Annotated in this window: 35 protein-coding genes (2 of these 35 cut by a window edge); 15 read left to right on the top strand and 20 right to left on the bottom strand. The window is 56.1% G+C overall.

Annotated elements, in window-relative coordinates:
- The 9 genes from VFX97_00760 to VFX97_00720 all read right to left on the bottom strand — a co-directional run.
- Positions 1-587, bottom strand: partial view of a hypothetical protein gene (locus VFX97_00760; GenBank protein HEX5701729.1) — the start only. Its footprint begins 604 nt before the window's first position; 587 of the gene's 1,191 nt are visible here — the first part of the coding sequence; it begins with the start codon at positions 585-587; the stop codon falls past the left edge of the window.
- 160 nt (positions 588-747) lie between these two features.
- Positions 748-1,755, bottom strand: a complete 1,008-nt coding sequence (locus tag VFX97_00755; GenBank protein ID HEX5701728.1) for a hypothetical protein — start codon at positions 1,753-1,755, stop codon at positions 748-750.
- A 23-nt stretch (positions 1,756-1,778) separates the two neighbouring features.
- The gene (locus VFX97_00750; GenBank protein ID HEX5701727.1) at positions 1,779-2,192 is read right to left on the bottom strand and encodes a hypothetical protein; all 414 of its coding nucleotides are present in this window, start codon (positions 2,190-2,192) and stop codon (positions 1,779-1,781) included.
- Positions 2,193-2,415: 223 nt separating this feature from the next.
- The gene (locus VFX97_00745; GenBank protein HEX5701726.1) at positions 2,416-6,393 is read right to left on the bottom strand and encodes a hypothetical protein; all 3,978 of its coding nucleotides are present in this window, start codon (positions 6,391-6,393) and stop codon (positions 2,416-2,418) included.
- A gap of 19 nt (positions 6,394-6,412) precedes the next feature.
- Positions 6,413-11,956 carry a hypothetical protein gene (locus VFX97_00740; protein HEX5701725.1) on the bottom strand — a complete coding sequence of 1,848 codons (5,544 nt, stop codon included), beginning with the start codon at positions 11,954-11,956 and terminating at the stop codon, positions 6,413-6,415.
- Positions 11,957-12,055: 99 nt separating this feature from the next.
- A complete protein-coding gene (locus tag VFX97_00735; protein HEX5701724.1) occupies positions 12,056-14,092 on the bottom strand; it encodes a hypothetical protein in 2,037 nt (678 codons plus the stop codon).
- Positions 14,093-14,140: 48 nt separating this feature from the next.
- Positions 14,141-14,659: a hypothetical protein gene (locus VFX97_00730; GenBank protein HEX5701723.1), complete on the bottom strand. Its 519-nt coding sequence runs from the start codon at positions 14,657-14,659 to the stop codon at positions 14,141-14,143.
- A gap of 359 nt (positions 14,660-15,018) precedes the next feature.
- On the bottom strand, positions 15,019-16,404 hold the full coding sequence (locus VFX97_00725; protein HEX5701722.1) for a sigma-54 dependent transcriptional regulator: 1,386 nt from the start codon (positions 16,402-16,404) through the stop codon (positions 15,019-15,021).
- 65 nt (positions 16,405-16,469) lie between these two features.
- Positions 16,470-18,053: an ATP-binding protein gene (locus VFX97_00720; protein HEX5701721.1), complete on the bottom strand. Its 1,584-nt coding sequence runs from the start codon at positions 18,051-18,053 to the stop codon at positions 16,470-16,472.
- Between the two features lie 1,674 nt (positions 18,054-19,727).
- Between VFX97_00720 and VFX97_00715 the strand changes: the two genes are divergently transcribed.
- Both VFX97_00715 and VFX97_00710 read left to right on the top strand, forming a co-directional pair.
- Positions 19,728-21,068 (top strand): response regulator, encoded by a 1,341-nt coding sequence (locus VFX97_00715; protein HEX5701720.1) that lies wholly within the window; start codon positions 19,728-19,730, stop codon positions 21,066-21,068.
- Between the two features lie 103 nt (positions 21,069-21,171).
- Entirely contained in the window at positions 21,172-22,344 is a 1,173-nt protein-coding gene (locus VFX97_00710; protein ID HEX5701719.1) for a class I SAM-dependent rRNA methyltransferase, read from the top strand.
- Here VFX97_00710 and VFX97_00705 read toward each other — a convergent pair whose 3' ends face one another.
- A complete protein-coding gene (locus tag VFX97_00705) occupies positions 22,345-25,422 on the bottom strand; it encodes a hypothetical protein (GenBank protein ID HEX5701718.1) in 3,078 nt (1,025 codons plus the stop codon). It abuts the gene before it with no gap.
- A 319-nt stretch (positions 25,423-25,741) separates the two neighbouring features.
- On the opposite strand from VFX97_00705, the gene lexA reads away from it, so the two are divergent.
- Positions 25,742-26,365, top strand: coding sequence for a transcriptional repressor LexA (lexA, locus tag VFX97_00700; protein ID HEX5701717.1), 624 nt, complete (start codon positions 25,742-25,744; stop codon positions 26,363-26,365).
- Between the two features lie 253 nt (positions 26,366-26,618).
- On the opposite strand, the gene ligD is transcribed toward lexA, so the two are convergent.
- Positions 26,619-27,674, bottom strand: a complete 1,056-nt coding sequence (gene ligD / locus VFX97_00695; GenBank protein ID HEX5701716.1) for a non-homologous end-joining DNA ligase — start codon at positions 27,672-27,674, stop codon at positions 26,619-26,621.
- Positions 27,675-27,819: 145 nt separating this feature from the next.
- Here ligD and mug point away from each other — a divergent pair, with 145 nt between their 5' ends.
- The gene (gene mug, locus VFX97_00690; protein ID HEX5701715.1) at positions 27,820-28,389 is read left to right on the top strand and encodes a G/U mismatch-specific DNA glycosylase; all 570 of its coding nucleotides are present in this window, start codon (positions 27,820-27,822) and stop codon (positions 28,387-28,389) included.
- Between the two features lie 159 nt (positions 28,390-28,548).
- On the opposite strand, the gene VFX97_00685 is transcribed toward mug, so the two are convergent.
- Together VFX97_00685 and VFX97_00680 are read right to left on the bottom strand one after the other, a co-directional pair.
- Positions 28,549-29,832 (bottom strand): hypothetical protein, encoded by a 1,284-nt coding sequence (locus VFX97_00685; protein ID HEX5701714.1) that lies wholly within the window; start codon positions 29,830-29,832, stop codon positions 28,549-28,551.
- 38 nt (positions 29,833-29,870) lie between these two features.
- Positions 29,871-30,314, bottom strand: coding sequence for a hypothetical protein (locus VFX97_00680; protein HEX5701713.1), 444 nt, complete (start codon positions 30,312-30,314; stop codon positions 29,871-29,873).
- Positions 30,315-30,575: 261 nt separating this feature from the next.
- On the opposite strand from VFX97_00680, the gene VFX97_00675 reads away from it, so the two are divergent.
- Positions 30,576-30,791 carry a hypothetical protein gene (locus VFX97_00675; protein HEX5701712.1) on the top strand — a complete coding sequence of 72 codons (216 nt, stop codon included), beginning with the start codon at positions 30,576-30,578 and terminating at the stop codon, positions 30,789-30,791.
- 45 nt (positions 30,792-30,836) lie between these two features.
- Here VFX97_00675 and VFX97_00670 read toward each other — a convergent pair whose 3' ends face one another.
- The 4 genes from VFX97_00670 to VFX97_00655 form a co-directional block, all read right to left on the bottom strand.
- Positions 30,837-32,348 carry a S8 family serine peptidase gene (locus VFX97_00670; GenBank protein HEX5701711.1) on the bottom strand — a complete coding sequence of 504 codons (1,512 nt, stop codon included), beginning with the start codon at positions 32,346-32,348 and terminating at the stop codon, positions 30,837-30,839.
- A gap of 15 nt (positions 32,349-32,363) precedes the next feature.
- Positions 32,364-33,221, bottom strand: a complete 858-nt coding sequence (locus tag VFX97_00665; protein ID HEX5701710.1) for a hypothetical protein — start codon at positions 33,219-33,221, stop codon at positions 32,364-32,366.
- A gap of 100 nt (positions 33,222-33,321) precedes the next feature.
- On the bottom strand, positions 33,322-36,873 hold the full coding sequence (locus VFX97_00660; GenBank protein HEX5701709.1) for a CHAT domain-containing protein: 3,552 nt from the start codon (positions 36,871-36,873) through the stop codon (positions 33,322-33,324).
- Positions 36,857-37,480, bottom strand: a complete 624-nt coding sequence (locus VFX97_00655) for a hypothetical protein (GenBank protein HEX5701708.1) — start codon at positions 37,478-37,480, stop codon at positions 36,857-36,859. Before VFX97_00655 ends, VFX97_00660 begins: the two co-directional genes overlap by 17 nt.
- A gap of 322 nt (positions 37,481-37,802) precedes the next feature.
- Between VFX97_00655 and VFX97_00650 the strand changes: the two genes are divergently transcribed.
- The 6 genes from VFX97_00650 to VFX97_00625 all read left to right on the top strand — a co-directional run bounded on the left by VFX97_00650 (position 37,803) and on the right by VFX97_00625 (position 45,152).
- Complete coding sequence (locus VFX97_00650; protein ID HEX5701707.1) at positions 37,803-40,166, top strand: UvrD-helicase domain-containing protein; 2,364 nt, start codon at positions 37,803-37,805, stop codon at positions 40,164-40,166.
- 388 nt (positions 40,167-40,554) lie between these two features.
- The gene (locus VFX97_00645) at positions 40,555-41,127 is read left to right on the top strand and encodes a 3D domain-containing protein (protein ID HEX5701706.1); all 573 of its coding nucleotides are present in this window, start codon (positions 40,555-40,557) and stop codon (positions 41,125-41,127) included.
- A 108-nt stretch (positions 41,128-41,235) separates the two neighbouring features.
- Positions 41,236-42,291, top strand: coding sequence for an asparaginase (locus VFX97_00640; protein ID HEX5701705.1), 1,056 nt, complete (start codon positions 41,236-41,238; stop codon positions 42,289-42,291).
- Positions 42,288-42,821, top strand: a complete 534-nt coding sequence (locus VFX97_00635; protein HEX5701704.1) for a hypothetical protein — start codon at positions 42,288-42,290, stop codon at positions 42,819-42,821. The genes VFX97_00640 and VFX97_00635 overlap by 4 nt, the downstream gene beginning before the upstream one ends.
- Before the next feature lie 501 nt (positions 42,822-43,322).
- Entirely contained in the window at positions 43,323-44,717 is a 1,395-nt protein-coding gene (locus VFX97_00630; GenBank protein ID HEX5701703.1) for a glycine--tRNA ligase, read from the top strand.
- Between the two features lie 36 nt (positions 44,718-44,753).
- Entirely contained in the window at positions 44,754-45,152 is a 399-nt protein-coding gene (locus tag VFX97_00625; protein ID HEX5701702.1) for a hypothetical protein, read from the top strand.
- Between the two features lie 245 nt (positions 45,153-45,397).
- On the opposite strand, the gene tyrS is transcribed toward VFX97_00625, so the two are convergent.
- A complete protein-coding gene (tyrS, locus tag VFX97_00620; protein ID HEX5701701.1) occupies positions 45,398-46,672 on the bottom strand; it encodes a tyrosine--tRNA ligase in 1,275 nt (424 codons plus the stop codon).
- 148 nt (positions 46,673-46,820) lie between these two features.
- On the opposite strand from tyrS, the gene VFX97_00615 reads away from it, so the two are divergent.
- The 3 genes from VFX97_00615 (at position 46,821) to VFX97_00605 (ending at position 49,606) form a co-directional block, all read left to right on the top strand.
- Complete coding sequence (locus VFX97_00615; GenBank protein HEX5701700.1) at positions 46,821-48,143, top strand: M20 family metallo-hydrolase; 1,323 nt, start codon at positions 46,821-46,823, stop codon at positions 48,141-48,143.
- A gap of 93 nt (positions 48,144-48,236) precedes the next feature.
- The gene (locus VFX97_00610; GenBank protein ID HEX5701699.1) at positions 48,237-48,644 is read left to right on the top strand and encodes a hypothetical protein; all 408 of its coding nucleotides are present in this window, start codon (positions 48,237-48,239) and stop codon (positions 48,642-48,644) included.
- Positions 48,645-48,688: 44 nt separating this feature from the next.
- Positions 48,689-49,606, top strand: coding sequence for a hypothetical protein (locus VFX97_00605; protein ID HEX5701698.1), 918 nt, complete (start codon positions 48,689-48,691; stop codon positions 49,604-49,606).
- 7 nt (positions 49,607-49,613) lie between these two features.
- Here the strand turns inward: VFX97_00605 and VFX97_00600 are convergent, their stop codons facing one another.
- Both VFX97_00600 and VFX97_00595 read right to left on the bottom strand, forming a co-directional pair.
- Entirely contained in the window at positions 49,614-52,109 is a 2,496-nt protein-coding gene (locus tag VFX97_00600; GenBank protein ID HEX5701697.1) for a zinc-dependent metalloprotease, read from the bottom strand.
- A gap of 32 nt (positions 52,110-52,141) precedes the next feature.
- A complete protein-coding gene (locus tag VFX97_00595) occupies positions 52,142-55,156 on the bottom strand; it encodes a M14 family zinc carboxypeptidase (protein ID HEX5701696.1) in 3,015 nt (1,004 codons plus the stop codon).
- Positions 55,157-55,459: 303 nt separating this feature from the next.
- Between VFX97_00595 and VFX97_00590 the strand changes: the two genes are divergently transcribed.
- On the top strand, positions 55,460-57,671 hold the 5' portion of the coding sequence (locus VFX97_00590; GenBank protein HEX5701695.1) for an FdhF/YdeP family oxidoreductase. Its footprint extends 137 nt past the window's final position; 2,212 of the gene's 2,349 nt are visible here — the first part of the coding sequence; it begins with the start codon at positions 55,460-55,462; the stop codon falls past the right edge of the window.

The following is a 57,671-nucleotide window of genomic DNA, read 5'->3' as shown; positions in this document are numbered from 1 at the left end:
TATAGCGCGTTGATTTGCGGAACTAGACTGAGATCAACCGCGGTCAGTTTTCGCTGCATGAGCTTAATAAAGGTAAGCGGCGCAATGAACTTATACATATTTGAGATCGTGTAATAATGGTCCGGGACGGAAAGCCATCCTCCAGACGAAGTAAGATTTCCGTTTTTAGACTCGCCGGCGAGGCCGGATATACGGTAAAGCGTATCTTCGCCTTTTTCAGTTAACTGGAACAATAGTGGCTCAATCTCTTTGTAAAGGCGTTGGCGCGCTTCATATTCGTAGTCCCTACGCGCTCTTTTCTCAGCATTCTCATCCTCAAAGCCTGATCTAATTGCTTCAAGTTCTTTCTGAAAAGATTGCCTCTTAACCTCAATCTGTACGTCGAATTCCTGCTTCTTCTCGGCGAGCAATGCATCGACTGCCTTCATCTCGCGTTGGAGTCTTACGGACTCTTTTTGACTCCTGCGGGTGATAATGACATTTACGACGGCTCCAATTAATGAGATTAGTGCCGCGCCGATCGCGCCAATCACAGCAATCCAACCAACGGTAATCTTAGTAGCGGAGTCTTCAGCACCTTGAAACATGGCTTATGGTTCCTCTCATTCGAGCTTCCGCAATTGGCGCGTCGGCCGCACAACGTCGTTGCGGATTGCGCGGCATTAATTCGCTAATTCGCCGACTACCACACCAACGATGAAGTAGACGCAGCCTGCGACGACTATGTTTAATCCAGCGGAAGGCATGCTAGCGGGCGGGCGGTGCCGACATTATCCAAACGTCGCCTGATTCTTTCCAACTATCAGGACGGCCTGTCTTGCCTCCATAAATCCAGAGCTTACCGTTGAAGACCACGCTATGCTCGGCGCTGCGTGTCGTCCAGGGAGCGTGAGCAAAAGCCGTCTGCCATGTTTGGCCGTCGGTCGAATACCACACGTCATTGCGCTCAAGGCCGCCGAAGATCCACATCTTTCCGTCGAAAACCAAACCGCCGTTGCCCCGACGCGCTGTCCAAGCGGCGGCGGCTGTGGCCTGCGTCCATGTTTTCCCGTCCGCAGAAGACCAGACGTCACGCCGGCCTTCGCCGCCTATCACCCATATCCTGTTTCCGAAGCTAAATGCTAAGAGTCCGTCTCGCGCATCCCAAGCGGCGCGGGCCGTCACCTGCGTCCAGTTGACTCCGTCGGTCGATGACCATACGTCATTGAAAAACTGCGTCGGGGTCTGATCCAATCGACCTGAGCTCATGGCTCCGCCGATCAGCCACATCTTGTTATCAAAAACCAGAAGCTGATGATTGCGTCTCGGCGCCCACGGCGCATGCGGCATTGCCAGTTTCCAATCGCGTCCGTCGGTCGAATACCACACGTCGTTCTTGAACTTGTCCCAGGATTGCATCCCGCCCGTCATCCACATCTTGTTGTCGAAGAAGACGTGGACCATCCCATGTCGCTCGCCCCAATCAGTCTTCGGCTGGGAGGTCCAGTTGATCCCGTCCGCCGAAGACCAAACCTCTTTCCAACCGATGATGAACAGCTTGTCGAAAGCGGCGAGGGGAACAAGCGCCATGGCCCATTGGCCTGGCGCGCAACCGCTCTCCTGAAAACAACCCTTGCCCGACTCAATTACACGTCGCCATTGATAATTCTGTACTGAGGAACCGGGTTCGCCGGTTTCGCGGGTACAGGCCGACGTCGACGGAGCACTCAGCAATAAGACGCTCAGAAGGAGATGAGTTACTTTGAAGTGTTTCATGAAAAGTGTGCAGTGTGATTTGCTCACCTTACGCTGGCAAAGTATTTCACCAGGCAAGTTCCCGTGAACTCAATAATTTCCTGAAAACCCGTAGGAAACTGCGCAAGGTATTCATTCAGCCCTTCGAACGTATCCGGATGCCTGTCCATCCCGAGGACGTGCCATAAGGTGTCCCATGTCTCGTACTGCGACAAATCTGCCGATTCCGCGTCGCGAATGAAACAAGTCGACCCGTCTCGGGGAGAATACGGTATGGCGATGATCTTGTCGGACACTGAGAAGAAGCAGACCTCGGTGTCATCAAATCCGCTCCCCGCGCGCGTTTCCCTAATTCGGACCGCACCGATGTCACGCAGCTGTTTGCCGATCAGCGCCCAAACATCTTCACAAAACCCGCCCTCACCTGCTAACGACGGGTCCCAAGGTTCTCGTCCCATAAATCAAAACCGCATGACGTCAGAATCGGGCAGGCAAGTGCGATTTCAAGTTCGCAATTCCGGGGGCTGTCTAATCGACTCCAGGACTCTTCCCTGCCAAGGATGTCAATTTTTACACGACTTTTCTTGAATTGAGTATAGCGGGGATTCGCATTGCGGTCGTAACGGCCGGCAAAGTACCGGCGCGCGATTACTCCCACGAATCGGCTGCGATTTGCTAACGCTAGCGAATCCGCGCGGTGAAACCGACACTGCCGATGTTGTTGGGTGATGTCTGGCTGAGATTGCCGGCGAAGCTCCAGCGAATATTCGTAACGTTTCGATCGTAACCTGCGGGCGCGCCGCCTCCGCCACTCACCGGCGTGTAGGTCCACGTCGTGCCTCCGTCATTTGAATACGAGAAAGTGGCGACGAGGCCGCTGGTGCCGGGAGCGCTGGTCATCGAACCGACTTTGAAATCGACGTTGTTAAATACTCGCTCGAGCGGATCCACGTTCGCGGGATTCGGATCGATGATGATGAAGCTTTGCGCTGCCATTCCCCCGCTGTTTGTATAAGTAACTGTGTAAGCGAGATCCGTCCCGGGGACTTGAACGCCACTCGGACTGACACTCTTCACCAGACTGATGTTTGGCGGGCTGGCGTTGATGGTGGTCGGGTCACTGGCGCTGTTGTTCGACGCGTTGACCTCACCGCCACCGGAAACGCTCGCGGTGTTGGTAACGCTCGCGGGTGCGTTCGCGGCCACGTTTACTGTCAGAGTGATTACCGGATAACTCGATCCGGCGGCCAACGCTTCGCTGCGCGTGCATGTCAGAGTACCTAACACGCAGCTCCAGCCCGTACCCGCCATGGCGGTCGCGGTTAAGCCTGCCGGCAAAGTATCAGTAACGGTGACAACGCCGCTGGTGGCCCCGGCGCCGGAATTCGTCACGGTAATTGAGTAGGTCGCGCCCGTCTGACCCTGGCTGAAATTACCAGTGTGCGATTTGACGATCGTTAAATCCGCAACCTGATTGATGGTCGTCGGATCACTCGCCGTGTCGTTGGTCGTATTTGTTTGGCCACCACCGGACACTGAAACCGCGTTGGTTACACTTGACGGGGCGTTGAGTGCGACATTCACGGTCAGGGTAATCGCCGGATAGCTTGCGCCTGCGGCCAGTGCGTTACTGCGGGTGCAGGTGAGCGTGGCCAACACGCATGTCCAACCGGTGCCGCTGATCGCTGTTGCAGTAAGGCCAGCAGGCAAAGTGTCAGTCACGGTTACAGTTCCGCTGGTGGCCGCGAAGCCTGAGTTAGTGGCGGTAAGGGTGTAGGTCGCGCCGGTCTGGCCCTGCGTAAAGTTTCCTGTGTGCGACTTCGCAATCGTCATGTCGGGCAGCTGGTTAATTGTCGTCGGATCAGTCGCCGAGTCATTGCTGGTGTTAGTTTGCCCACCCCCGGAAACACTCACTGAGTTGGTAACACTTGCAGGAGCATTGTTGGCCACATTCACCGTTACCGTGATCACTGGATAGCTCGCACCGGCCGCAAGCACGGTATTGCGCGTACAAGTTAAGGTTCCCAGCACGCAGCTCCAGCCGGTGCCGCTGATCGCCGTCGCCGTCAATCCGGCTGGGAGCGTGTCCGTGACTGAAACTAACGCCGTAGTCGCGGCTGAACCTGAATTAGTAACGGTGAGGGAATAAGTAGCGCCGGTCTGGCCCTGAGTGAAGTTACCGGTGTGGCTCTTGGCGACGGTTAAGTCGGGAAGTTGATTGATTGTAGTGGCGTCGGTCGCAGTGTTATTTGCCGTATTACTCTCGCCGCCGCCGGACACTGAGACTGAGTTAATCACGCTCGCGGGCGCATTATTGGCCACGTTTACCGTCAACGTGATAACCGGATAGCTTGCGCCTGCAGCCAGCGCGTTACTGCGGGTGCAGGTGAGGGTGGCCAACACGCATGTCCAACCGGTGCCGCTCATCGCAGTCGCCGTCAGGCCAGTAGGCAAAGTGTCAGTCACGGTTACTGTTCCGCTGGTCGCTGCGAAACCTGAGTTAGTCGCGGTGAGGGTGTAGGTCGCGCCGGTCTGTCCCTGGGTAAAGTTGCCCGTGTGACTCTTGGCGATCGTCAGGTCAGGCAACTGGTTAATTGTCGTCGGATCAGTTGCTGAGTCATTAGTCGTATTCGTTTGTCCACCCCCGGAAACACTCACTGAGTTGGTGACGCTGGCCGCAGCATTGTTGGCCACGTTCACCGTTACCGTGATCACTGGATAGCTTGCACCGGCAGCCAGCGCGTTGGCGCGGGTACAGGTCAGCGTGGCCAGCACGCATGTCCAACCGGTCCCGCTGATCGCTGTTGCAGTAAGGCCAGCAGGCAAAGTGTCAGTCACGGTTACAGTTCCGCTGGTGGCCGCGAAGCCTGAGTTTGTGGCGGTAAGGGTGTAGGTCGCGCCGGTTTGGCCTTGGGTGAAATTGCCGCTGTGACTCTTCGCAATCGTCATGTCAGGCAACTGCGTGATCGTGGTGGCATCCGTAGCCGTATTGTTCGAGGTGTTGGTTTCTCCTCCGCCTGAAACTGCCACCGAATTGGTCACACTCGAAGCGGCATTGTTGGCCACGTTGACCGTCAGCGTGATCACCGGATAGCTGGCTCCAGCAGCAAGCGCATCACTGCGCGTGCACGTCAACGTGCCCAACACGCAAGTCCAGCCCGTGCCGCTGATCGCAGTAGCCGTCAGACCGGCCGGCAAGGTATCAGTCACTGAAACCGCCGCGCTGGTCGGCGCAGATCCGGAATTGGTCGCGGTGATCGAGTAAGTCGCCCCGGTTTGTCCCTGCGTGAAGTTGCCGATGTGGGTCTTCGCAATTGTCATGTCCGGCGGGGCAATGGTTACCGAAGCGGTCGCCGGAGCGTTGTCCGCGGTGCTTTGGGTGGTATCGATCTGAAATTCGTTTACATGAGCGATCGCTGAATTGGCGTAAGTGCCCGGCGTATTGGGCATCACCATCTGATAGGTAAGGTCCCGGGTGGTCCCCCCCGGCACTACAAAACTGCCGGTCCATGTCCGGGTTGAACCTGCCGCCACCGGATTAGAAATCGACGCGCCATTGAAAGTTGAAGAGCCCGAAACATAAGTCGGCGTCGCCGGGCTGGTGGGCGGAGTGTCAACAAAATCGGTGAGCGTGTAACTAGCCGACCCGCTATTCGTGACCCGCAGCGTGTAAGTAACTGTCGCTCCCGCGGTCGGGTTCGTTGGATTCGCAATCTTGGTCAACGTAAGCGGTGGAGGAAGCGCCGTGATGGAAATGACCGTGGTTCCGTAATCGCTGTTGTAGTGATAACTGCTGCCTGAGAAATCGACAATTGCAGTGCCCGCCGTGGTCGTGCCCGTCGACAGGACTTTGACCGTGTAAGTGGTCACTACATTGCCGCCTGCTTTTCCGCCCGGGTACTGGTCCGGGCCCACACAATCACGATAGTTGGCACTGAGGGGATTATTTTCCCAACCACAAGCATCAGCATAAAACTTGTTATTAGTACCTCCGCTCGGCGCCGTGTAGGTCGTGGCAATTGATAGGACCTGGAAGATTATATTCGGGAGCTCGAGAAAGGCCTGAAGTTGCTCGTATCCGCCGGTGGCCGTGCTGGCGTTGACTGTGTACTGGTAAGTCTGACCGACATAGACGGTGGTCGGTCCGGTGATCGAGTTCACGGAATTTCGATTCTGCGAAATGATCTTTTCCACATAGATTTCCCGGGGCGTCGGCGTGGTCACGGAAGACACTCCGTCGCCGGTAACCGTTATGTGGTACCTGCGAAAATTGTCATACGCAGCGCTGCTCCGCGTGACCGCCACCGTGAAATAGATATCGGTACACGCGCCCGCCGCCAGGGTTTGCACGTTAATGGTGCTCGGTCCGCTTAGATTGATATAGATATCGGAACTGTCCCAAACAAAGTTGCCGGTAACGTTGGTCACGGGTGCGCTCCCGGTGTTGCAAACGCGCACCCCCACGGGGTACGCGGCCGGACCGGTGCTTACGTTGTTGCTGTCCAGACCGATGACGTTCCATGTCGTTGGTTGAACGGTGATCCCCGCGTAGGCGGCGCTCACAGACCAGACTCCAAAAAACAACACCAGCAACAACGCCCGGACAGCAAGCTTACCGGGACGCTTAGCTATGAAACTGGTCGCTGGTTGTTTTCTCATTTGAGAGTAATCGTGAGGGTCACTTCTTAGGCTGAGGCTGAGGCTGAGACGAAGAGTCACTGCCCGCCAAACCCGCTTTCGACGTGCCGAATAGATCGAACAGGTTGAAGAGCTTCGTGCTGATGGTGAAGTAGAAGCCACGCCGCGTGGGAAGTACGCGCGCGCCTTCAGGTTCGCTGACGGCGGTAAAGTTATAGCCGCCGCCCAAACGCAGATCAGGCATGGCCCAGAAGCCCATTTCGGTGGCGTAGGTCGAGCGCATCGTATGAGAAGACGGTTGGAACAGCGCGCGAGTTTCAAAGGCCAGATCCATCCGTTGCGTAAGCAGATACTGCGCGCGCGCCTGCGTCAGGTACGACAGGTTCGAGACGAACGGAAGCTCGGGCTGGCCGTTGCCGGTGAAGCGTAGCGAGAACCGGCCGTAGAGTTCGAGCCGCTTAGTCAGCTGCTCGTAAGCGTCGGTCGAAAGCGAGTCGATCCGATCGCGCGTCGGCTCGCCATTATTAACCGACAACTGATTCAGCGATCGGTGTGTGTAGGTAAACAGCAATCCGCGTCGATCCGAATCGATGGGACGAAACGCCAGGGCCGCCGTCGCGTCGAAAGCCGAGTTGTCGCTCTGGCCAAACGCGCCCCGTGACCACTGAATCCGCGCGAGCGCAGTCACGCCTTCCTGCACCCGGCCGGCCGCGCCGGCGGCAAACAATTGGCCGTTGCCGTTGCGATCTCGAAATTCGTAACGCGCGTTGGCGCGGAAGTCTTCGGTCGGCTGCCAGCCAAAACCGAGGGTCGCGCTGTTGAAGCTTTCGTTCGGGCCAGTCAGATGGAAGCCGCGCTCGAAACCGAGCTCGAGCGAGAACTCTTTCGTCAGCGGTAGCCGATTTTGCAATCCAATCACCGCGAAACTGTCCGTGCCGCTGATTCCATTCTCCAGTTGATACCGGCCGACCATCGAGGTGTATTTGCCGAACCGCGTTTCGATTCCAAACGCCGTCTCGCGGCGGGCCGAGGTGAAAGCGAAACCTGTGTTCGTGTAGTCGCCAATCGGCGTGATGGTTCCCGAAGCCAGTCGCTGCGTGAAGAACAACTTGGTTAACGAGCTCATTTGATAGGTCGCGCCGAGAGTCGTCTGGTTCGGATAGCTGGGATCGGCTTCACCGAGGTTTTGTTCGCGCTTCACCGTCAACTGCAGTTTGTCAGTTACCTTCACTTCCGCGCCCGCCGTCACCAGGTTCGAGTCTACCTCGCGGTTGTTCAGATCGTCGGAAAACGAGCGATGGTCAAAGCCGAATTGCAGACGCACGCGTTCATGCAGCGTTTGCTCCCAGGCCGCAGAAAACGTCACGCGGCTGTTGTCCACGTTCTCAGTCTTGTTGTCTTCGCTGGTAAATCCAAGCTTTAAGAGCGAGTTGGCCAGCGGCTTCATTTCCAGGTTCACTTCACCGCGACGTGAGCCGGGAGTGACGGTGCCGCCGAACGGATTGAAGAATCCGGCCGACGCGCTGAGGAAGCGGCCGCGCACAACCGCGCTGGCAAACGGCAGCGGCTGCTGCAAAGCGACTTGATAAGCACTGCCGTTGTGCGTCGATTCGTCAGAATTAAAAACGTTTCCGGTGCCGACAACTTCACCGTTGCTCATCGCCCAGGCCATCTGCAATAAACCTTTGCCCGGCAGTTTCTTTTCCGCGTCAAATCCGGCGAGGAAGAAGTTTCCCTCGTTGGACTGCGTCTGCATGACTGCCGACAGACCGAGCTTCAATCCGATCGACTTGAAGTTCTTATGCGCGCGCGCAGTGTACACAGCACTGTTCATCGAGTTCGCGCGGTGCTCGTAAGTGACGACGATCTGCTTCAGGTTCAGCAGTTGATCGAACGTCGAAATGTAGCGCAGGAAGAAGATCTGACCCGTCACCGGATCGAGATTGTAATCAATTCCCCGCGTCAGCGTCTCGCGCGAGATAACGACTTCCGGATTGCGCCGATCGCGGGTTTCGAACATGACATTCTCGGAGCCCGGCAGAATCTCACTACTCGAGAGTTGCAGGATGCCGAGGCTGCCCGCCGCGAATACATCGCGCGCGAACGCGGTGTCGGGGCGCGCGCCGGTCAAAGTTATGCCGTCTCCGGCTGAGTTTTCGAGATGAAGCTTCACACCGGTCAGCTTCCGGCCGTAACCCATTAGGGGCGCGTTCATGTCGGCTTCGAAATCGCCGAACATCAGGTACGAACGCTTGCGATCGATGCGCGCGTAAAGCTTAGAATTGGTCTGCGCGGCCTCAAAGCGCGTCGATGAATCGCCGAACAGCGGATACACGCGGTCATTCGGATCGAGCTGGAACAAACGATCACGTCCGGCAGTGCGATTGATCGGACGGTGCGAATCGTACGACAGCGTCAGCATGTTGTCGCCAAAAAGTCTGCCGCTAAAGAAAAAGCTGAGACGGCTGCGGAAGTTTCCTTCTTCGCGCCGCAAGCCAACTTCCGGGATGCCTTTGCCGAAACTCATCTCGGCCATCCCAACGAGCATTCGCGGACGAACTTCTGCGGTGATGCGCACCAGGCCTTCAGCTTCCGCCAGCCCGGTGGTTGCGCGTAGCTTGGCATCACCCGGGGCGCCGGCACTGACGAGCTTAACGGTCGCAACGCCGCCCTGGAATTTCATAAGCATTGGGGCGCGAGTCTTGTTCTTATCAAGCGTCGCTGTTGCATCTTTGCCGGTTGCAGCATCGACGTTTCGCACCAGTTCGCCAAGTGAAGTCTCCACGCCGACGTCGCCATCGGAAGCGGGATTACCCCACTCATCCAGCGCGCTGATGCGCACAATTGTCGAATCTGAACCGCCGGCCTGAATCTCAGTTTTCTCAGTCGCGATCTCCAGACGACGCGCCGGGCCGCGACCCATCACCACGATTTCCTGCGGCTGTCCGGCGGAACCATCGGCCGCGATCGGAGTAACGATCAGCTTGTTCGGTCCGGGACGTACGTTGAGGCCGACAAAAGTGAAGCCTGTGATCTTGTTCTTATTATCCACGCGACGCTTGCCGATATTCTTGTCCGAAACTTCTTCGCCATTGATCTCGATCTTCACGGTCGAGTTGATTTCGACTTCGGCTTCGACTTCGAGCGCCGGCGCCATGACCACGCTGTTCGGCTTCGGCGAAACAACGCGGACCGTACCCGCCGGCACCGGCGCGAGGTCTTCGGTCGAAGCGAACTCGTAGGTGCCAGGGGTTGTTGGCGCGCCGGCATCCTTGCCGGTCCCATTTGATCCCGTCGCTACCGCTCCGGGTGCTGACGCGGGTTCTGTTGAAGCTTGAGTGCTTGACCCACCCGCTGACGCAGGCGGTTCTGACTTAAGTGGGCCAGTCTCAATCAAGGCGAAGTTCTGTCGCAGCAAACCACCGCCGCCAACCGGCGTGCGCAGCAGCCGCGTCCAGCTCTTTCCGGAATAGCGACCACCATCAGAGAGTGCGTAATGCGAAGGCAGGCTGACAGGATCGAGTGAAACGACGATCGAGCCGTCGTTCAACGCCGGGAAATTGTAGAGGCCTTCCGAGTCGGTGATTACTGATTGACCGTTATTGAGATAAAGGCGGACGCCCGGCGATGGCCGATCACCGTCATCAAACTGGCCGTTCTGGTTCGTGTCAACAAACACGCGGCCGAGCAACACCTGACGCGCGGAAAAGACACCGGCGGCCACAAAGACGGTGGCGCGAGCCTGAGAACTGGTCGTGCGTTCACCCGACGGGAACGAGCCCGAAGCTACCGCCACGTTTTCGCGATCACCTTCGCCGGCATTCGCGCCGATACGCACGCGGTACAGCAGCTTCGCCGTTGAACCTGAAGGCAAATCGCCAATCGTAAATAAAAGCGTCGAGCCATTCACCTGCGGTTCGATCGATTGCTGGGGAGACGCGCCCATCGAAAGCAGAGCCGAGCCTTCGGCGTAATGGAAAGACTCAGGCAGGCGATCTTCGACGGTAACATTGCTGAGTGTGGCTGCGGTCGGGTTATGAACTTCGACTCGATAGGTCACGATGTCGCCGATTTCCACGCGCGCGCGATCGGCTGATTTGATCACCTGCAGCCCTCTGGCTTCGAACATCGGAATGTTCATCACGAGCGCGGCAAGGTCTTCGATGGTGATGTCGTTGCGGACGAGGACAAACGCTGAGTCCGCCAATTCCTGTCCGTCAACGGCGTGCGCAGTCAGGTCGAACAAACCGTTGTGCGTCGGCCGCAACGTCAGCTTAATCATCCGCGTCAGGAATCCGGGCGCGGAGATTTTCATGAAATAGATTGTTTCGCCGGCTATCGCTTCCGATGACAACTTGAAGCTGAAGTGTCCGGCGGCGTCGGTAGCAAACGGATTGACGTTCGCACCATTTGGCACAAAGCCGCTGTTTGGCGGCAACGTCACCAGATTCAGGCCGTCTGCGTCGGCAAATAACTCGATGCGTGCTCCCGCGATCGGCGCTGAGCTGCCGCCCCGGGCCGCAAACACCAGCCCCAAAGGATCGGCTACCACCACGGCATCGGCTGTCTGCACGGGCGTTGCGTTGTCGGCAGTGAAGCTCGCGTTGTTAACCACGCCGACGCCGGCCGGGACGCCGTTGGCCAGGCGCGCATTGAAAGTTATGCGAAAAGCTTCCGCGGGATTCACTCTCGGGAGGCGTATCTGAATCGTATTATTTACGACTGATCCTTCGTCAGCGTCGATGGCGTCCGATACCAGGTTGTCGTTGAGTCTCAATGAACTCGGGACGTATTCAATTGTCGGTGGCAACTGGTCGCTCATCACCACGTTGCGCGCCGCTGTATCGCCGCTGTTGCGGAACGCGATCGTGTAAGTGAACTGAGTACCCAGGCTTACCACAGCCTGCGGACCGCCGTTCACGACTTTGCTCGGGGGCAGGCTCGCGTTGACCGGATCAGTCACCCGAGCGCCAGAACCGACCGCGTTGATGATCGTGCCTGCGTCTTCGTTGCGGCCGTTGACCGCGCCGCTGGCAGTAGACCGCGCGGTGATGGAAATCGAGAGCGTGCTCTGCGCCGCGACGTCATTCGTCTCGATGACGGCCAGCACGCTAACGCAGCCGTTGGGCGCGAGCTGTGGCGATACGGATTGGTTGAGCGTAATCAGCTCGTCTCCAGTGCTCACCGTGCCGCTGCCATCGTTGTCGAAGTACAGTGCAGTGATTACTGCCGGCGGACTGATGCTGCTCTGCGTCAGCGTGACGCGATCGGGCGTGTTGCCGGTGTTGCAGACGCGAAAAGCACGCGTGACTTGCTCGCGCGGGCCGACAGTCTCAGACGGCGTCGTCTCGTCAGGCGTGACTGTAATGCTCGCGACGGCAACGATCGTCAGCGTGACGGTCTCTGAAACGGTCTCGAATGTTTCACCCGTCTCGTCGCTGTAGGTCGCGCGCGCCTGGTTCGTGATTACCGAGCCCCCGGGAGTTGAGCCCTCGAAAACTCGCGCCCACGAACTGCTCGCAGCTCCGAACACCAGCGCAACAACCGCGGCGATCAGTTTGATTTTTGCTCGTGAGAATTTCACTTCTTTAATGTGCTTGAAGCGGCCCGCCGGTTCGCCCACCATTTCAGGCTTCGTAACCGGCGCGCCGCTTCGCAAAGGGCAAGGGGCGATTGCTCGCCGTTAATTAATAGAGCGTTGGAACGAGAAGACCGCCGACGCGCCCGGTGCGAGAGAGGCAACCGTGTCCGTGTAAGTCGTCGCATTGACGATCACGACCACGCCTGAGCCTGTATCGCTGGGTGTGCCGGTGTGAGTGGTGAACGTGCCCCAATTGTTTGGAGCCGCCAAACCGTCTTCTGTGATGACCAGGTTCTGGGCCGTCAGCTTCACGCAGCTCGCATCGCCGTTCGAGGTCGAGATGTTCTCGTAGGTGATGTTGTACGTGATGACTGCCCCTGGCACCGCATCGGTCGCGCCGCCAACGCCAGTGGAGTTGCTGACGGTGTAAGCCTTAACCAGACGAACGAAGCCGGTGTAGAGGCGGTCGATCGTGCGGTTGTTTGCGGCCGGGGTGGCCGTTGAAGTCGCGCGAATCACTGTGTCGAAGCCGGTAAGTACTGTGTTTCCGGCGGGCTCAGTGATGCGGACGTGAATGTTTGCCGAAGCGCCAAACGCAATCGCTAGCGAAACGGAACCGCCGCCCGAGACTGTCGTGTAGGGACCGCCGATGCCGGCGGTTGAAATCTCGACGGTGAAGCCGGCCGGAACTGTCGGCGCGTCAAGCGTGAACGTATCGGACGTGTTGCCCGTGTTCTGGACGGTGTTCACGTACACGAGCTGACCCAAAGCGGTCGTTACACCGCCCGGAGCCACGCCGGCGATACCGGTGTTGACGCTCCTGTTCGTGTAATCGTCGTTGTTGTCATTCGGGCCGACCGCTCCCGGAGCTCCGCTCGGTCCAATTAGAACTGAGCCGATTTGCGACAGCGTGGTCTGCTGAATGACACCGTGTCCGGCGCCGGCAACATAGCCTTCGTCGAAGTTCGCGTTGCCATCGCCGTTGTTCGGCGTCGCATCGCCCGACTGGTCGGTGATCGTCGCGTTGACAGTGTTTCTGCCAAACACGTCGCCGATTTCATCGATCGGTATTGAGGCGTCGATGCCGGTGTTAACTGTAACGATCATGTTAATGGAAGCACTGCACGCGCCACCCGAGGCCAGGGTTGCTCCCACGGGAAACGCCAGACGCGTTGTGTTCGACAACGGCACCGGCGCCGAGGAACTCCAGGTCGCCGACAGCGGAGCCGTCGAAAGCGCGCTGGTCGTGTAGAGCGTTCCGGCCGGGAAAGTCTGGCCGGACGTCAACACTGTGCGCGCCGGAACGGGGGCGATGATGTAAACCTGCGTTGAAGCATTCAACGTCACGCCCGAAGCGTCGCGTGCGCCGTTGTTGCACACTTGCCACCCGTACGTGATGTCCGATCCAAGCGCCACCGGGCCGGCGGGCGCCGTCAGCGTCAGTTGCAGCAACGCGTCGTTTGCGACGGTCACTGAGATGTCGCCGCGGGCTTCGCGCAGACCGTTCACGGAGGTGGCCGAGACGGTGCGCACTTCATTGGCCGAGGTGTTGGCGGCTTGATTGTCGAATGACGGACTGCCTGTGGCCGCGTCGCCGAGCAGCACTTGCACAGTCTGCCCCGCACTCGCGGCACCCACCGTGACTTCGACCACCACGGTAATCGAAGCGTTTTGTGCGATTGCCGCAGAGTCGGCGGTGGCGCCGGTAAGGTCCGTGTCGCCGGCGTTGAACGAACCGTCGCTGTCCGCGTCGATGAACACTTGCGTGATGCTCGCTGGCGCACTTCCGCTCAGGTGTGCGCTGCCGGGGACGAAGTGAACCTGGTCACTGAAGTTACCGGTGTTCGTAACTGTGAAACTAAACTTCACACCAGTTTGACCAGCGACCACCGTCGGGTTGCTCCCGCCGTCCGGCGTAATCGTCAGACCGGAAACGTTCGACACAGTTACCGTGACGGTGTTTGAAACCGTCGAGTAACTGTTCGTGCCGTCAGAATAGGTGGCGCTCGCTTGGTTCGAGATCGTCGTGCCGCCAGGAGTTTGCGCGGCCGCGCGACCGAAGAAAGCCAACACGATCAGCGCTGCAACCAGCAGCCGGCTCATGTTAGCGCCCGTAGAATTTGTAAGTGGGTTAGTCATGATAGTCCTCATCAGATTGGGAAAGATTGGCAGGTCGTGAGGCGCGCATTACTTAACGCGCAGTTTGTAGGAAGCAGAAAGTTTGCCGCCCTGGGCGAGCGGATCAGACCATTCGTAACGGATGTCCGTGTACATCGCTACCGGAGCAGCGACGCGCTTCACGGTTCCGTCCGTTTGCTTCTCTTCGACAGTCGGTTTGTCGGAAAACGACTTGCCGTTGTCGATGCTGTAAACGGCCTTCGCACCGTCGGCCTTCGCGCTACCCGCGATGAACTCAGTGCCACGGGGAATGCGCGCTACGGCTTTGTAGTCGTGCGCGGCCGCGTTGCCGCTGTTCTCAGACACGATGGTCCAGTCCAGAACTTCACCGGGCTTGACTGCTGAAGCTTTCTCCAAAGGGATAAGCTCTGAGTCTCGCTCAACCGCCGCTGACAACTGCACCTTGACCTCCGGGCGAGCAATGGCAGCAATCAGATGGTGTCGCTGAGCGAAACCAACCGCAGTAACCGCGAGCAGCGAAAGCGTCGCGAGCGTGAGCACGGCAATTCTCTTTTTTGAGTTGAACATGTTGTTTGTCTCCTTGAATTGTGAGGGTGGGCAAGCAGTTACTACTCTTTGAACTTCCCAAATCGCTCCCAATCGAAGTTTGTGCTTTCCTTGTGATTGAATGACTAACTGTGGAAGACAATCAGCCAGCACCGACCATTACAAGGGCCGTGCCGCGGTCTGCGAAGGCGTCGGATGCCTGGGTGCGATTGGACCAGGTTGCCGCTAATCGCCCGATTGCTTAATGTTTTCGCGGTTTTTAGGTGGGCACAAAGGCGGGTCAAAACTGCGATTTTTTGTCAGCACTGACATTCTGTCAGGCTGCTAAACGCCAAAGAATGTTATGGGAAAGAGTTTAGGAAGGGACCGATTTGTTGGACCTAATCCTGAGAATCGATGTCGCGCTCGTGCTCGTACTCCCGAAGCTTTCGGTAAAGCGTCCGCGCCGAGATGCCGAGAATCGTCGCCGCGCGCTCGCGGTTGCCTTCACTCTGTCGCAGCACATGCAGGATGTGTTCGCGCTCGAGGTCTTCAAGCCGGCGAGGAACGGGCTCGGGCGTCACGGTCTCGCCAACTTCGTTGTCTGGTGAGAGCTCCGGAATTTGGTCCGCATCGATTGTATCCGTGGGAGAGATCGCGGCCGCGCGTTCCATATAGTTTCTTAACTCGCGCACGTTTCCCGGCCAGGGGTATTCGAGCAAACGGTGGATCGCATCGTCCGTCAACTTCAGTTTCGGCCGGTTGAAGCGCTCACGATAGACGCCCAGAAAGTGTTCGATCAATTTTGCAATGTCCTCGCGGCGTTCGCGGAGCGGCGGTACGTGAAGCGCTACGACATTCAGACGATAGAAGAGGTCGGCGCGAAACTCCTTACGTTCCACCGCTACCGTCAGGTTCCGGTTCGTCGCAGCAATAACGCGCACGTCCGACGTTTGATCGCGCGTGGATCCCACGCGGCGGAACCTTCCCTGCTCAAGAAAGTGCAGAAACTTTACCTGCATCCCCAACGCCAGGTCACCGATTTCATCGAGGAACAACGTCGAACCATCCGCCGCCTCGACTAATCCTCGACGCAGCGAAGTCGCGCCGGTAAACGCTCCGCGTTCGTGGCCAAAGAACTCTGACTCGAAAAGAGTTTCCGGCAACGCGCCGCAATTGACGGTAATCATGGGCATGTTTGCGCGCATGCTTTTTGAGTGAATGAATCGCGCCAGGACGTCTTTCCCGGTTCCCGATTCGCCCGTCAAAAGCATCGTCGAATCCGTGCGCGCGGCATTCTCGGCCTGCGCCAGGACTGACGCCATCGACGCATTTTCATGGATGATTGGCACCGCATCGTCCGCGTGGGTCGCCGGCCTGACAACTGAACGAAGTGATGCGTTCTGCTTTACCAGCCGCCGCTTCTCGTCGGCCTTGCGAATGACGGCTTCCATCTCATCGAGCGTTGCCGGTTTTGTGAGGTAATCGTACGCGCCGTGACGCATCGCTTCGAGTCCCGTCTGCAAGGAAGTGTCCGCCGTCAGCATTATGACCTCAGGCGGATCGTCTAACTGGCGGATTTCTTTCAAGGCCTCGAGGCCGGAAAGATCCGGCATCATCACGTCCAGCAACACCACATCGAAATCACTGTCGCGCAATGCGGCCAGCGCTTCGGCGCCGCTGCTGGCGGGCGTCGCGCCAAAACCCGCCTGTGAAAGCTGACCCGTAACCAGCTTCCGCAGCAGATTGTCGTCGTCAACGACCAGGATGTTGATCTTGCGACTCATTTACTTAAAGAACTTCCGTTGAGACGCGGGACTTGTCCCGCGCACACCGACGGCAGTCCGCCCGGCTAGACGGATACATTCTCAACGTCCGCGGCGCGACGAGGAATCCATAGCCGGAAACGGCTTCCCTCCCCTTCCTTCGACTCCACGGTCAAAGACGCGCCGAGTGCTTCCGCCAGCGCCGCGCAAATCGCTAAGCCCAGCCCGTACCCCTTGCCCGCCCGCTTGGTGCTGACAAATGGATCAAAAATCTTGGGAAGTAGATCAGCGGGAATGCCCGGCCCGTTGTCAGCCACTTCGATCAGGGCACGGTCAGTTTCACGAGCGGTCCTCACGGTGACACGTCCGTCGTTTTCACCTACCGCGTCGGCCGCGTTGCTCAGAAGGTTATCCAGGATCTGACACACCAGGGCCGGGTCGGTCGCGATTTGGCCGATGCCTTCATCAAGTGCGACTTTGAATTCGATTCGTGCCGACTCAGGTCGGTGCACCGCGACTTTGAGGCAATCTCTGGCTACGCCGTTTAGATCGGTCATCGAGCGCTTCGCCTGACGCTGCTGCGTCAAATCCAAAAGCCCGCGCGTAATCTCTTTACACCGCTGCGACTGGCGCACAATCTCTTCAAGGTAGTAGTTCCATTGATGTTCGCTGGCGAGCTTTTGCGTGTCGTCGCTCTTGCGCACATCACGAATCACGGCTTCGGCACAGGCCGAGATCGCGGCCAGCGGGTTGTTGATTTCGTGCGCGACGCCCGCGGCTAATTGGCCAACGCTGCCCAAACGACGGGAACGCGAAAGCTGCTCCTGCACCTCGGACAGTTGAGTCACGTCTTTCCAGGTGGCGACCTTGATAGTGTTTTCTGACGGCTGACGTATCGAAGCAATCGAAGTGAGGTAGCGCCGTCCTGTTTCGGTTTGGACTTCGAATCCGGAAGACAAGTCGCGAGAATCGGCCAGGTGGTACGCGGCTGCCGGCCCGCCAAACATGCGCGCGAAAGCCTCTTCGAAAGTGAGGTCCGTTACCTCTTCGTTTTTCAGGTCGAGCATCTCAGCTGCGCGCGCATTGCAGCGCAGGATGCGCCCGTTTTCATCGTAGGCGAGGATGCCTTCGCCAATCGCTTCGAAGGTTTGCTCCCAGATTTTCTCCGCAGTCGCGAGCGTTTCTACCAGCCGCGCGTTGTCCAGCGCCAGGCCGGCCATGTCCGCCAGACCGCGTAGCGACTCCTTCTCCTCAACCGTGAACTCATGCGACAAACGATAACCGGCGATGAGGGCGCCGAGCTGCACGCCGCGCGATCTAAGCGGTATGATCGCCAAATCGCAGATGCCTTCGAGCGCGTGTATGGGAAACTCATCAGCCGGATAACCGTCGCGCCGGCCGATCCCCTGAACAATTACGACCGAGTCGGCGGCGAGGACGCGATCCGCCAGAACGTTGTTGAGTTGCTGCGTAATCGGTCGCTCAGCCGCAGGGGTGATGAAGCCGGCGGCAGCTTCCCAGGTAATCGTGTTGTCGTTTTGCGAGAAGCTTATGACGGACGTGGTGTCCGCGTGCGTGATGCGCCGAACTAAATCGACGATGGTGCCTAGCGTGGTTGCGCTTTCCGGTTGCGAGGTCTCGCGGTGAGTTACATCGATTGCTACGGCCATTAGTCGGATCAACCCGGACGCGTCGGGGTTCAAATCCGCAAATCGTCGGTTGTCAAAGCTTTGTACGCGGAATCTGAAGCCCGGTCAAGTGCTGTATTCGCAACCGTTGAGGTGTCCTATTTCTTCTTTGCGGTCCTTTGCGACTTTGCGTCTTTGCGGGAAATGGCTCTTGTGACAAATAGTCTGTTCACGCAAAGGCGCAAAGACGCAAAGGCCACGCAAAGTAGGACCCTGCGGCATCGTGGGCTGAGGCCCGCGAATGCCGCCCGTTGGGAAAAGTTCGATGCAAATGCGGAAGTAAGCATCAGCTCGCGCCTCCCTGCCGTCTCTCTTGCGATGCCGGTTGCAGCAAACGCTAATATCCTACCCATCAACTCTTTGGCGAGAAAAGTTGAAAGAACTCAGTTGCGCGAAAGTCCAAACTCGGATTATCTTGCCATCGCCCTGAAGACCGTTTTGCAATGTCCTACGCTGATCGCCAGCACTCTCGAAATCGCACGGAGTTAGACCCGACTGATCCCGTTCGGATGATTGAGTTGATCGCGTGAACTGGACACACAATAACTGTGTTGCCAGTGAGAGTATCAGTGGCAAACGAGATGGTTTGAGAATGCGAACCGTTAGCGTTGCGTCAGTTAAACGCTAACGAGGCGGACGTCGGTTAGAACAACGACAGCCCCCACATCACCGTTTCGGCGAGGTCGGTTACACTAGCCACAGGCACGACCGGTGGGGTTGATGTTTGACCGGGAACCACCGGCCCATTATTAATAGCCTGAGCGGCGCACGGCGGACCACTTGTTTCGCCAGGGACGCAAACACACTGCCCTGATGGTATTTGTCCCGGCATAGGGGGCTCACAGTCCGCGAAACCGGCAGTGGCGAGTACGCACATCAAGGTTAAAGAGACAGCTAGTCTTTTTAGTTTCGTCACGTTTTTCTCCTTGGTGATTGGGTGTTGCGAGTTTCTAGAAACCTAGAAGGAGCGTGTTTCAGCCGATTCACCGACTTTCATCCATGAAACCGTCGGACACATGCTCGCAGCGCAATGATTTTATCACTGATGTAGAAAGGCCAACCTCACATGAACTTAACGTCGCAACTAACCGAATTCCAAAACGAAAGTCGCGACCTGCCAGTTAACGAACGAGCTGAGCTTGCCTGCCAGTTGGCCAAGCACTTCGAGAAAGTGGGCGAATACGAAGCAGCGTATGAAGCCCTCCGTCTTTATTGGCCTGCGCGCGACAAAGCTCCCAAGCTCGATAATCTGGACGACTTAACAAAAGGCGACGTTCTGCTTCGGGTTGGTGCGCTAGCCGGTTGGTTTGGTGCGGCTAATCAGACTGAAGGAGCCAAGAGGTCGCAAAGAATTTCCTCACTAAAGCCATCGAGATCTTTGAAAGCCTGGGGGAGGTTCGTCGAGTGGCCGAAGGACGAGGTGATTTGTCACTTTGTTACTGGAGGGAAGGCTCATACGATGAGGCGCGCGCTCAGTTGGCAACTGCAATCGAAATTCTGCCAGTTGAAAACCCTGAGCTACAGGCAATTCTTCTCATTCGCGCTGGCATTGTGGAAGTGTGGTCATCCCGACTGCACGAAGCCTTGCGACTCTATAACACCGCAGCCCCTTTGGTGGAGCAGAGTGAAAATAACGCTCTCAAAGGCTCTTTCCACATGGAGTTCGCACTCTTATTTAGGAGACTTGCTGTAGCAGAAAGTCGAAGCGAATTTCTTGATAAGGCACTAATCGAAAACGCTGCGGCCAGTTTTTATCATGAGAAGGCCGGCAATTTTCGTTACCTCGCTCGCGTTGAAAACAACCTCGGCTTTCTTTACTTCACCATCGGGCGTTATCAGGACGCGCACTACCATTTGGATCGTGCTCGCGATCTCTTCTTACAACTGAAAGATGTTGGTACGGCGGCGCAGGTTGATGAGACGCGCGCGCGCACGCTTCTCGCCGAAGGTAACCTTAAAGCCGCCGAGCGGACGATCAAAGCCGCGGTCAGAGTTCTCGAGAAGGGCGGACAACAGGCGGTCCTCGCTGAGGCGCTTACGACCCAGGGAATTATCGCGGCCCGCACGGGCAATGAGGCGCGCGCTGCATTACTGCTACAACGAGCGATTGTTGTCGCGGAAACAGTTGGCGACCGCGAAGGTTCAGGTCGCGCGCACCTGACGATTGTCGAGGAACTCGGCAGTCAAACGGGTGTCAGGCAGCTCGTGGAGATCTACCAGTCGGCCGTAGAACTGCTCGAGCATTCTCAGGATCCGGCGACGCACAAGCGCCTGATTTCCTGCGCGCGAAAAGTGATTGCCGCATTGCTGGTGGAGAAACCCGGCGGGGGTTTTATGCCGAAGCCCGATTCTTGGGAGGGATTTTCCCTGCGCCGGGAAATCAAGAAAATCGAAAGAAACCTGATCGAACGCTCGCTTCGCGATGCGTCTGGTTCGGTGACAAAGGCTTCGCAATTGCTGGGCTTCAAGCATCACCAGAGTCTCGTGTCGCTGCTCAACAACCGGCACAAAGATCTGATCGGGCACCGTACGGCGGTGCGAAAGCGGCGACGGCATTTGTTTTCGCAGCCGAAGCAAAGCGAAAAGAAAACTCCGGCGACGCCGGTTCCAAATCAGGTTTCAATCCTTCACGTTGAGGGTCACAAGCTGATTGGGCGTCAATTTGAAGAGCTCCTGGTGAGCAGCGGGTTTGGGGTGCAATTGTGTACCGGTGGACTTAGAGCGTGGGAGATTCTCAAGACGAAGGTGCCCTATGATGTGCTGATCGTCAATCACAACTTGCCCGAAGTGAGCGGGCTTGAGCTGGTCCTGCGCGTCCGCAGCATGGTCCATCGTCGCACCCTGCCAATCATCATGCTTTCCGACGATGATGTGGAAAAGGAAGCGTGGCGCGCCGGCGTCGATGCGTTCTTGCGCACATCCGAGGCCGCCAAGAAACTGACCGCGACCCTCTTCAGAATCCTGGAAGAAAGCCGAGAAGAGTCCAAAAAGTCGTAAAACTTGGATCCGGCATTTCACCAAATCTTTTAAGTAAACAATCTGTCGGTTATCGACTCACCAAGCTCTGCAAGTAGATGGGCCTGTGATAAGTTCGAGGCCAATGGCGGAAGTAAGCATCACGTCGCGCGGAGCGAAGCGAATCCGCCACGGTCATTTGTGGGTCTATCGCAGCGACGTGGCAAACGCAGAAGGTGTCGAAGGCGGAACCATCGTGCGTGTTGTCGATCAGGCACACAACTTTGTAGGTCAGGCCTTCTACAGCGACGCATCCGAGATTTCGCTTCGGTTTTTGACAACGCAAGAAGAGACGATCGATCGCGAATGGTGGCGTTTGCGTCTGCGCGCGTGTGCAGCGCGACGTTCACGGACCGCGGCGGACACAAACGCCTACCGGCTGGTCTACTCCGAAGGCGATCTGTTGCCGTCTCTGATTATCGACAAGTACGACGACGTCTTAGTCATTCAAACTCTGTCGCAAGGCAGCGAACGGGTAAAAGCGGCGATCGCCGAACTGCTGGTCGAAGAATTCAAGCCAGCCGCGATCGTTGAGCGCAATGACGCGCGTGTGCGGCAGTTGGAAGGACTCGAATCAACGAGTGGCATTCTGCACGTGACAGAGCCCGCGGGTTCTGAGACGGTCACGATCAATCAGCACGGCCTCCGCTTTCTGGTTTCGCCGCTCGGCTCGCAAAAAACCGGAGCGTTTCTCGATCAGCGTGAGAATTATCTCGCCGCCAAACGTGTCGCCCATGGTCGCGCCCTCGACTGCTTCACATTCAACGGCGGGTTCGCGCTGCACATCGCGGGGAAATGCGACAGCGTGCTCGGCATCGACATTTCCGAAGACGCGATCGCCGGCGCGCGTCGCAATGCCGAGCTTAACGAAACTTCGAATGTTGAGTTTCGCGCGGCCAACGTTTTCGATGCGTTGCGAGAATTCGAGGCCGCGGGCGAGAAGTTTGACACGATCATCCTCGATCCGCCGGCATTTGCGAAAAATCGCGCCAGCGTTAAGTCTGCCGCGCGCGGCTACAAGGAAATCAATCTCCGCGCATTGAAACTCCTAAATCCGGGCGGCGTGCTGGTGACGTGCACGTGTTCCTATCACATGCCGGAGGAGTTGTTTCTGGAGGTGGTGGCAGCGGCGACGCTGGATGCGCGCCGCCGCTTGCAGATTGTCGAAGTGCGCGGGCAATCAAGCGATCATCCCGTGCTCATGGGCGTGCCCGAGACGCATTACCTGAAATGCGTGATCGCGCGCGTGGTCGAATAATTAATGCTGCATTCCGGGATCAGGCTCCACAACAACTCTTGTCGTGAAATCCTTTCCCCCAACCGACAGCTTCACATTGTAAGTCCCCGGTTCGAGCAACGGCCCTTGCGCGAAGAACGCGCCCAAGCCTCCGCCCCCTCCGCCTCCGCCGCCAAACTGCGGCAAATTAGCTGGACGCTGCGGCGGATTGCCCCGCATGTTCCATTGCACCCGATTGAGCCCGACTTCCTTCGTGCCAGTGATGTTCCGCACCACTCGGCCCGTGTAATCTGAGATGGTGATCGTCACATCACCGGACGGCACGGACTTCAGGTAATAGCTAATCGCGGTTCCCGGCGCTGGGTTCGCGGCGCGATACAGCTTCGACCCGCCGCTATAGCGACTCAAACGAACGTCGCTCAGCCACTGCGTCGCGGGCCGCACATCGAACAGAAATGATTCTGTGTCGAGCACTTTACTCCGCGTGAGCTGTTGCAGCGCCGTGATGTCGTCAAGAATGTAAATCCCACGGCCGTGCGTGCCGACGATCAAATCGTTGTCGCGCGGATGAATCAGCAAATCGTCAACCCGCACCGTCGGTAGACCCGACATGAATCGTCGCCATTCGCGGCCGCCATCGATCGAAACATACAGGCCGTACTCAGTTCCCACAAACAGAAGATCTTTGTTTTTGGGATCTTCGCGTACCACATTCACGTTGCCGTTCACCGGCAAATTGCTGACGATCGAACTCCATGTCTCACCGTAATCACGCGTGACATACAGGTAGGGCTTCAGGTCGTCCAGCCGGTGTCCATCAACCGCGAGGTAAGCTGTGCCTGCATCGTAACGAGAAGGCTCAATCTTGCTTATGTGATACAGCTCGCCTGACTTTTCGGCGAGCACGGGGACCTTCATTGAAAGGTTCGTCCACGTGGCGCCACTGTCGCGACTAAGTTGTACGGTGCCATCATCAGTCCCGATCCAGATGATGCCCGGCATGGCCGGCGATTCAGCAATCGACACTACAAAGCCGTAGCCATTATAGCCATCGTTCTTCGAAGCCATCGGCTCGCTGCCTTTCACACCCATGATGGAAAGGTTGTTGCGGTTAATTCGCTTCGTCAGATCGGCTGAGGCAGTCCAGGTGTCCCCGCGATCAAGCGAACGGAAGAACCGATCGCCGCCGGCGTAGATGATCCGCGGATTGTGCGGAGACAGAACCATCGGCGTGTTCCAGTAAAAGCGGAACTGCTCTCCGGGTGAAGGCGCCGGCACGACATTCGACTGCAAATTGGCGCCGCCAAAACCCTGCTGTGCTGCGAACTGAGCCAGAGCACTTTGCGGATCCTGCGGCGTGGCTTGCGGGGAAGCACCGGGTGAAGGCGATGCGGTTGGTCTTGCTCCACCGCCGCCCCGCGGACGCCCGCGAGGCCGGATACTAACGCTGCGACCGGTGCGCAGATCGATCCGGCTCATGTTTCCGTTCTGGGATTCGGCATAGACAGTGTTGTAGTCACTCGGATCGGCCATCGAGTAGAATCCGTCGCCACCAGCGACGCGATACCAATCCGCGTTCGTAATCCCTGCGGGGTTGCGCGTCTGGCTCGGCCCACCCCATGAACCGTTGTCCTGTAAACCTCCATAGACGTAATACGGTTTACGCATGTCGACGCCAATCGCATAGAACTGCGCCGCCGCGATGGTGTTGATGAAGTCCCAGTGAGTGCCCTGGTCGTAAGTGACGTTCAACCCGCCGTCGTTACCAAGAACAATGTGGTTGCCATTCTTCGGATCGATCCAGATGGCATGGTTATCTACGTGTCCGACATTGGCCTGCATCGAAACGAAGGTTTTGCCGCCATCCGTTGACTTACTAAAATTCAAACCACCAACGTAAACATTTTCCGGGTTGGAAGGATCGACGCGAATCTGGCTGTAGTACATCGGCCGGTTGTTTTCGTTGCTCACGATGCGCCAGCTTTTGCCTTTGTCGTCTGAGCGCCAGACACCAGATCGCTTTGCATTCGGAGTAGGTGAGCCAACCGGTGTCGCGCTGGGCGAGGGTGTCGGAGTTGGAGTAGCCGCTCCCGGAGTTTGTTCCTCGCCACCGGTACCCGTGGTCGCCCCAACTTCCATTTGCGCATAGAGCACGTTCGAATGTGATCTTCCCAGATCCAAACCGATGCGACCGAGTAGGCCTTCAGGCAATCCGTTGCCTTGCAGCTTCGCCCAGGTCCTTCCTGCGTCCGTGGTCTTCCAGATCCCCGAGCCGGGACCGCCGCCATTGAATCCCCATGACGTCCTTCGCCTTTGATACGACGCTGCGTACAACGTCTTCGGATCAGACATGTCCATCACGATGTCGGTAAAGCCGGTATCTTCGTCGATGAACTTTACGTTGTTCCAGGTCCGGCCGCCGTCGGTTGTCTTATAGATGCCCCGCTCTTTGTTCGGTCCGAATAAATGTCCGAGCACCGCCACATAAACTGTGTTCGCGTCCTTCGGATCGATCACGATGCGCGCGATGGTTTGCGAGTCTTCCAGACCCATCTTCGCAAACGTCTTCCCGGCATCGGTTGATTTGTAAATACCATCGCCAAAGCTCGAACTTTGACGGTTGTTGGGCTCGCCGGTGCCTACCCAAACAATGTCCGCGTTTGACGGCGCGATGGCGATATCGCCAATGGATGCCGAGGAATAAGTGTCGAAAATGGGCTGAAAAGTCGTGCCGTTGTTCGTCGTCTTCCAGACGCCGCCGGTCGCGAACCCGATGTAGCAAATGTAGGAATTCGTTTCGACGCAGGCGATGTCGTCAATGCGGCCGCCCATGCTCGCTGGTCCGATAGCGCGAAACACATATCGGCGCAGCAGCGGATCGTTCGACCAGTTGATGGGCGTCGGCGTAGGCGACGCGGCTGGCGTTGCCGTAGCCGCGCGCGTAGGCGCCGGCGTTTGGGTTGCCGGCGGCGACTGAGAGCCGGCGGGATTCTGTGCGCCTACAGCCAACGCGCCCAACGTGACTGCGGTTAACGCGAACCCAACGATGGCGAGCAGCAGACCACGGAGATCGCGAGTCGAACGACACGTGTCTTTCATAGAAATTCCTTTCCGTCAGTTGTGAAAGAAAGTGCAGCCACAAAGAACGAGCGGCCACATCGAAGAGCATGCGCTTTACCTGAGATCTGAGATCTAAGATCTCAGATCCGAAAAGTGGCGGGCCCCTCGGTTACAATTCGGCGAACAGCAAGCTTCAAGCGGCAGACATTTATCGCATCAGCGTCAGATAGTCAACGTTGATTCGCCTGGTAAGACCTCAGCGAAGCGTCTTATTCATGTTAAGCACGCCGCGCGCTGAAATGCTTGACGATTGAGACATAGCGAGACTAGAATCGGCTCGACTCACGAATTGGTTTCCATGCTACCTCGAACGCAACGTCAAAAAGAAGTTCTGGATTACATCACTCGCTTTTTGGCGAAGCATGGGCACGAACCTTCGTACGCACAAATCGCGCGCCACTTCGGTGTCAGTTCCAAAGCCACGATCGCCAAGCACATTGCCGCACTCGAAAAACGTGGACTCGTAAAACGGCAACACGAACCGGGTCACTTCACTCTCGCAGTGAGGTTTGAGGAAGCGGCGGCTGACGCAACTTGCGAGGTGCCGCTGGTCGGGCGTATCGCCGCGGGACTGCCCATCGATGCGATTCAGGATGTTGAGATGATTTGCGTTCCGCGCTTCCTGCTTGGTCGCGTGCGCCCCGAAAGAATTTACGCGCTGCGCGTCAAAGGCGATTCAATGATCGATGAGCACATCTGCGACGGCGACATCGCTTTGATCGAAAGCCGTAACGAAGCGCGCGACGGAGAGATCGTTGTGGCGCTCATCGATCAAACGCGGGCGACATTAAAGCGTTTGTTCCGTCGCGGTCAGGAAGTCGAACTTCGACCTTCAAACGCGGCCTTGGAACCGATTCGCGTGCACGCCTCGCGAGTCGAAATCCAGGGCATTTTCCGCAGCCTCCTCCGTCCCAACGCATAAGCCGAACCCCGTTTGGCGCGGGTGGGTCGGCGCACTAGTCCGACCGTGAGGAAGGGCGTTTAAAAAGCTGAAAAGCCCGAAAAACCAGCGATTTTGCATCACCCTGGCTTTCTTTAAAAATGATTCTCACGCTGCTGCATCATGAAGGACTAATACAAAGCGCTCAGATCGTCCAAGCCGTGGTTGCTCTCGGTTGGATGGCTCTCAGTTGTGGCGTGATCCGCTTGTTATGGCGAAGGAAGAAGTAGCCTGCCTACCGACGGCTTTTCCTGACCGTCTCGTCAGTGTCGCGTTCGAATTCAAACCTGCAATCCTGAGGCTTCTTGTCTTCACGTAACCCAACGAAGACCGGATGACGCATTCGCTCGTCCGCCGTCCACTCAGAAAACTTCACCTCCGCAACCAGCTTCGGCTTCACCCATTGCACAGGTTCGTTGGTCTTGGGCTTGACGGCGAACGGACACTTATCGCTTTTAAGCGGCTGAAGCAGTTTATTAATCGCGCGGAGCTTCTGTTCATTGAAGCCGCCACCGACATGAGCCACGTATTGAAGCTTGCCCTCACGATACAGCCCCATTACCAGCGAACCGAAATACGAACGCGCGCCACGCGGTTGGGTGTAACCGCCGACCACGACTTCCGATCGCTGAACTGTCTTTACTTTGAGCCAGTCTGAGGTACGCTTTTGCGCGTACTTACTCGCCGCGCGTTTTGCGATCATCCCTTCCAGACGAAACTTTGCGATCTCGCGAAAGAAGAGCTCGCCTTCACCTGCAACGTGGTCGGAATATTTTATGAAGCTCGCCGGACGCAGAATCTGCTCAAGCCTGGCTTTCCGTTCAACGACTGGGCAACCCATCAGGTCGAAGCCATCGAGATACAGCAAGTCGAACGCGAAATAGACAAGCTGCGCGGTCCGCGCTTTAGCATAACTGCCACTGCGTATGCGCAGCTTATTCTGCAGCAATTGAAACTGTGGCCGGCCGTGCTCGTCGAGCGCGACAATCTCGCCATCGAGAATCGCTTCTTTTGCGTTGATCTGCTTCGGTATGTTTGCCAGCTCGGGATACTGCGGGGTCATCTCGATCTGATTGCGCGAAACGAATCGCGCTTTTCCTTTGCTGACGAAGCAGACAGATCGAAAACCATCCCACTTCGTTTCGAATATCCAATCCTGATCAGAGAAGGGCTCATCAACCAGAGTCGCCAGCATCGGATGAATGATTTCCGGCATACGCGCCTTGCGCGCGGCCGAGCAGATAGCCGTCTTTGTCTCACGAGTCTTCGGTAAGCGCTTGTTGGTAGCCATCGTGGACCGGCGCCGTGAAGTCAGTACCATCCGCGTAAGCGGATGGAATAAGAAGGATCCCATGGTCGGCAAAACCCCTGGTTCCATTCGCTGACGCGAAGGGTACTGACCTCATCACTTCGCAGTGTTAGTCTAAGAGCCAACCATGGCGGTCACCAAACCGTTCAAGCCAACCAAGCAGCAACTCGTCGAAGCGGCCGGCCAGAAAGTGCCGGACGTGATCGCGCCGAATCTAAAAGTGCTGTTTTGCGGGATCAATCCGGGGCTTTACACAGCGGCCGTCGGTCATCACTTCGCGCGCCCCGGCAACCGGTTCTGGCCGGCGCTGTTCAAGTCCGGATTCACAGATCGTTTGGTGTCGCCGTTTGAAGAGCGCGGACTGCTCAAAAGCGGAATCGGAATTAGCAATGTCGTGCCGCATGCCACAGCTACAGCCGCAGAACTAACCACGGAAGATTTCATTGCCGGCGGACGTGCTTTGGCGGCGAAAGTAAAACGATATCGTCCTCGGATTGTGGCGATTCTCGGCGTCGGTGCATACCGCCTCGCGTTTGCTAAACCCAAAGCGCAAATCGGCGAACAGCCGGAGAGAATTCACGAGGCGCGTGTCTGGGTGCTGCCGAATCCGAGTGGCTTGAATGCGAATTATCAGTTGCCTGAACTGGTGAAGCTGTTTAGAGAATTGCGTGAAGCGGCTACAATTCAACCCGGTTAGCAATAAATTAAGTCAGGCAAATAATCGGGCGGCTTCGCCGGGCGATGCGCCGTCGGGGCGCGTGCTATGAATAGTGAGGGAACGCAAATGATCTGACGAACCGCCTGACAATCGAACTTACATCTCAATGTACAGTGGCGTGGCCAATGCTTTCACCTGCTACTTGGGCCTGAAGATCAGTTTCTTCTTGTAGACAAAACCCACACTGTACTTATTGTCCACCAGCTTGAAGTTCGGCGGCAGCGACCCATATTCGTGACCAATCGTGATAGCGAAGTACTTTGACATCTCGAACTGGATCTTGGTTTGTACGTAGTCCCGCGGATTTCTTCCAATGAAGAGTGGGATCAGGTTTTTCTTATCGTCCTCCGTAAAGCTGATCTCGCCGCGGAGCGGCCACCGCCTTACGTAGTCAGTCTGCAATGATATTGAATCAACTAGGCTGTTGCCGGTGAAGAAGTTCAGGTAGGCGCTGGCGCCGCCGACCGCCCGTGCAATATTCCGGTGCTCGGCCGACGGGACAGGGTTGCGGAAATTGCGGCCAAGTTCCAAACCAACCATGGGCTGTAGGAAGAGTTGCGCCTTCCCGCTACCAATAACCGGCGGGAGGAAGTACAAAGTGTTTCCCCAGATGCCATTCAGGTGTTTGAAGTTTTTGTTGCCTTCAAGACGCCCCTCAGTGTCCCAAACCACGAATTTGAGACTGCTCTTGTTCACGGCAAAAGGCGAACGGATGAGCGCACCTAGCTTAAGCGAGTCAGCATCGGCCTTTTTGTTGCTGCTCATCTTGAATTCAAAAAAGGGCACCAGGTCCTGTTGCTCTCTGAAGAGACTGATACCTATAGGCAGTTGAATCTTCGCGTCAACCGTTTTGACGGCAGTCTCCCCTTTTGACCCCTCGAGTTGACCGGCTATGTATATGTCTGAGTCTGCACGACCAGTAGATTTCGCTTCGGAGAATGGGGATGGCTTGTTTGGTTGCGTACCAGCTGGCACAGCCTTTGCGATGCTGACGGTTGTGAAGGGAAGCTTCGCCGGCTTGCAGCCGCTGAATGTCAATTGCGGAACAGAGAGAACATAAGTGTCAGTCGCCACCAGCGCGACCGTGTAATGCAAGGTTGCGCTGAGAAAATTATCCGGGTAAAGACTGTCCGCGGATTCGACCGTCACAGTATCGATCCTCAACGCCGGGTTAGCTTGGGACGTCAGATTGTTCAGTATCCATGAGTTGCCCTGCTGGATTTTTTCTTTGTCTTTGGGTGTCAGCGGGAGGTCGAAAGCCAACGAAATTGTCTGCGTGGCCGGGTCTGCCACTGCTTGATTAATGCCGGCCTGTTGTGCAATCGCGCAATCCTGGGCCTGGATCTCGGCCGGCCGCAATAACCCTGCGACTACCAACCCGAGGCCGGCAATAATCCAGAACCTCTTTTTTACTCTAAGCATTTTTCAGTCTCCGATCGTCAGAAGGAATTACAATTCTTTTATTTGACGCCAGATTTCTTTTTAGTCTTCTTCGCTGTCTTTGTCGGCGGGGCTGCCGCTTCAGCGAAGAGCGCCGATGCTTCCGCGAACTTTGCCGATGCCGCCATCAGTTTTTCCGCTGAGTTTGCCGGTGGGGCAACAAAATTCATTGCCGGTTCATTTGGCACGGAATTGTCGCGGATCGTGGTCGCAAGTTGGCGGATCGTCCAGGAACCACTGAGTGTTGCCAGGAAGCCGGGGTGCAGCGAGAAGTTGAAACGCGGGACACCGATGCTGCCATTAGCCACCACGTTGTGGCGTACCGCTGAGGCTTGTTGCGCGCTATTGACACCGTACATGACGAGCGGTTCTATTGGGTTAAGGGGCCTGGTGCTCCCAGTTACGGCCCGTATGCAGTCTCCCGTGATCATCAGCGATTGTTGCGCGGTAAGTTTTGCAGGCATGGCGGAGCAACTCCTTTTATAAGCAGAATTGATGGCCGATCGTTTTGATTCGAGCGCCTCTATGACCAATATGGAATGCGAGGCCGAAAACGTTACGCAACGGCCAAACAGAGATGGCTTTGATTTCGATTCAGGGAGATTGCGTTCTAACGTGAATGACTTTGACGAATAGCTGGACCTCGCCTAACCCGGTTTGCAATCGAATGCGGCCAGCCTTGCGAACTACTCGCAACTTTTTTTAGATCCAAGAGAAATTCGACGTTGGCAGCGGTCGGTCATCGTGGCAATCCTCGGCGTCGGCGCATACCGCAACGCGTTGGCGAACCCAAAGCGCAAATCGGCGAACAGCCGGAAAGAATTCACGACGCGCGGATTTGGGTGCTTCCAAATCCCAGCGGCTTGAATGCGAATTATCAGTTGCCGGATTTGGCGAAGCTGTTTAGAGAATTAAGTGAAGCGGCCGCTGATTACAACTAAGAGAAGAAGGCGAGATTGCATGTCGGCGAAAAGGATCAGCGATGATCAGCATGGACGCCCGGCAAGCTGGCTGGCTTCACACACTGCTTGCTCTGCGTCCAGGAGCACACCTATCTGAGTGGACGAATCGTCAAAGACAGGTATCTGAGATCGGCCAAGGATGTCACGTACTCGCTCGTGAGTAAGCGCGGGGTTTGTTTCCAACATCAACGCGACCACGCCTGCCACTTTCGCAACCGCGCTTGAGGTTCCACCGAATCCGTTTCGATACGCGTGATCCGAAGGGCCACAAGTCAAATCAGAGTCCAGATCACCGGGAGCATAAACAGTCACTCGATCGCCGTAATTGCTGAAACCGCGAAAGTCCTTTCTTGTCGCGTCAAATCGCGTGGCTCCCACCAAAATTGATCCAGTTTGCAGTATCTCCGTGTCGTTATCGTCAAACTTGGCATCTCGGCCAGCGTTACCGGCGGGAACGCAAACCACTATATTTTCACTGATCGCGTGCTTAATCTCATCTGCTATGGTGGGAATCATTTCGATGTTTCGCCTCCTCTTGGTCTGAATTTCCAGAATTATTACCTTCCGGCTCTCGGATTGTTGATCCCGCACGAATCTTATGCCGGCTACCCACAAAGAGTGATCCTCTCGCGTGTCGGTACCTGATTGAATTGCCCAAAGCGTTGCGCCAAAAGCGACACCTACGATCCCAAAACCATTCAGTTGCGCGCCGGCTAATCCAAGAGCGGCGGTTCCGTGATGACATCGGCTCCCATTAGTTACGATGGTTTCATTGGCGCTGTTAGATTCGGGGAATACATTCTGGGTTTTTCGGATCTGTGCTATCAAATCCCGGTGCGACGGATTGAACCCCCAGTCAACATCGGCGATCACCACGCCTCTGCCTGACAGACCTTCGCCAGATTCATTTGTTTTCAACCACGCTTGGTTAACCTTACACCGGAAGATGTACCACTGGCTTTCCAGACAGCCACCGGCGTCGCAAATGGTGCTTTGTGGATGGTCATCGACTCCCATAAGCGGTTCGTCCAACGGCCCTGAGGGCGGACCGATCTTAGGCACCGCTACGGCCTGCTCAATCTCCGGCAGTTCTCTTAGTTCATCGGCAAATTGTGGAGTCTCAGCATCTTTTCGAAAACTAAGAGTGACGAACCTGTCGTGACCGGCACGCGCATAATCATCGAACGCGTCATCATCGGACTTTTTCGTCCACGAGTAACGAAGCGGGAAAGAGGGTTTCCAGCTTTTGAGGCCCTGCGCAAGCAATAAGTTCCTTACCGCGTCAGGCCACTCTTCCGAAAACTCAAAGCGTTCCTTTTCCGTTTTGAAATTCCAGCCGCGAACGCCGGATTGAGTTGGGTCCTTGAACACCAATTCGATCAGTCCAGGTTGCCACCACGCTCCGTGGCGGGACTTTGGGTCGAACCTATCCGCAAAGTCGTCAACTTCCTCACGCTGATGCTTGATGGCGTTGTCGACGGAGTTTGAAATGGTAGGCTCGTCCTCTTTACCGGGGTCTGTTTGCCGCTTAGTCATGCTCTCTCCTGCGATCTAAAGCGGGTCCTCTCGTTGGCCGAGAGAGGTCAGCCCGCATAAAGCCGGATCTGGACCGGGAGCTAGGTCATCCGCGATAAAACTAATCTGGTCTGCCGGAGGTTTAATAAAAAGACCATCGTAATACATGTGGAAGTGGCTCTGCCCAAGAGGAGTTGGTGCGTCAGGAAGCACATCGGGCGGCGCATTCGAAATCTCGTAAATCGCGTCAGGATCGTTGAAGACAAAGACCTCCGTTGATCCCGCCATTAGTCTCACATTGCCCCCGGCATTAAACGAAATGTCACAACCCGTGGCGGCGGCAACATAGCCAAATGGAGTAGGCGTGCCAGTACCCTTTCTCTGTGTTAACTCTGGCGAGTGAAACTTTGTAAAGAAATCGCCATTTCGGACCAGCAAAACCAGAAGAAGTTTTCGTGTGCCGATCTCAGGTGTTAATCTGCGGTCATGCATGTCCCGCGCTTCGAAATCAATGATCCAACGAAAGTCTTCACGGGTAGCTTGGTTCGCAGTTGCAGGGTCCACCGTCCTGTCAAATTGAGCGACACTGTTATTGCGGAGGGTGGTGTTGTTCTGGGCTGAATTTGTAACCGACAGCTCCCAGTTGCGAACGGTTCCCAGTTCAGGCCGATCAAGGCGAAGATCGATAACCGACGTAAGGATTCCGCCTTTCATGGTAAGTATCCGTGGGATGTGCACCATCGAATGGCTAGTGTGGTCCCCGCGTCCATGACCATTCGCGTGGGGCAGCGCATCCAGAAAACCCATCTCCATATAGTTCCTGCTTGCGGCCTGATCCCGCTGGTAGTTCAAAACCATCAGACCCCTGAACACAATTTTTATTGTCGTTGACATGAGAATTCTCCTCTCTTTTTTACAAAGCTCTCGATTACGTATGACTCAAGGCGGTCAAAACGTTTGTTGCACTTGAACGAGTCCAGCATCAAACCTGTAATCAGAACTTCGCAAAACCACCTATGACGGTAAAAGAAGCCCAGTAATACGGGTGTCGGTAGCGCGAGTCCTGCCTCAGCAGCATCTCTCGTTGCGCTTTCGCCAAAGCCTGTGCGGTCGACATGGTTTGCACTCGATTCTGGTGAAAGCTGATCATCAACTCCGCAGTGGAATCGGAATCGACGGGCCACATGGTGGCGACTACCAGGGGAACGCGCGCGGCGATAAAGGGTCGCGCGAGACTGATCATGCCCTCTCCCTTGTAATACCGTTCGGCGCCAGTCTGGCATGCCGAGAGCACAACCAAGCGCGAGCGTGAAAGGTCCATCAGATAAATGTCAGATGCTGATAGGACCTCGCGTACTGGCGGCTTTGCTTTGGCAAACAGTAGTTTTGACCGCAAAGGAAATCGCTCGTCGAGCACTGAGTGAAGCGCCAGATGAATCACATTGGATTTTCCCATCGCCCTGCTGGCGGCCGTGGCTGTCGCCCCAGCCTCGATCAAAGGGTTCTGCGAACCATACAGCTTTGCAACTTGATTGGCTTCTCGCGCTGCCGCGGGCAGATCTGGCAATTGGGGATTTTCAGCTCGATCAAATGTGGGATTCCCGACGCTCAGCACGATCTCACGCGATCCTGTTTCTTTGAGGCGTGCCATTTCAGAGCACAATATGAAAATCGTCGAACTCGGCGAGATCTGGAGGACGTAGTCCTGAATCAAATATCGTCCTACCGGCGACTTGAGTGCCGCGAACTGCAACAGGTTCAGCACCTTGTCGGGCACGATGAGAAGTTGGCGACTAGGATCCAATCGTGATGCTATTGGGTCGATAAGGATTTCAAACAATTCCCGTGCGCCGGTCTCATCGGACTGCCCGTCGAAGCCGGGCCTTTTGCTTATGACATTCAGATAGCCGAGGACTTTCTTCGTCAACTCATTCGCACTGATCGCCTGGCTGAAACACTCCAAGCCTCGGTCTCGGGAAATAACCCAGATGAGCAGTTTGTCTTCCAGCACAGCGTATTGGGCCAGTTGCACTTCGAGCGGCAAGCGCAATTGAATCTCACTAACGCTCAGTGGCTTCGCTAAGGACTCGAACACCAAAGTCAGGCCGCGATCAACTTTTAGGTTGCGGGTATCGCGATTAGTCAGGTCAAGAAGAGAGCGACCGCGCGAATTCTCCGAGTACTGGAAAGCTTGCTCGTTATTCTTTTGTGAGTGCTCGAACTCGATCGCCGTGTCATAAATGCTTTGTTCAGTATCGAAGAATCTTTCTCTGGTGTTTTCTTCGAACACCTGGTTTCGGTACTTCTCGACCAGGTTGATGGCCGTCGATATTTCATCTTTCGCAAGCGCGTCGTTCTTGACTGCGCGATAGCACAGGAGCCGCCCTTTGTGCGCTTGGTAAAGATGTGTCGGCATTGCCAACGCGGTATAAATCTCAATGGCTCGAGTGTAATTCCCGATCGCCAGATCAAATTCACCTGACAGCCGCGCCGCATTAGCAATCTGTAAGCTCGCGTAAGCCATCAGATTTTGATCGTCCGATCCACCCGCGTGAGCCTTCGCCGTGTCATAAGCCCGTTGAGAATTCCGAAGAGCCTCCCGATAATTACCTAGTTTCCATTGTGTGAGTCCGAGAAAGGAATAATTGGCAGAAATAGCTGCGCTCCGGTCACTTTGAAGAGCGTACTCCAGGGCTAGGTGCTGAGAGTCGGCAGACGCGGCAAACAGATCGGCCGAGGCAAAAGCTATGGCTAACAACCCGTAATGCCTGGCGCCTTGGACCGGATCCAAAGCAATGGAATCGACAATACCGAAACTTTGTTGGGCATAATGAAGGGCGCTTTGGTAGTCACCCAGGTAACGATGAAACTCCATGAGTGAGTCGAAAGCATTTACCAACCCAACCTTATCATTCGTTTGGCGAGCCAAGTCACCGGCCCGATTTGCCGAGTCGATGGCGCGGGAATGCTCGTTAAGCTTGAAATGAATCAAGGACTTCAAATAGAACAATCGACTTAGCATCCAAAGATAACGATTATTCTCGATGCGCAGAACAAGCGGTTCCAGAATAGCGAGACCCGCCGGCTGGTTGTTGAGACGGTAGTAACAAAAGCTAATCCAGTAGTCCGCGACAATCGATTCAGAGTCATCCCCGGCCTGCTCAAACAACTGCCTGGCCTGCTTGAATGTTTCAAGCGAGTCTTGAACTTTGGCTTCTCCCCATCCTTCATGCCCAGCCTTCATCAACGCCCGGGCTTGCGCGACTTGAGTCTTCTGGTTCGGACGGGCTCGCACATAAGATTGAACGAGGTCAGAGAAAAATGAGTCACCAACCTTCTGCTGCGACAAATTTCCGCTGTAGATCAGCGCCGAAAGTTCTGCTTTCGCCTCGTCGTGCGCGCCACGGGCCTCGGCGGCCAGATAGCTGTCCAGCAACTGCTCGACGATAAGATTGCCGCTCCTGTTGTGATAACTACTCAACAGCTCCCAGGCGCCGGCATCGTCACCGATCCGAAAACCGTCGCGAAAACGCTCGAGTTTTTGCTCTTTACTTTCCGATATTTGTTTTCGTTGCTCCTCAAGGAATTTGAGCCGCTGCTTGGCTTCCGCAGCCCATTGAGAGTTTGGATCTTTCTTGAGATACTCACGCCAATCCGCCTCTTCGTCCACACTCGATCTCATGTACTGGTGATAGAGCGCGCGATTGAAGAGTGCTTCTGGAAGACTCCCCGCCCGATTGAGATACTCAAGGCTCTTGGCAAGTTCCATTACCGCGTGACCTGCCGATGCGCTGCTCGGATCGCTCCGAGCGGTTTCAAGATCCCGTTTACCCTTCTCTAACCACGCCGCTCCCAAATCGCTAAGGATCTTTACATTGTTTGCGTCCAACGCCACTGCTTGATCAAGCTGGTCAATTGCCTTGTCAAACTCTCGATTAGCGAGATAGTACTGACCAAGTGCGTGATGAGAAGCTGCGCTGGGATGCTGGTTTACTTCCTTCAGCAGGAGACTGGCGGCGAGGTCGCGTTGCACATAGTCAACCTTCGCCGGCTCACCGCGTTGGTTTGGGATCGGCGCATAGTCGAAGTCCGATAGGCGAGGTTCGGTGGGCCTTTCATCCTTGAAAGCTGTTCGCAGCGCGACTAGACCTTTGTTTAGGTCGGACTGATAAAAGAAGATCCGGTGAATGCCAAAACCGGCGCCTATAACTATTAGGATGGACGCGGCGATGGCCAGGGAACGTGTGTAATTCTTAATGCGTGGCTTGGCGTTTACCAGTTCAGACTTCCGTAGTTTCAGCGCCAGCGCAAATTTCAGTTTGTTCTTTCGCTCCGGCGATTTGAAGAAATAGTCCTCGACTTGCTTGAGCTCTTCGCCTTCAAACTTGCCGCTCACGTAGTCATCGACTGTTTCGTTTACGACAGTGTCGTATTCTTCAGCGAACTCAGGATCGGTGAGCAGACGCAGTTCGACCTGCTCCTCCTCTGCCTCGGTCAGTCGGCCGAGCAGATACTCGGTAATGCTATTTTTATCTGCTCGGGCCATGGTAGATGTCTGGGGTTAGGGCCTCGCTATTTACTATGTCTTGGGCGAGGGGTTTTGTTTTTCTTAAACTTTGAACGCATTTGCGCACACATTCCTCCAGATCAGTCCTGATACGATGAGCCCGGCCACGTAAGGCGCCTTTGGTAATGCCGAGTTCCTCAGCCATGTTTCTGTGAACCGCAATCTTGTCGCCACCGTCGTAGACGTGGTAGTCAAGGATAAGGGCTCGTTTCCCGGCGTCTAAGAACTGTAAGCATCGCATCAGACATTCATACTCATCACTTTTATTCGTAATCCTGATTGACGGGACCGGGATCTCATCCATCGTGATTTCCTTCGGCCGCCACCCCTCGCGCAGGACATTCCTCAAAACACCCCAAAAATAACGCGCCGGCTCCCCGACATAATCTGTCCTGATTTTTGGTAAGCGCCTGATTACTCGGGTGATCACCTCGTCTGTAAAATCCTCGGCCCGCGCGAACCCTTCTCTCACAAAAATCCTCGTCAGGCCAGCATGAATAGACAGATATTTCCGTCCCGCTGAATCGCGGTCGTTAGGATCTAACCAGCTTAGTAATTCTTCGAAATCCCCTTGTGAGAAATCCAAGTTAACTCCCTGAACCAAACCACATATGCTGGATTCTTGCGGAAACCGCTACGCGCGGCTGATTCGAACTTGGGTCGGAGCTGAGAACGGCGAGAAATTAACTCAGACCACTGTCAATAGCAAGGACTATTACAGGCGAACTGAAATCAGGAAAGTGTTAGCTTTACTCGTGTGAAAAGGATGCGAAGACCTACAAGCGGCGCAACCTCGGAACGCGCGCCACGAAAGAAATGCAAAGAAACACGAACGCGCCGCGCAATGACTTCAGCGGGACTGCCGTTTCCACCAACTCGTGTGCTTAAATGTCACGCACCACATTTTAATGACTGACTTTCTCTCGCAACTCAATCCCCAGCAACGCGAAGCGGTGACCACCGGCGATGGGCCGCTCCTGATTCTGGCGGGCGCAGGATCAGGGAAGACGCGCGTGATCGCTAACCGCATCGCTTATCTGATCGCGGAGCGCGGTGTCTGGCCGCGCAACATTCTCGCGGTCACTTTCACGAACAAAGCCGCTGAGGAAATGCGCAAACGCGTGAGTAAACTGATTGAAGGTTTGGAAATCGGCAGTACGCCGCTGATTTCGACTTTTCACAGTCTGTGCGTGCGCATTCTGCGCAGAGACATAGAGGCCCTGGATGCGGGCTACACGCGCTCGTTCACGATTTACGATCAGGATGACACGGTCCGTCTGACGCGAAACTGCATTCGCGACCTCGGCATCGATGACAAGCAACTTGCACCTCGTTCGGTGCATGCCGCGATCAGTGCCGCCAAGAATCGCGGCGAAGATGCTGAGGCGTTTGCGGCCAAAGCGCAGTACGTCGACGAACGCCGGGCCTCGATCGCGCGCGTGTTCCAGCTTTACGAAGAGCGTTTGCACAAGAACAATGCTTTGGATTTCGACGACCTATTGATTAAGACCGTGCGTTTGCTGCGCGATGTGCAGCAGGTGCGAGAACGCTACAACGATCGCTTTGAGTATTTACTTGTTGACGAATATCAGGACACAAACCAGCTTCAATTCGCGCTAATCCGGCTGCTCACTGAGCATCACCAGAACATCTGTGTGGTGGGAGATCCGGATCAATCAATTTATCGCTGGCGTGGCGCGGACATCAAAAACATTCTCAAATTTGAAGAGCATTTTCCGTCAGCGAAAGTGATTCGCCTCGAAGAGAATTATCGTTCAACCCAGAACATCCTCGCCCTCGCCAGCGGCGTGATCAAACACAACATCGAGCGCAAGGAAAAAGCGCTTTGGACTCAGAATCCGGCCGGCGAAAAGATTCGCTACTATCAGGCCCTCGATGCTGACGTGGAAGCGCGCTTTGTCGCCGGGAAGATTCAAGAGCATCTGCGCGCAGACCGCGATGTGCGCACCGCCGTGCTCTACCGCACCAATTCTCAATCGCGTGTGTTTGAAGAGGCGATGCGGCGCGCCGGTCTGCCATACAACATCGTGGGCGGCTTTTCGTTCTACGAACGAATGGAAGTGCGCGACATCATCGCGTATCTGAAGCTGGCACTGAATCCGAATGACTCGATCGCCTTGCAGCGGGTCATAAACACTCCGCCGCGCGGCATCGGGAAAGTAACGCTCGATGAAATTGAGATTCGCGCCCGCGAGGCCGGTAAGTCTTATTGGGATGCGATCTCGGAACTACTGAGTGAGGGCGATCGGCTCTCACCGCGCGCGATCACTTCGTTGACGAACTTCCAGCGCATCATTCGAGAGCTTGGCGCCAAAGCGAAAGACTTCGGTGCCACGGCCGAGGGGGCGTCTGAGATCGAATCAACCTCACCCGTTTCAGATCTGGTGAAAGCGGCAATCATCGAGACCGGCTACGAGAATGCTTTGAAGTCGGAAGACAGCGAGGAATCCGAAGGCCGGCTGGAAAACCTCCAGGAACTCGTCAACGCCGCGGTGGATTACGACGAGCAGGGGCCGGACGGCATTCGTGAGTTTATCGATCACTCAGCCCTGGTCGCCGACACGGACCAATACAAAGCTGACGTGCCTGTCACCCTGATGACTGCGCACTCGGCCAAGGGGCTCGAGTTCCCTGTCATTTTCATCGTCGGTTTGGAAGACGGTCTGTTCCCGCACTCGCGTTCGCTAAGCGACTCGTCGGACATCGAAGAAGAGCGCCGGCTCTGCTACGTGGCGATGACGCGAGCCGAACGGTTTCTATACGTAACGCACGCGGTGAAGCGGAGGGTGTACGGCGAAGAGCTCGCGTCTGAGCCCTCGCAGTTTCTCAACGAAATGCCGCTCGAGTTGATTGAAGATCTGTCCCACGGCCGGTCCTGGCTTTCCTTTGCTCGGGGCTCGACAGGGGTGGGCGACGGGCAATTGGCCGCTCATCGAGAGAACAAAGCGCGGGCCCGGTACGAAGGAAAGACCTACGACAGCGCGCAATCAGTGGCGGATTTTTTCAAGACCCGAGCGGCCCGCATGGGCCAGCCGGAGAACTTCCGATCTCCAAGAAAGCCTGAACAAACCGCGCAAAGCAGCCCGGCCGCGGACGCCCTGCCAGGGTCGTATGTGCGTCATGCGAAGTACGGACGGGGCTTAGTTCTGCGTCGGGAAGGCTCCGGCGACCAAACCAAGTTGACCGTCAGTTTTCCCGGCTACGGCCAGAAGAAATTGGTTGAAAAGTACGCCGGGCTGGAAAAAGCTTAACCATTCCACTAGTTACTCCGACACTTGGAAATTCACCGGCCGGAATCACAACTCACCCACAAAGTTTTTGCAATGAAATCGTACACTGCTGAGGGCACCGTTCGGTGGACATGCCCAGATCGGTGTGCTAGCCTTTTCCCCGGTTCACAGGCGAACTCTCACAAAAGGGTTCGCTTTCTTTTTGAATTCTTAGAGTTTTTCTAGCTTTAGTCATCGCCGCCCGACGTGGGCGACTGACAGGTCTTTTCAGCGCAGCGTTACAGAGAACTAAGCCCTAGCTTCGGCTTTCACTGCTTCAGTCTCCAAGCCGGAGGACGAGTCACAGAAACCAGACTCGCGCGCCCGCTGCTGAAAAGTTGGCACAAAACATCGGACAGGAGAACCCGACTTGAAGAAGTTATCCATCATTCTGGGAAGCGCTTTTGGTGTGCTTCTCGTCTTTTCAGTAATTTCCTACGCCCAAAAGTACATGCCGCAAGACCCGAAGCCGGCCGTTAAGCAGGAGCTGGTTCTGGAAGTCGCGGGTCAAATCCCTGAGGACGAACCGGCGCCCGTTGAGGCGCCGAAGCCTGCCCCGGTAGCCAAGCTGATTGACGTTATCGAGAGGCCGACGGAAACCTACTCGGCCACCGCTTACAGCCTGCGCGGCCGGACGGCCAGCGGGCAGTACGTTTCGCGCGGATTGATTGCGGCCGACCCAAGACATCTGCCGCTTGGCACCCGTGTTCGACTGGATGCCGGGCCGTGGAGTGGCGAGTACCTGGTCGCCGACACCGGCGGCGCGATCAAGGGACGTAAAATCGACATCTGGACTCCATCAACACGGGAAGCCCTCCAGTTCGGTCGCCGTAATGTGAAGCTGACGGTCCTCGCGCTGCCGGTCAAACGCTCCAAGACAAAAGCGACGCGCGCGCGCGTGGTGACGACGCCACCAGCAGAGGCAACGACTGCGAAGCAGTAACGAGTAAACCGCAGCGTTCATTCAACGAATTCACAAAACAGTGTCGATTGAAAGCGGGAGCAATCCCGCTTTTCTTTTTTCTCGCGGCAACATTAAGATGCTGGCATCGTGACCAACACAGATTGCGCAGCTCCTCTGGTCGAAGTGTGGCGCGGATCGCTTATCGAATCGTTGCACCGCGGTCACTTAGTCGCCGTCGATAGCCACGGCAAAACGGTGGCAGAACTCGGTGCGCCGGAAACGGTCACTTTCTTTCGCTCCTCAGGCAAACCATTCCAGGCAATCCCGCTAATCACTTCAGGCGCCGCCGATCGCTTTGGCTTTACTGACCGGGAGATTGCCATCGCCTGCGGATCTCACAGTGGGGAATCCCTTCATGTCGAAACCGTCCAATCGATGCTGAGGAAGATCGGCATAGGTGAAGACGCACTTAAGTGCGGCGTGCATGAGCCGTTTAGTGTCGACGTCGCGCGCGAACTCACCCGGAAGCAGCAACCGCCCAGCGTTCTGCAAAACAACTGTTCGGGTAAGCATGCAGGGATGCTTGCCGTTGCGAAGCACCTCGGCGCGCCGTTCGAGAGTTATGACGAGCCTTCACATCCGGTTCAGCAGTTGATTTTGCAGACTGTCTCGAAGTTTTCGGCCATTCCTGCGAATCACATTGTGATTGGAACGGACGGCTGCGCCGCTCCAGTTTTCGGCATGCCGGTGCGCGCGATGGCGTTGATGTATGCCCGGCTGGTGAATCCCTCGGCAGATTTCGAGCCGTCGGTGCAAGACGCTGGCCGCCGCATCGTCAATGCCATGATCCAGTTTCCGGAAATGGTCGGGGGCACTAAAGATCGCTTGGATACCGAAATGATGCGCGCCGGAAGTGGCCGTCTTATTTCGAAAATCGGCGCAGAAGGCGTGTACACAGTCGGCGTTTTGCCCTGTGCCGATTGGCCAGATGGGCTGGGTTTTGCACTAAAAGTCGAGGACGGCGACGACCGGCGTGCGCGACCGCCAGCCGTGATTGAAGCCCTCCGCCAACTGGCCGTTCTCAGTGATAACGAGATCACGGCGCTCGCGACGTACGCGCCAACGCCCATCACAAACAGAAGAGGTGATCGTGTTGGCGAGGCGCGTGCGGCGTTCACTCTCAACGTCACCCGTCACAAATGAGCACCCCAACCACCCAGCCAAACGAACCTGTTCTCTTGCGCGATGCCGGCGGCCGCATCGACTACGATTCAATTCCGGACGTCATTCAGTGGTTCCTCGACTTTGACGAACGAGTCGCCATCATCAAGCATCCGAAGATCGAAGAGCTCTTTCAGTGGAAGCAGCAACAAAGTCGTGACGCCGGTGAAGAAGTCTTCAATTTCTGTCGCGCCGAGGATCGTCTGGCGATTGGTATCATTCAATCGCTCGCGCACCACCCGACTGAGGAAGCCCTGCACGGGTGGATTGGCCAGCTGCTGAACGCTCTCGATACAGCTTCGAAAGCAACTGAGAACGTCGCGCAGGCTTACGCTCTGGAAATGAATCAAGCTTCCGTCGTGTCAGAGTCGGCCAAGATCCCTGCGGCGTCGGAACGCGCTGACTTTCTCTTCAATTGCTGGGTCGAGACGCTATGCACGGCCGAATTGCGCGTGCTCGGCTGGCTCTACCAAGAGTTTTACCACCGCCCTTTCCATCCCAATAGCTTCTGACGCACGAGTCCGCGAGCGGTTTTAGTGCAAAAGTATTGTCGTCTGTACCGAACACTTACAACGCGATCGCAATAGTTCGATATCCGCTAAAACGCGACCTTGCCTTTTCTTCAGAAAAATCAAAATGAGTGCGACGCGAAAGCGCTGGCACAACCGTTGCTAAAGCTGGTCTCGACTAAGATGGACAGAAGCTAAATCGGGTCAAGGCTCTGAGACAAGTTGAGAGGCGCTTTGGGGGAGGCGCTTCACATCTTAAAAGTGATGGCGGCTCTTTCGGGGGAACAGGGTTGCCAGGACAGTCGCAGAGCACAAAGGCAGGGCTGCTGATAAACGGCTTGCAGAGGCTAGGGGGAGCCTCGCAGGAATTATCAGCAGCCCTAAGCCTTTTTGGGGACGACCATCTACGATTTGTTTAGGCGGGCGTTGCCCGCCTTTTTGCTGCCTGCTACACTCACGTTCCGTTCTACTATTCACGTTCACAATTTACGAAATCACTAACCTGTGTCTGCTCCAAACATCGAGACCATCGTTTCTCTGGCGAAGCGTCGCGGCTTCGTTTATCCATCTTCGGAAATCTACGGCGGCCTTGGCAGTGCGTGGGACTACGGGCCGCTGGGTATTGAGCTGGCCAACAATGTGCGCCAGGCATGGTGGCGCTGGATGGTTTACGAGCGCGACGACATCGAAGGCCTCGATTCGTCGATCATCCTGAATCGGCTGGCCTGGAAATATTCCGGACACGAAGATACGTTTAGCGATCCGCTGGTTGATTGTAAGGAATGTCATAGCCGTTGGCGCGCGGACAAACTCGAAGGCGGGAAGTGTCCGAACTGCGGCTCGACGAATCTCACCGAGCCCAGGCCTTTTAACCTCATGTTTCGCACGCACGTCGGTGCGACGTCGGAAGACGATCCCGCTTCTCTCGTCTATCTTCGTCCCGAAACCGCCCAGGGCATATTCATTAATTTTCTTAACGTGCTGAACACCAGCCGGCGCAAACTGCCTTTCGGTGTCGCGCAGATCGGTAAATCGTTTCGCAACGAAGTCACGCCCGGCAACTTCATCTTTCGCACGCGCGAGTTCGAACAGATGGAAATGGAATACTTCGTTAAGCCCGGCGAAGACGAAACTTCTCATCAGGAGTGGATCGACGCCTGCAATCAATGGTTCCAGAACATTGGCATCTCCAGCGCGAACCTGCGGTTATATGAACAACCGAAAGAAGAGTTAGCTCATTACGCAAAGCGCACGGTGGACATTCAGTACCGCTTCTTTCCTGAGCGTGAAGAAGACGAGCGTCAATGGGATGAGCTGATGGGCATCGCGAATCGCACCGATTTCGATCTGAAGACGCACTCAAAGAAACCTGAAGACGCAGAAGGCAAGCGGCTGAATCCGGATTCCACGGACGACCTTTCGTACTTTGACGAGCAGACGAAGCAGCGTTTCTATCCGTACGTAATTGAACCGGCCGCCGGCGTCAATCGCACAGTGCTGGCGCTCTTAATGGACGCCTATTCGGAAAGGACCAATGATAAGGGCGAGATGCGCGTCATTCTGAAGCTTCATCACTCGATGGCGCCAATCAAAGTTGCAGTCCTCCCGCTGGCCAAGAACAAACCCGAGATCGTCGGCATGGCGAAAGCCATCAAACGCTCTCTGCAGCCGGTTATGCGCGCGGTTTACGACGACACCGGCGGCATCGGCAAGCTGTATGCCCGACAGGACGAGATCGGCACGCCATTCTGCGTCACGGTCGATCACCAGTCGCTGGAAGATGAAGCGGTGACCGTACGTGATCGCGATACCTGGGAACAGGAGCGGGTGAAAGTTGCCGATCTGCCCACGTATCTGCTTCAGAAGTTCGCCCCAACGCCCGGAGAATCGGGGCAATAACCCAACCGTCACGAAGGCGTGTGATTCAGGAGGAGCATGCCAGTACCAGAAGGAAAGAAAGCAGACCCGAAAGACATCGCGACATCGTTTCTCAAGCTCGCCGCTTCGGGAAAAGTCAGCGAAGCTTTTGAGAAGTATGTCTCGCGGCAAGACTTTCGCCACCACAACCCTCATTTTCCTGGTGATGCGAAGTCGTTAAGAGCGGCCATGATGGAAGCTCACAAGAAGTTTCCGAAAACGACGCTGGAGGTCCAGCGCGTGCTTGAAGGCGACGGTCTGATCGGCGTTCACTCACGAGTGCAACATTCGCAGGACACACAGACAATCGCGGTCGTGCACATCTTTCGATTTGATGAACGGAATCGCATTACCGAACTTTGGGACGTAGCGATGGAAGCCCCGCAGGATTCGCCCAACGAGAACGGAATGTTTTGAGTTTGGTCGCGGCCCGGGGTTCGGGGCAGTAGCCCAACCGTAAGGGAGGGCGTCTGCGTTAGCGGACGATTTTTTGTAGCCCAGCGCTTCAGCGCTGGGAGCCGAGTGAGTGGAAGATAAAAAGCCCGCGAAGCAGGCGACAGAGCGATGCAATTTCTGTCGCCCGCTTCGCGGGCTTTTAGTGTTTCGTCATGCTTACCCAGCCCTAAAGGGCTGGGCTACTTTCAAGCGTCTCCTACGCGAACTCAACCAACGATCCGAATCAAGTGATAGTGCTTCGCTCCTTTACGCAGCACCAGCACCTGTCCATCGATAAAGTCCGCCGCGGAGATCGATTTGCGCGCATCATCGGCCCGCACGTTGTTGACAGCCACACCACCGCCCTGCACCAGACGCTTTGCTTCGCCTTTCGACGGTGCTAGTCCCGAAACAACTAATGCGTCGCTCAAGCTAAAACCGTCACCGTCCAGCTTTGATTTCGCGAGCTCCGTAGAAGGCACATCGGCGAAGATGTCGATAATCTCGCTAACACTCAACCCACTGATCTCTTGGCCAAACAAAACCGCTGACGCGCGCACGGCTTTTTCTAATTCTGTTTCGCCGTGCAGCAGCGCTGTCACTTCCCGCGCCAGTCGCCGTTGCGCTTCGCGTTTCTCCGGCTCGGCCTTAACACTCTGTTCCAACGCCTCGATTTCGTCTTTCGAGAGCCAGGTGAAAAACTTGAGGTACATCACCGCGTCGCGATCATCAGTGTTCAGCCAGAACTGGTAGAAGCGATAGGGCGATGTCAGCTTCGCATCCAGCCACACGGCGCCGGCTTCGGTCTTCCCGAACTTCACGCCAGTTGCCGCAGTGACGAGCGGAAAGACCAGCCCGTGTGTGCGCGCGCTGCGCAGACGCCTAATCAGATCGATGCCCGCGAGAATGTTGCCCCACTGGTCGCTGCCGCCCATCTGCAGAGTGCATTTGTGACGATCGTGAAGGACCAGATAGTCGTAAGCCTGCAACAGCGGGTAAGTGAATTCCGTAAACGAGATTCCTTCTTCCGATTCCAGGCGCCGGCTGATCGCTTCTTTGCCGAGCAGATTGTTGACCGTGAAATACTTTCCGACGTCGCGCAGAAACTCCATCATCGTGATCGGCCCGAGCCAATCCGCGTTGTTCACAATTTGGGCGGGGTTGCCCGTCGCCTCAAAATCCAGAAAGCGGCTTAATTGCTCCTTGATTCCGACGAGGTTCGCTTCCACTTGCCCGTGATCCAGAAGTTGGCGCTCTTTCGTCTTTCCACTCGGATCACCAATCAGTCCGGTGCCGCCGCCCGCAATCGCAATCGGCGTATGACCGAATCGCTGCAGACGCGCGAGGCCCATGACCGGCAGAAGCGATCCGACATGCAGGCTGGGCGCGGACGGATCGAAGCCGATGTACGCCGTGACCTTTTCCTTTGCAAGCACGTCGCGCAGATCAGGCGTCGCTTCGTACAGCATGCCGCGCCATTCAAACTCGTCGTAGAGGTTCATACTTGAAGAACAGGTCAGTACCACCTGCATAAGCGGATGGGTTATCGATCAATCTTTGAACACTTGACCCAATGAGTTCGCGGGCATGATAACAAACTCGGCGGGAACAGGCTTGCCAAGATCGGTTTGATCGAGTATTGAAGCGGCCATGAATCGACGTGAATTTGGTTTAGGACTGGCGACGGCCACCGGCGGCGTCATGTTGAGGCGGTCGCGCGCGATCGCTCAAGGTTCAGGCACCGTGCGCGTTAATGGGACGCGTCTCAACGCCAACCTGCAGGCCCTCGCAGAGTTCGGAAAGAACCCGCAGGGCGGCGTGTCGCGTCTCGCTTACAGCGAAGCGGATCGACAGGGGCGCGAGTACGTGATGGGGCTGATGCGCGCAGCAAAGCTCGATGTATCGATCGACGCCGCGGGAAATATCATCGGCCGGCGCCATGCAGCGGGCGGTGAAACCAAGATGCCGCCGCTGGTTTTGGGCTCGCACATTGACAGCGTTCCGGACGGTGGCAATTACGACGGCGACGTCGGCTCATTGGGCGCGATTGAAGTTGCTCAAACCCTCGCGGAAAACAACATCAAACCGAACCGCCCGCTCGAAGTGATCATTTTTCAAAATGAAGAGGGCGGTTTGATCGGGAGCGGGGCGATCAGCGGAGTGTTGACTGAAAAAGAACTCGATCTCGTAAGCCGCAGCGGCAAGACGATTCGCGAAGGCATTAAATTTATCGGTGGTGATCCCGCAAAGATTGCTTCAGTTCGTCGCCGGCCCCAGAGCATCGCCGCCTACCTCGAGTTGCACATCGAACAGGGTGGCGTCCTTGACGCGGAAAAGATCGACATCGGCGTCGTCGAAGGCATCGTCGGTATCAACTGGTGGGACGTGACGATTGAAGGCTTCGCGAATCACGCGGGCACGACACCGATGAACAACCGCCAGGACGCGCTGCTGGCTGCCGCGAAATTTATCGAGGCCGTCAATCGCGTGGTGACTGGTGTGCCCGGGCGTCAGGTCGGTACGGTCGGTCGCATTCAGGCTTTGCCTGGCGCGCCTAACGTAATTCCCGGCAAGGTTGTTCTGAGTCTTGAGCTGCGCGACCTGGACGCTGCGAAGATTCTGACTCTCTATCAAAAGATTCGCGCGGAAGCCGATCAGATCGCCAGGACAAACAAAGTCACTTTCGACTTCAAAGAGATCAACACAAACATTCCCGCGCCCACCGACCCAACGATTCGCCGCCTTATCGATCAATCGGCAAAGGAATTGGGATTGACTACGAAAGTGATGCCGAGTGGCGCCGGTCACGACGCACAGGACATGGCGCGCCTCGGGCCGGTCGGCATGATTTTTATTCCCAGTGTGGGCGGGATTAGCCACTCACCGAAGGAATTCTCGCGCCCGAAGGACATTGAGAATGGCGCGAATGTACTCCTGCAGACTGTGCAAAAACTGGATCTGAACAAGCTTTGATCATGTTTCCCGCTTTTCTATTTCTGGCGCGTAAGTTGTTTTGGGATTAAAATCAACGGCAATTAAGGTCTCGCGCCGCTGGGAGGGTAAGTCATGAAACAACGAATGTTTGGGTTATGTGTTCTCATTCTGGCGATGGTGAGCCTGCCAGTTGGGAACCCTGGTGCTTCGGGGAGTTTGACGAAATGTACTGCTCTACCCAAGCCATTGACACTTGCAAAGCCACGAAGCGGCCCACAAAAGGTTACGGGAACAGTCCCAGCCAGAAGCTCGATTGATTATTACGTTGCGAACCTGAAGGCAGACGCAAACGTGGAGATCAAGGTAACTGACTCTGCGTTAAAATTTGAAATTTATTCACTCGGGCCGTCAACAAAGATTACGAAGAACGTTAACTGGTGGCAGGACAAACTCTACTCCGGAAGGAAATATGTATTAGCAATTAACAATTGCACGAGCAAGACATCGAGCCGCTATCAGCTCGCGATAACCTGGAAGTGAGATGAACTAAAAGAACGGCGATCGTGGTCGGGAAAGTGGGAACTATGGCCGAACCGAGTAACAGTGAGCATAATTCCGCTCAAACTTCTCTTGAAGAGATCAAGTTCAAGACTGCGGTCGCCGAGCTGCGGAAGCTGCAACTGGAAGTCACAGAATTAGAACGCGGCACCAAATTGGAGTCGAGAATCGGTCGTTTTGTCCCCATCATCACTGCGGTAATCTCAATTGCGGGATTTATTTTGGGTGTTGTCATCTTTGGAAACGAACAGTCAAAGGGTCGACAAGCAAGAGAGGACGACCGCAAGAGTCGAGAACTCAATGATTATCGCATTGGGTATGAACAGCTCCTGCTCTTTTCGTCAAACGACAAACTGACTATCGCGCGAGTGCTGACTTTAAAACAGGACCTCGACGCCCTCAAAGAATCCATCTACCTCACACCTACGCAAAGAGAAGAGCAGGAACAGCGGCTGGCCGGCAGCATTTGTAATTTGATTTCGAGGGATTTTGATTTTACGCAACCGAGACACGTGACATTTGACATCGCAGCTTTGCAAAATTGGCCCGAATATCAGAAAGGCTTGATTGAGACGCTTAACCCAAAAACCGGGAAGACGGTTAACGAAGCAATTATCGACAAGTATTTGCACGTCATCCGAGAACTTGAAACGAAAGAACCTGGAGTGTTTAAGAACGTGGACGTGGCTGAAGACACCGCGGATCCGGAAATCTTCTTAAAAGAGCCTCAACGCAGCGTCATTAATGGATTTGCTTGCCATGTAAACTTACTTCAAGGGGAGAAGAAAGCGAGGGACACTGCTCGTTTCCACGAGATTACGGGAGCGTTTAAGCTTGAGGCAGTTCTCAAGGATAACTTCCAATGTCCTCCCATACCCGCGATCCCGGCACGGCCCGTAACTCAGACGACACCAGTTCCCCCTGTTCAGACAACAACGAACTAACCCTACTTTATCGCCACCCGCACCACTCGCGCTCAGACATCGCCCACCAGTCGGTTCCAATCGGCTGGCCGTCGGGAGGATCGTTCGGCCGTGTCAGATTCATCTTTTTCGGATCGTCCTGAAAGCGTTTGATTTGATTCGTGGTGTACAGCAGGAAGGCGCGTTGATTTTGGTCGCGTGTCTGGTTGGCGTGCGTCGCCGCCCAATCTCTCAATCCTTCCAACTGCAATTCTGCAATTGCGCGCACCTGATTTGAAGCGCGCTCATTTGCCGCAAGCGTCATTAGCTTATTCAGCACGACCGCATTCACGGTGCGCTGAATCTCGCCGTCATAGCCGCTGGTGACATTTGCACGAAAGGTCTCGTCGAGAATCTTATCGAACACGTCACCTAACATCGGATATTCCGCGCCATGGCGCGCGTGGAACTCAACAATGCGCGCGGCACGTTCGGGATTGAAAAGAAATTCAGTGACATGGTTCGCGTAGGCTTCAGCCGGGGCCAGCGCATCAAAAGCCGGCGAGGTCCGAATCCGAAAATGTTCGCGATTACGCGGATAGCCAGGCGGACGAGGCGGAATCAAACGCAACAACGATTCGGGAAGCCTTAGATTGTGTGGCTTCAGGGTCTCGAGCACCGCATACAAGGCTCGCTTCTGCTCGTCCGGCGAAATGATTTGCGGATTGCGATCGCCTTTGCCACGCAGGCTGAAACTGTAGTCTTCGCCCCCAATCACTTTCGCCACGGCTTCCACTTGATAGCGATGGCCCATGTAGAGCGGCACCAAAACATCTTCGAGTGTCGCCAGCGGCGCGCCTTCGCGAATGTTGTTCTCGCCCAAACGGCTGAGCGCGACGCCGCGCACGCGCGTGATGTTCGCGAGGCCATCGATAACGTTCGTGCCGTTGTCCCAAAGATGCGCTACCGAAGTCGATGCGCCGCCGGGACGCGCATCCTGATCCGTCAGATACATCAGCCCGCGTCCCAAAGCATCCCGCAAGATCTTGTCGAGCGCAGCTTTTTCGTCCGTACCCGCAGGAAAGTCCTGATAGCCGTAGGCGATCGCCACTTTGTCCCAATCGCCGATCCCCTTCGCGTAGGCTTCCGAAATATCGGGCGACCCGTCCGCGCCCAGCTTCACAAACGGCGCCGGATAATCCATCACCGAAGCGCGGTTGTTGATGCTCGCTGCAAAGTTGTGTTGCAAACCCAGCGTGTGACCAACTTCGTGGGCCGAGAGCTGTCGCAAACGAGCCAGCACCACCTGCTCAAGGATTTTTCCAACGACTGATTTGTCTTTGCCGTACGGAGCAATCAGACCCTGGGCAATCAGAAAGTCCTGACGATCGCGCAGCGAACCGAGCGACACGCGTCCCTGAATAATCTCGCCCGTGCGCGGATCCTCCAGTGAACTTCCATACGACCAGCCGCGCGTCGAGCGATGCACCCACTGAATCACGTTGTAACGCACGTCCATTGGGTCGGCATCGGCCGGCATGACTTCGACGCGATATGCGTTTCGATAACCGGCCGCTTCGAACGCCTGGCTCCACCAACTTGCGCCTTCGATCAAAGCCGAGCGCACCGGCTCAGGCGCGCCGCGATCGACGTAGTAAACGATCGGCTCGACCGCCTCGCTGACCGTGGCTGACGGATTCTTCTTTTCCAGCCGATGACGCGCGATGTAGCGCTTCGTGATCACGTCCGTGATGGGCGTCGCGAAATCCATGTATTGAATTCCGAAATAGCCCGCGCGCGGATCATTTTCACGCGGTTTGTAACCCGGCGGCGGCAGTTCGACGAACGAGACGCGTTCGCGAACCGTGATCGCCTGGGCATTCGGCGTGACTGAGCGAACCAGGCCGCCGGGATCTCCGTCGGTCGTAAACGTCAACGTCACTTCGACTTCGGTGTTCTTGGGAAAGTTTTTAGTATTGGGCAAGAAGAACGCCGAGCGCGACGCGTCCAAACGAAACTGTCCCTGCTGCAGACGTTGCAGCGTGCCGGGTATTCCGTGATGGTCGCGCAGATAGAAGGCGGTGGCATCAACCAGCACGCGGTCGCCTTCTTCAGCCGCGACTTCAAATCCCCACAGAGTCGATTCCGCAAACGCTTCTCTAATTGAGCGTCGCTCATCGGCGTTGTTACTGATCGCGCGATAATTTTGGTTAGGGGCAATCAGCAAAACGCGAGGGCCGGTGCGCTCAAACCGCACGATGTAACTGTCACCCAACTGGCCGCGATCGAGACCGATGTCATTCGATCCGATTCCCGCCGGGAGAGCTTCAACGTAAAGGAACTCGGAATTCCACTTGTCGATCTCCAGCCAGACTTTGCCGGCCCTCGCGTCCCAATAGAACGGAAAGAAGCCGGCGAACTTCTGCATGCCGGCGGTCTTTTCGCTGATGGTTGCGGACTTTGTCTCGGAACTCGAGCGAGGCTGTGCGAAGTTAACCGTCGCGCACAAGAGAATCAGCGTGAGTGTGATGATCAGTCGTTTCATGTTCTTTCCAGTGCTTGCGGGCGAGATTCCCTCTATCTGTTGTCCAGCTTCCTTCCCGCGTTCAAGTTATCGAAATTCAGAATCACGTTGAAGACGAGCGAATAACTCCCCATGGTCTGTCCGCGCCACATTGGATTGTTTGAGAACAGGATGACGTGACCCTTCTCGAGCGGCGAATCGATCACGGCGGCATGCTGCGCGAGTTCGTCGCCGCCGTCCAGCAATCCTGAAACGAGCAGCTCACGCGCGTCACCCCAACGAAGAATCACGCGCGGCCGTTGCGCCGACGGAATCAATCCGATCAAATTGCGGCGTTGCTCTTCCGGAACCGGTGCGGCTTCCCAAACTTCCCAACTCGGAGGGGGCTCAGGCAACTCTGCGGGAGGCCGACCTTGCACCACGTCCGGATCGTCGGGTGTTCCGCGGCCGGTCATGCGCTGAGGCGAACCCGGGCGTCGTCCCGGAGCGCCAGCTATGTTACTGATGTTGAAGATGGGACCGTTGAAGGTGTAAACGGACAGCGTATCGCTGTAGCCGTAGGCAATTGGACTCGTCGAATCGACCATGCGCGTCTTCGCGACTATCCCGATGGCGCGCAGACGCGTGCTGCGCTGAATCGTGACACCGGGCGTGAAGCCGCTGGACACGGCGAAATCCGCTGAGTCGTCACTGCCAATGAACACGCCGCCGTTCTTCACAAAATTCTGAAGGTTCAGTACGCCGCTGAAACCAAGCCCCGGACGAATGTCATCGGTCGAATCGATCTTGCCGATGTTGGGCGTCAATGAAGTCGTTTTCCACGGGATCGGATTACCGTACATCGGCCGGCCTTGAATGACTGCATTGATGTTGCCGCCGCCCGGCCCAAAGATAATCACGTCGTATTTCCTGTTCAGGTCGCTGTCCTTCGCGACGTCCTGCGTGCTGATGTAATCGAAAGGCACTCCCATCTGATCAAACGCCAGCCGCCACCAGCCTTCATCCTGCGTGCTTAACCATGTGTGCAAGATTGCGACCCGTGCGGCTTTCACTGGATGAGTTTTCACAGTCGGCGCGGTTGCGATGGCGAACGCTTGAAGTCCGAGTTCAGACGTCGCTTTGTTAACCTCATCGGCGGTCGCATTACGAATGATGAACGAGCCGCGATTGAATTTCTTTCCCGCGGCTTCGAACGGTTCTTCCGCGGCGTCGAACGATGCTCGGCGCAGGCGATAGCGCAGGGTAATCAGACTGTTGTCAGCATTCGCATTCACGACGTAAATCGATCCAGTGCCCGTCACGCCGCCAGCCGAACGAACTTCACCGGTGACGCGATCCATCGCCGCGTTTAGAACTTTGGCATCGGTCACCCGCACGACCTGAATGTTACCGAGTTCGCCGAACGTCCAGCCGGTGTCATCGTAAACGTTCTGTTGCGGATCGCGTGGACTCCAATATTGATAGTCGAGCAGTGCGTCAGCGATGCGGCTGTACGGCTGATCCATACGCACGAGATAACTGCCGGCCGGGAACGTGCGCGATTCGGTATCGTCCGCTTTGGCCGGAGACGGCGTAGGCGAACTGCCGGCGATTGGCCTCGGGCCGCCGCGACCTGGTTTCTTCTTCATCGTCACCGTGAACGGCGCGGTCGCGCGATGAACTTCGCAGCCCTGCGCCTGCAGTACTCGCAGGATAGTTGCTTGATTGCCCGGCCGCGGGTCATCGCTCGGGAAAACGTAAGCGGCCGGTCCTTCGTTCTTCGGCTTTTCGACCGAACGCTTCGATTTCAAGTAGAAGTTCTTAAGGAACAGTTTGCTGTTTCGGCTGAAGTTATCCAGCGAGATCAGCAGCGCCGTCTGCTGGTAATTGTTGTTGTTACGCTGCGACCAACGCGCCCGCGGGAGGGGCGGATTCTGTTTGTACCAGGTCCGTTCGTAGTCGTTGGGCGAAAGTGTGCGCACCAGAGTATCGGCGCCGGCGTTGCCGAAAGTTTCATACAAACGGCTGATGCCGTTGTGCGTCGCCGCAATGAACATCAGATATCCGGGCGACCAGGTATCGAACGTGCCGTGCGCGAACACTCCGGGCATGCCGAACTTCGTCATCTCGGAAACGTTTTGCCAGCCGATCATCTGCCACTCATCCGTCAGGATCGGATCGACCCAGGCGTTATACGGGCCGTCACCAATCGTGTTGTCGTAGAGATAAGGAACCGACTCGTGCAAATCGTGCAGCACCTGCGGCTTCCAGGTGAGATAGGTGTTGAGAACGTTGCGCGTCAGCTTCAGCGACAAACCCATCGCGTCGCGATTGTTGTCGTGCGCCACGTATTTACCCCAATAAAGCAGGTTGGGCCAGTTCTTTCCCGGGTTCGCGAGGTGCCAGTTATAAACATCGACCATGCGATCGCGCCCATCAACCTCGACGACCGGCGTGATTAGCGTCACCATCCCCTCGCGAATGGATTTGATGTAAGGACTTTCATCGACGGCAAGACGATAAGCCAGTTCCATCAGCGCGGTGGGCGAACCGGTTTCGGTCGAGTGGATCGTGCCAGTGATGTAGTAAATCGGAAACGTATCCGCCACCAATCGATCAGCTTCCGCATCGTTCATGTTGATCGTGCGCGGATCAGCCAGCTTGTTGAGCCGCGCTCGATTCTCGTCGAGCTTCGCCAGGAGTGACTCCGAGGCAATCGCCACCGCAATCATCTCGCGCCCTTCTTCCGTTGTGCCGATTGAATACACCTTCACCCGCGGGCTGGCCTTCTCGAGCATGCGCATGTAGCGATAGATCTCTTCCGAGTACGGCAGCTTCCCCGGCGCCCCAGCGACATCACCAAGCACAGCCTTGGGCGACGGGACAGTGGGCGAGGCCGGTAGATAATCGGTTAGCGGCGAGTTGAAAAACTTTTCGGTCGTATATTCGGCGATCTTGCGCGTGTATTCCTCGTCCGTCGGCTGGTTCGGGTCGCGCGTGTAGTTGGCCTGCGCGTGTGACGTTAAAGCAGCGGCGGTGATGAAGAGAAGGCTTGCGCCCAACGAGATGCTGATGCGTCTAAGGTTCATTTGAACTCCTTGAAGACTCTGCAACATGAAAATTTGAGAACTGACCGACTTGAAGTGAAGAAGATGCTTTTAAGCCAAACGTGAGGGTAAGTCAATGACGCGGTGAGTCCTACTTTGCGTGTCTTTGCGTCTTAGCGCCTTGGCGTGAACCGACAATTCGCACGTAAGGACCATTTCCCGCAAAGTCGCAAAGACGCAAAGCGCCGCAAAGACAAAATAGGACACTTCTCAATGACTCGGTTGCGGACACCGCTCTTAGTGAATTGCGCTTCCTTAGTATCTTCATCGTAAACTTACCTCGCCGTGGCTCAATCAAGAATCGACGACGATGCCCCTCAGTCTTCTGACCAGACGATAGCAAGCGCTCAACCCCCTGTTGAGCCGGCGCCGCCTGACGTCAAACCAATCAGCAAGGCTGCCGGGGGCATGGCGTCTGCGCTAACCGCCGCACGTTTCGCGCTGCGCGAAATGGGCGTCGTGCGCGGAGCGCGAACCTTGTTGCAGGTGAATCAACCGGATGGGATCGATTGCCCCGGCTGCGCCTGGCCTGAGCCCGACAGCGGGCGTTCGCATTTTGAATTCTGCGAGGAAGGCGCGAAGCACGTCGCTGATGAAGCCACCACGAAACGTGTCACGCCTGAGTTCTTCGCGAAGTGGAGCGTGAAAGAGCTAGCCGACCAGACGGATCTCTGGCTAAACCAACAGGGCCGCCTAACGCACCCGATGATCCTCCGCGAAGGCGCGCAGCACTACGAGCCCATTGATTGGCCGGATGCTTTCGCGCTCATTGCGAACGAGCTGAATGCCCTCGCGTCACCTGACGAAGCGATTTTTTACACATCAGGCCGCACCAGCAACGAAGCGGCGTTTCTCTATCAGCTTTTCGTGCGCCAGTTCGGCACAAACAATCTGCCTGACTGCTCGAACATGTGTCATGAGTCCAGCGGCACGGGAATGAAAGAGGCGCTCGGTTTCGGTAAAGGCACGGTGACGCTGGAAGACTTCACTCTCTGCGACTCGATTTTCGTGATCGGGCAAAACCCGGGCACCAATCATCCGCGCATGTTATCGACGTTGCTGGCCGCCAAACGGCGTGGCTGCAAGATTGTGCATATCAACCCACTGCCGGAAGCCGGCATGACGCGCTTCAAGCATCCGCAGGAGGTTTGGAACTGGCTTGGCAGCGGCACCAAGCTCGCTGATTTGTTTTTGCAGGTGCGCATCAACGGCGACGTTGCTTTGCTGAAAGGCATCATGAAGGAAGTCCTTGATGTCGAAGACCGTCAGCCCGGCCAAGTCCTCGATCACGATTTCATAACCCAGTACACGACCGGTTTTGAAGAGTTCCGGCAAGCGTTGCGCGGGGTTCAGCTCGACGACATCGTCGAACAATCAGGCATCACAAAGGAAAAGATCGCAGAAGCGGCGCGTGTCTTTCTCGAATCAGAGCGCGTGATCTTCTGTTGGGCGATGGGCCTGACCCAGCACAAGAACGCGGTCGGCAACATCCAGGAGATCGTCAATTTAATGATGCTGCGCGGACAGATGGGAAAGCCCGGCGCCGGTCTGTGCCCCGTGCGCGGTCATAGCAACGTGCAGGGCGATCGCACCATGGGCATTTGGGAGCAGCCAACCACCCAGTTCCTCGACAGCCTGGGAAAGGAATTTAGTTTTAGCCCGCCGCGACATCACGGCCTGGACACTGTGCATGCGATCCGCGCGATGGACGACGCATCGGCTAAAGTCTTCTTCGCATTAGGCGGAAATTTTCTCTCGGCGACGCCGGACACGGAATTCACGGCTGAAGCCTTGCGCCGTTGTCGTCTGACCGCGCACGTTTCCACGAAGCTCAATCGCGCGCACTTGATCACGGGACAGAAGGCATTGATTCTGCCGTGTCTCGGCCGCACTGAAATTGATCAGCAGGCTACCGGCCCACAGTTTGTGACAACAGAAAACTCAATGGCGGTTGTGGAAGAATGGCAAGGCCGTCTGGAACCTGCATCAGAACATTTGTTAAGCGAACCAGCAATTGTCGCCGGCCTGGCCAAAGCGACGCTCGGGGCGAGAAGCACGGTCGATTGGGACGCTCTGATTGGTGATTACGATCGCATCCGCGAACACATCGAACACGTGATTCCGGATTTCGACAATTACAATACGCGCGTGCGACAACCGGGCGGCTTCTATCTGCCCAACCCAATTCGCGAACGGAAGTTCATAACGCGCGATGGTAAAGCGCACTTTACCGTTCATCCACTGCCGCAAATTAATTTGCAGCCGGATCAGTTTCTGATGATGACGATGCGCAGCCACGATCAATTCAACACCACGATTTACGGCCTCGACGATCGCTATCGCGGGATTCACAATGGCCGGCGCGTGGTTTTCCTGAACCCTGAAGACATTCGTTCGTCAGAGTTGAAAGACGGCCAACTCGTAGATCTCGTTAGTCATTTCGATGGCGAAGAACGCATCGCACGGCAATTCGCGGTTGTGCCGTACAGTATTCCGC

This window comes from Pyrinomonadaceae bacterium, from assembly GCA_036277115.1.
Taxonomy (GTDB): domain Bacteria; phylum Acidobacteriota; class Blastocatellia; order Pyrinomonadales; family Pyrinomonadaceae; genus UBA11740.
The sequence above is the reverse complement of the archived record's forward strand: the minus strand, read 5'-3'. Positions and strand labels throughout refer to the sequence as shown.

Bases quoted from the DNA above. Each gene is read 5' to 3' on its own strand.
- mug (HEX5701715.1), top strand. From the start codon at position 27,820: ATGGCGGTCACCAAACCGTTCAAGCCAACCAAGCAGCAACTCGTCGAA.
- VFX97_00610 (HEX5701699.1), top strand. From the start codon at position 48,237: ATGAAACAACGAATGTTTGGGTTATGTGTTCTCATTCTGGCGATGGTG.
- VFX97_00665 (HEX5701710.1), bottom strand. From the start codon at position 33,221: ATGTCAACGACAATAAAAATTGTGTTCAGGGGTCTGATGGTTTTGAAC.
- lexA (HEX5701717.1), top strand. From the start codon at position 25,742: ATGCTACCTCGAACGCAACGTCAAAAAGAAGTTCTGGATTACATCACT.
- VFX97_00605 (HEX5701698.1), top strand. From the start codon at position 48,689: ATGGCCGAACCGAGTAACAGTGAGCATAATTCCGCTCAAACTTCTCTT.
- VFX97_00650 (HEX5701707.1), top strand. From the start codon at position 37,803: ATGACTGACTTTCTCTCGCAACTCAATCCCCAGCAACGCGAAGCGGTG.
- ligD (HEX5701716.1), bottom strand. From the start codon at position 27,674: ATGGCTACCAACAAGCGCTTACCGAAGACTCGTGAGACAAAGACGGCT.
- VFX97_00625 (HEX5701702.1), top strand. From the start codon at position 44,754: ATGCCAGTACCAGAAGGAAAGAAAGCAGACCCGAAAGACATCGCGACA.
- VFX97_00720 (HEX5701721.1), bottom strand. From the start codon at position 18,053: ATGGCCGTAGCAATCGATGTAACTCACCGCGAGACCTCGCAACCGGAA.
- VFX97_00745 (HEX5701726.1), bottom strand. From the start codon at position 6,393: ATGAGAAAACAACCAGCGACCAGTTTCATAGCTAAGCGTCCCGGTAAG.
- VFX97_00715 (HEX5701720.1), top strand. From the start codon at position 19,728: ATGGAGTTCGCACTCTTATTTAGGAGACTTGCTGTAGCAGAAAGTCGA.
- VFX97_00595 (HEX5701696.1), bottom strand. From the start codon at position 55,156: ATGAACCTTAGACGCATCAGCATCTCGTTGGGCGCAAGCCTTCTCTTC.
- VFX97_00600 (HEX5701697.1), bottom strand. From the start codon at position 52,109: ATGAAACGACTGATCATCACACTCACGCTGATTCTCTTGTGCGCGACG.
- VFX97_00660 (HEX5701709.1), bottom strand. From the start codon at position 36,873: ATGGCCCGAGCAGATAAAAATAGCATTACCGAGTATCTGCTCGGCCGA.
- VFX97_00750 (HEX5701727.1), bottom strand. From the start codon at position 2,192: ATGGGACGAGAACCTTGGGACCCGTCGTTAGCAGGTGAGGGCGGGTTT.
- VFX97_00670 (HEX5701711.1), bottom strand. From the start codon at position 32,348: ATGACTAAGCGGCAAACAGACCCCGGTAAAGAGGACGAGCCTACCATT.
- VFX97_00680 (HEX5701713.1), bottom strand. From the start codon at position 30,314: ATGCCTGCAAAACTTACCGCGCAACAATCGCTGATGATCACGGGAGAC.
- VFX97_00685 (HEX5701714.1), bottom strand. From the start codon at position 29,832: ATGCTTAGAGTAAAAAAGAGGTTCTGGATTATTGCCGGCCTCGGGTTG.
- VFX97_00615 (HEX5701700.1), top strand. From the start codon at position 46,821: ATGAATCGACGTGAATTTGGTTTAGGACTGGCGACGGCCACCGGCGGC.
- tyrS (HEX5701701.1), bottom strand. From the start codon at position 46,672: ATGAACCTCTACGACGAGTTTGAATGGCGCGGCATGCTGTACGAAGCG.
- VFX97_00730 (HEX5701723.1), bottom strand. From the start codon at position 14,659: ATGTTCAACTCAAAAAAGAGAATTGCCGTGCTCACGCTCGCGACGCTT.
- VFX97_00705 (HEX5701718.1), bottom strand. From the start codon at position 25,422: ATGAAAGACACGTGTCGTTCGACTCGCGATCTCCGTGGTCTGCTGCTC.
- VFX97_00635 (HEX5701704.1), top strand. From the start codon at position 42,288: ATGAGCACCCCAACCACCCAGCCAAACGAACCTGTTCTCTTGCGCGAT.
- VFX97_00735 (HEX5701724.1), bottom strand. From the start codon at position 14,092: ATGACTAACCCACTTACAAATTCTACGGGCGCTAACATGAGCCGGCTG.
- VFX97_00710 (HEX5701719.1), top strand. From the start codon at position 21,172: ATGGCGGAAGTAAGCATCACGTCGCGCGGAGCGAAGCGAATCCGCCAC.
- VFX97_00755 (HEX5701728.1), bottom strand. From the start codon at position 1,755: ATGAAACACTTCAAAGTAACTCATCTCCTTCTGAGCGTCTTATTGCTG.
- VFX97_00725 (HEX5701722.1), bottom strand. From the start codon at position 16,404: ATGAGTCGCAAGATCAACATCCTGGTCGTTGACGACGACAATCTGCTG.